The 57,671-nt window shown below is 72.1% G+C and carries 42 protein-coding genes and 1 pseudogene (1 of these 43 running past the window's edge); 18 read left to right on the forward strand and 25 right to left on the reverse strand.

Features of this window, described 5'->3' with window-relative positions:
• Positions 1-64: 64 nt before the first annotated feature.
• From ACFT4A_RS17010 to ACFT4A_RS17040, 7 genes are all read right to left on the reverse strand, one after another.
• A complete protein-coding gene (locus ACFT4A_RS17010; protein WP_382830755.1) occupies positions 65-793 on the reverse strand; it encodes a hypothetical protein in 729 nt (242 codons plus the stop codon).
• 36 nt (positions 794-829) lie between these two features.
• Entirely contained in the window at positions 830-3,019 is a 2,190-nt protein-coding gene (locus tag ACFT4A_RS17015; protein WP_382830756.1) for a glycoside hydrolase N-terminal domain-containing protein, read from the reverse strand.
• Positions 3,016-4,995, reverse strand: a complete 1,980-nt coding sequence (locus ACFT4A_RS17020; RefSeq protein WP_382830759.1) for a beta-galactosidase — start codon at positions 4,993-4,995, stop codon at positions 3,016-3,018. The genes ACFT4A_RS17015 and ACFT4A_RS17020 overlap by 4 nt, the downstream gene beginning before the upstream one ends.
• Positions 4,995-7,205 carry a 1,4-beta-glucanase gene (locus tag ACFT4A_RS17025; RefSeq protein ID WP_382830761.1) on the reverse strand — a complete coding sequence of 737 codons (2,211 nt, stop codon included), beginning with the start codon at positions 7,203-7,205 and terminating at the stop codon, positions 4,995-4,997. Before ACFT4A_RS17025 ends, ACFT4A_RS17020 begins: the two co-directional genes overlap by 1 nt.
• Before the next feature lie 137 nt (positions 7,206-7,342).
• Complete coding sequence (locus ACFT4A_RS17030) at positions 7,343-8,281, reverse strand: carbohydrate ABC transporter permease (protein WP_382831075.1); 939 nt, start codon at positions 8,279-8,281, stop codon at positions 7,343-7,345.
• Positions 8,282-8,289: 8 nt separating this feature from the next.
• Positions 8,290-9,327 carry an ABC transporter permease gene (locus tag ACFT4A_RS17035; protein ID WP_382830764.1) on the reverse strand — a complete coding sequence of 346 codons (1,038 nt, stop codon included), beginning with the start codon at positions 9,325-9,327 and terminating at the stop codon, positions 8,290-8,292.
• A gap of 26 nt (positions 9,328-9,353) precedes the next feature.
• Positions 9,354-11,036, reverse strand: coding sequence for a Tat pathway signal sequence domain protein (locus tag ACFT4A_RS17040; protein WP_382830766.1), 1,683 nt, complete (start codon positions 11,034-11,036; stop codon positions 9,354-9,356).
• A gap of 323 nt (positions 11,037-11,359) precedes the next feature.
• On the opposite strand from ACFT4A_RS17040, the gene ACFT4A_RS17045 reads away from it, so the two are divergent.
• A complete protein-coding gene (locus ACFT4A_RS17045) occupies positions 11,360-14,197 on the forward strand; it encodes a glycoside hydrolase family 3 C-terminal domain-containing protein (RefSeq protein WP_382830768.1) in 2,838 nt (945 codons plus the stop codon).
• Positions 14,198-14,301: 104 nt separating this feature from the next.
• Here ACFT4A_RS17045 and ACFT4A_RS17050 read toward each other — a convergent pair whose 3' ends face one another.
• The 3 genes from ACFT4A_RS17050 to ACFT4A_RS17060 all read right to left on the reverse strand — a co-directional run bounded on the left by ACFT4A_RS17050 (position 14,302) and on the right by ACFT4A_RS17060 (position 19,884).
• Entirely contained in the window at positions 14,302-15,747 is a 1,446-nt protein-coding gene (locus tag ACFT4A_RS17050) for an aldehyde dehydrogenase family protein (RefSeq protein WP_382830770.1), read from the reverse strand.
• Positions 15,748-15,857: 110 nt separating this feature from the next.
• A complete protein-coding gene (locus tag ACFT4A_RS17055) occupies positions 15,858-17,552 on the reverse strand; it encodes a PucR family transcriptional regulator (protein WP_382830773.1) in 1,695 nt (564 codons plus the stop codon).
• A 136-nt stretch (positions 17,553-17,688) separates the two neighbouring features.
• On the reverse strand, positions 17,689-19,884 hold the full coding sequence (locus ACFT4A_RS17060; RefSeq protein ID WP_382830774.1) for an ATP-binding protein: 2,196 nt from the start codon (positions 19,882-19,884) through the stop codon (positions 17,689-17,691).
• A gap of 254 nt (positions 19,885-20,138) precedes the next feature.
• On the opposite strand from ACFT4A_RS17060, the gene gabT reads away from it, so the two are divergent.
• Together gabT and ACFT4A_RS17070 are read left to right on the forward strand one after the other, a co-directional pair.
• A complete protein-coding gene (gene gabT / locus ACFT4A_RS17065) occupies positions 20,139-21,473 on the forward strand; it encodes a 4-aminobutyrate--2-oxoglutarate transaminase (RefSeq protein WP_382830777.1) in 1,335 nt (444 codons plus the stop codon).
• A gap of 193 nt (positions 21,474-21,666) precedes the next feature.
• A pseudogene (locus tag ACFT4A_RS17070) lies at positions 21,667-21,861 on the forward strand (hypothetical protein); the annotation flags it as partial.
• A 14-nt stretch (positions 21,862-21,875) separates the two neighbouring features.
• Here ACFT4A_RS17070 and ACFT4A_RS17075 read toward each other — a convergent pair.
• Both ACFT4A_RS17075 and ACFT4A_RS17080 read right to left on the reverse strand, forming a co-directional pair.
• The gene (locus ACFT4A_RS17075) at positions 21,876-22,478 is read right to left on the reverse strand and encodes a DinB family protein (protein ID WP_382830778.1); all 603 of its coding nucleotides are present in this window, start codon (positions 22,476-22,478) and stop codon (positions 21,876-21,878) included.
• Positions 22,479-22,507: 29 nt separating this feature from the next.
• Positions 22,508-24,814 carry a DapH/DapD/GlmU-related protein gene (locus ACFT4A_RS17080; protein WP_382830779.1) on the reverse strand — a complete coding sequence of 769 codons (2,307 nt, stop codon included), beginning with the start codon at positions 24,812-24,814 and terminating at the stop codon, positions 22,508-22,510.
• 66 nt (positions 24,815-24,880) lie between these two features.
• Between ACFT4A_RS17080 and ACFT4A_RS17085 the strand changes: the two genes are divergently transcribed.
• Positions 24,881-25,564 carry a phosphatase PAP2 family protein gene (locus ACFT4A_RS17085; RefSeq protein ID WP_382830781.1) on the forward strand — a complete coding sequence of 228 codons (684 nt, stop codon included), beginning with the start codon at positions 24,881-24,883 and terminating at the stop codon, positions 25,562-25,564.
• On the opposite strand, the gene ACFT4A_RS17090 is transcribed toward ACFT4A_RS17085, so the two are convergent.
• The 7 genes from ACFT4A_RS17090 to ACFT4A_RS17120 form a co-directional block, all read right to left on the reverse strand.
• On the reverse strand, positions 25,561-26,016 hold the full coding sequence (locus ACFT4A_RS17090) for a hypothetical protein (RefSeq protein WP_382830784.1): 456 nt from the start codon (positions 26,014-26,016) through the stop codon (positions 25,561-25,563). The genes ACFT4A_RS17085 and ACFT4A_RS17090 overlap by 4 nt on opposite strands.
• Positions 26,017-26,164: 148 nt before the next feature.
• Complete coding sequence (locus ACFT4A_RS17095) at positions 26,165-27,583, reverse strand: NAD(P)/FAD-dependent oxidoreductase (protein WP_382830786.1); 1,419 nt, start codon at positions 27,581-27,583, stop codon at positions 26,165-26,167.
• Positions 27,584-27,615: 32 nt separating this feature from the next.
• Positions 27,616-28,416, reverse strand: a complete 801-nt coding sequence (locus ACFT4A_RS17100; RefSeq protein WP_382830789.1) for an ABC transporter permease — start codon at positions 28,414-28,416, stop codon at positions 27,616-27,618.
• The gene (locus ACFT4A_RS17105; protein ID WP_382830790.1) at positions 28,417-29,346 is read right to left on the reverse strand and encodes an ABC transporter permease; all 930 of its coding nucleotides are present in this window, start codon (positions 29,344-29,346) and stop codon (positions 28,417-28,419) included.
• Entirely contained in the window at positions 29,346-30,491 is a 1,146-nt protein-coding gene (locus ACFT4A_RS17110) for an ABC transporter ATP-binding protein (protein ID WP_382830793.1), read from the reverse strand. Before ACFT4A_RS17110 ends, ACFT4A_RS17105 begins: the two co-directional genes overlap by 1 nt.
• Positions 30,492-30,496: 5 nt before the next feature.
• Entirely contained in the window at positions 30,497-31,744 is a 1,248-nt protein-coding gene (locus tag ACFT4A_RS17115) for a spermidine/putrescine ABC transporter substrate-binding protein (RefSeq protein ID WP_382830794.1), read from the reverse strand.
• A 56-nt stretch (positions 31,745-31,800) separates the two neighbouring features.
• Entirely contained in the window at positions 31,801-33,336 is a 1,536-nt protein-coding gene (locus ACFT4A_RS17120; protein WP_382830797.1) for a gamma-aminobutyraldehyde dehydrogenase, read from the reverse strand.
• Between the two features lie 200 nt (positions 33,337-33,536).
• Between ACFT4A_RS17120 and ACFT4A_RS17125 the strand changes: the two genes are divergently transcribed.
• The gene (locus ACFT4A_RS17125) at positions 33,537-34,106 is read left to right on the forward strand and encodes an NADAR family protein (RefSeq protein ID WP_382830800.1); all 570 of its coding nucleotides are present in this window, start codon (positions 33,537-33,539) and stop codon (positions 34,104-34,106) included.
• A gap of 42 nt (positions 34,107-34,148) precedes the next feature.
• Here ACFT4A_RS17125 and ACFT4A_RS17130 read toward each other — a convergent pair whose 3' ends face one another.
• Both ACFT4A_RS17130 and ACFT4A_RS17135 read right to left on the reverse strand, forming a co-directional pair.
• The gene (locus tag ACFT4A_RS17130) at positions 34,149-34,622 is read right to left on the reverse strand and encodes a DUF4190 domain-containing protein (RefSeq protein WP_382830802.1); all 474 of its coding nucleotides are present in this window, start codon (positions 34,620-34,622) and stop codon (positions 34,149-34,151) included.
• A 69-nt stretch (positions 34,623-34,691) separates the two neighbouring features.
• The gene (locus ACFT4A_RS17135) at positions 34,692-35,333 is read right to left on the reverse strand and encodes a DUF4190 domain-containing protein (protein ID WP_382830803.1); all 642 of its coding nucleotides are present in this window, start codon (positions 35,331-35,333) and stop codon (positions 34,692-34,694) included.
• Positions 35,334-35,570: 237 nt separating this feature from the next.
• On the opposite strand from ACFT4A_RS17135, the gene ACFT4A_RS17140 reads away from it, so the two are divergent.
• Positions 35,571-36,632, forward strand: a complete 1,062-nt coding sequence (locus ACFT4A_RS17140) for an adenosine deaminase (protein ID WP_382830806.1) — start codon at positions 35,571-35,573, stop codon at positions 36,630-36,632.
• A complete protein-coding gene (locus ACFT4A_RS17145) occupies positions 36,629-37,354 on the forward strand; it encodes a glycerophosphodiester phosphodiesterase (RefSeq protein ID WP_382830809.1) in 726 nt (241 codons plus the stop codon). The genes ACFT4A_RS17140 and ACFT4A_RS17145 overlap by 4 nt, the downstream gene beginning before the upstream one ends.
• Here ACFT4A_RS17145 and ACFT4A_RS17150 read toward each other — a convergent pair.
• Both ACFT4A_RS17150 and ACFT4A_RS17155 read right to left on the reverse strand, forming a co-directional pair.
• Positions 37,299-38,942: an RNA polymerase sigma factor gene (locus ACFT4A_RS17150; RefSeq protein WP_382830811.1), complete on the reverse strand. Its 1,644-nt coding sequence runs from the start codon at positions 38,940-38,942 to the stop codon at positions 37,299-37,301. The genes ACFT4A_RS17145 and ACFT4A_RS17150 overlap by 56 nt on opposite strands.
• Positions 38,943-39,110: 168 nt before the next feature.
• Entirely contained in the window at positions 39,111-41,915 is a 2,805-nt protein-coding gene (locus tag ACFT4A_RS17155) for an AAA family ATPase (RefSeq protein ID WP_382830813.1), read from the reverse strand.
• Positions 41,916-42,213: 298 nt separating this feature from the next.
• Here ACFT4A_RS17155 and ACFT4A_RS17160 point away from each other — a divergent pair, with 298 nt between their 5' ends.
• From ACFT4A_RS17160 to ACFT4A_RS17170, 3 genes are all read left to right on the forward strand, one after another.
• Entirely contained in the window at positions 42,214-42,882 is a 669-nt protein-coding gene (locus ACFT4A_RS17160) for a LuxR C-terminal-related transcriptional regulator (protein WP_382830816.1), read from the forward strand.
• Between the two features lie 154 nt (positions 42,883-43,036).
• A complete protein-coding gene (locus tag ACFT4A_RS17165; RefSeq protein WP_382830819.1) occupies positions 43,037-43,729 on the forward strand; it encodes a DUF4255 domain-containing protein in 693 nt (230 codons plus the stop codon).
• Positions 43,726-46,191 carry an AAA family ATPase gene (locus ACFT4A_RS17170; protein ID WP_382830822.1) on the forward strand — a complete coding sequence of 822 codons (2,466 nt, stop codon included), beginning with the start codon at positions 43,726-43,728 and terminating at the stop codon, positions 46,189-46,191. The genes ACFT4A_RS17165 and ACFT4A_RS17170 overlap by 4 nt, the downstream gene beginning before the upstream one ends.
• Positions 46,192-46,202: 11 nt before the next feature.
• Here the strand turns inward: ACFT4A_RS17170 and ACFT4A_RS17175 are convergent, their stop codons facing one another.
• On the reverse strand, positions 46,203-47,612 hold the full coding sequence (locus ACFT4A_RS17175) for an RICIN domain-containing protein (RefSeq protein ID WP_382830825.1): 1,410 nt from the start codon (positions 47,610-47,612) through the stop codon (positions 46,203-46,205).
• Between the two features lie 85 nt (positions 47,613-47,697).
• Positions 47,698-49,290: a DUF4157 domain-containing protein gene (locus ACFT4A_RS17180; protein WP_382830827.1), complete on the reverse strand. Its 1,593-nt coding sequence runs from the start codon at positions 49,288-49,290 to the stop codon at positions 47,698-47,700.
• Positions 49,291-49,544: 254 nt separating this feature from the next.
• Between ACFT4A_RS17180 and ACFT4A_RS17185 the strand changes: the two genes are divergently transcribed.
• The 8 genes from ACFT4A_RS17185 to ACFT4A_RS17220 form a co-directional block, all read left to right on the forward strand.
• A complete protein-coding gene (locus tag ACFT4A_RS17185) occupies positions 49,545-51,137 on the forward strand; it encodes a phage tail sheath subtilisin-like domain-containing protein (protein WP_382830830.1) in 1,593 nt (530 codons plus the stop codon).
• A 57-nt stretch (positions 51,138-51,194) separates the two neighbouring features.
• On the forward strand, positions 51,195-51,638 hold the full coding sequence (locus ACFT4A_RS17190; RefSeq protein WP_189728071.1) for a phage tail protein: 444 nt from the start codon (positions 51,195-51,197) through the stop codon (positions 51,636-51,638).
• Positions 51,638-52,147 (forward strand): hypothetical protein, encoded by a 510-nt coding sequence (locus ACFT4A_RS17195; protein WP_382830833.1) that lies wholly within the window; start codon positions 51,638-51,640, stop codon positions 52,145-52,147. The genes ACFT4A_RS17190 and ACFT4A_RS17195 overlap by 1 nt, the downstream gene beginning before the upstream one ends.
• Positions 52,144-52,302, forward strand: coding sequence for a DUF6760 family protein (locus ACFT4A_RS17200; protein WP_382496829.1), 159 nt, complete (start codon positions 52,144-52,146; stop codon positions 52,300-52,302). The genes ACFT4A_RS17195 and ACFT4A_RS17200 overlap by 4 nt, the downstream gene beginning before the upstream one ends.
• 2,865 nt (positions 52,303-55,167) lie before the next feature.
• Complete coding sequence (locus ACFT4A_RS17205; RefSeq protein WP_382830835.1) at positions 55,168-55,560, forward strand: hypothetical protein; 393 nt, start codon at positions 55,168-55,170, stop codon at positions 55,558-55,560.
• A 16-nt stretch (positions 55,561-55,576) separates the two neighbouring features.
• On the forward strand, positions 55,577-55,999 hold the full coding sequence (locus ACFT4A_RS17210; RefSeq protein WP_184598457.1) for a phage tail protein: 423 nt from the start codon (positions 55,577-55,579) through the stop codon (positions 55,997-55,999).
• Positions 56,000-56,015: 16 nt separating this feature from the next.
• Positions 56,016-56,741, forward strand: coding sequence for a LysM peptidoglycan-binding domain-containing protein (locus tag ACFT4A_RS17215; RefSeq protein ID WP_189728059.1), 726 nt, complete (start codon positions 56,016-56,018; stop codon positions 56,739-56,741).
• Positions 56,741-57,671, forward strand: partial view of a VgrG-related protein gene (locus tag ACFT4A_RS17220; protein WP_382830838.1) — the beginning only. The gene runs 977 nt beyond the window's last position; the window shows 931 of its 1,908 coding nt (coding positions 1-931); the start codon lies at positions 56,741-56,743; its stop codon lies beyond the right edge, outside the window. Before ACFT4A_RS17215 ends, ACFT4A_RS17220 begins: the two co-directional genes overlap by 1 nt.

Here is a 57,671-nt window from a genome sequence, read left to right on the forward strand (position 1 = left end):
CGCCACGGCGAGACGCCGGGGCGGGCCGCACCGTGAGGTGTGGCCGGCCCCGGCCCGTTCCGGGTCAGCTGCTGGTGATGCTCATGCTGTTGGCGCGGAAGTCCAGGCCGCCGGACGACGAGGTGATCTCGAAGCCGAACTGGACGTCACCGATGGTCTCGTTGCCCATCCAGCCCTTGGTGTCCTTGATCCACTTCAGGACGGGCAGGATCTGCACGGAACCCGAGGTCGAGTCGGAGGTGCGCAGGAACGAGAAGACGTCCCAGTACGTACCGTCGGACCGCTGGGCCCGGCCCTTGTAGACGTCCCAGGTGTGGCCGCCGACCGAGACGCGCTCCTGGTAGCTGCCGAGCGCGCCGACGGCCCCGTTGTAGTTGACCCAGAGCATGATCTCGTAGTCGTGGTCCGTGTCCCAGACGTCGTACGAGGTGTTGTACGAGCCCGAGGACGGCACGGTGACGTTGTAGCTGCTGTTGAGCGACCCCAGCGAGGTGATGGACTTGTTCACCACCTTCTTGGCGTTCGGGTAGGACTTGATGCCCCCGGTGTTGGGGTGGTTGGCGTTGACGCCCCAGTTGGTGCCGGAGTTGGCCCAGATGCACTGGGCGCCTGCGCCGCCGCCCCAGATGTTGTTGTAGAGCGTGTAGCCGTTCAGGCTCGTGTTGCCCCACTGGTCGCAGGAGTTCCAGACTGCGGCGGAGGCGGGCGCGGAGGCGAGGGCGATGGTCGCGCCGAGTGCCAGGGCCGGGGCGAGCAGGGCCTTGGTGACCCTGCCGAGCGTGCGTGATGCCATGGGGTCCCTTCCAGGGGTGGGGGGATGGGGTAGGGGCTACCGCGCCCTCAGGGTGAGGACGTGGTCTTCTCCGGCGACCAGGTGGAGGGATTCCGTGCCGGAGGAAGTCCGCAGTTCGACGCGGTGGGTGCGGCCCGGCCTGATGACGGCGGCGGCGCCGTCCCGGGTCCAGGTGAGGTCGATCTCGGCCCCGAAGCGGGTGCGCACCCCGCGCAGTGCGCCGCTCGGATACGCGGCCGGAAGCGCGGGCAGCAGGACCAGCCGGTCCGGGGTCGACTGCACGAGCATCTCGATCAGCACGGCGGGCAGGGTGTGCGCGGCGTCCGCGTTGTAGACGTCCCGCTTCGGGTAGTGGGCGCTCATCAGGGAGGCGTGGAAGAAGTCGCCGTCCAGGACCTGGCCGAGGGCGTGGGCGACGCGGTCTGAGTCCCTGAGCCGGGCCGCGATGAGCGCGTGGTGCAGATGGCCGTGCGCGGAGTCGTTCTCGGCGCCGCGCAGTGCGAGGGCGCGGTGGGCGGCCGTGGCCAGCTCGGGGCTGTCGTAGGGGGTGATCTCGTCTAGCGGCCAGACGCCGTAGAGGTGGCTGAGGTGGCGGTGGTCGTAGGAGTCCTCCAGACCCGGCCAGGCCCATTCGGCCAGCGCCCCGTCCGGGTTGATCCGGTGCGGTGGGAGGCGCTCGGCGAGGGCGTGCCAGCGGGCGGCGTCGGGGCCGGGGTGGTAGGCGGCGGCCGTGCGCAGGGCGTGGCGGGCCGCGGAGAGGTCCATGGCGGCGTTGAGGGTGCCCCAGCTCGCGTTGGCGGGGCGGTTCTCGGGCGAGTAGGAAGGGACGACGACGAGCCGGCCGTGCTCGTCGGTGCGGGTGAGGAAGTCCTCGTAGAACTGGGCGACTTCGGCGAGTGCGGCGGCGGTGCGCGGGTCGCGGGTGCCCTGGGTCTCGTCGTGGTCGACGAGCGGCTTGAGCAGCCAGTCGGCGCCGGCGGTCCACAGGTGCAGCGGGTATTCACGGTCGAAGTGGTACGAGTGGCCCGACTCGCCGTCGCTGTGGCCGGGGGCGACGACGCCCCGGGTGCCGAAGATCGCGCGGGCGTTGTCGCGCCAGTCGGGCAGTTGCCGTCGGATCAGGGTCGCGTGGGCCTCGGTGACCTCGGGGAGGGCGGCGGCAGCGGCGGAGGCGGTCTGGAGGTTGAGGTTGGCGTCGTTGGTGAAGGCGCCCGACCAGGCGGTGTTCCAGTCGCCGGTCCACAGTCCGGTCAGACGGGGCGGGAAGAGGCCACTGGCGGACAGCAGGTGGTAGCGGCCTGCGGCGAAGAGGCGCTCCAGGAGGGCGGCGCTGCGCGGCCGTCTCAGCAACTCCGAGCCCGGGAGGGCCCGTTCGGCGGGGTCGGCGGCCAGGTCGAGGGTGACGCGCTCGTAGGCGGTGCGGTGGAGGGCGACGTGGCGGTCGAGGAGTTCGTCGTACTCCAGGGGCAGATCGCGCAGGGCGCGGCCCTCGGCCACCACGTCCAGTTCGCCGGTGTGGCGGTGCACCCGGGTGAGGAGCAGCACGGACCGGGCGCCCTCGGCGCGCACCCCGGGCGGCACGAGGCGCGTCGTGCCGCCCGTGGCGGCGACCAGGGTGACGCCCGTGCAGGCCAGGTCGCTGTCCGGGTAGCGGGCGCGCAGGCTCAGCAGGGCGCCCTCGGGGGTGAGGACGGCTCCGTGGCCGATGCGCAGTCCGGCGGGGGCGCCGGGCAGCCGGTGGTCCAGGTCGACGTCGAGGCTGAGGCCGGGTCCGGTGACCTGCTGGACGATCACGTCGTCGGCGCGGGAGACGAAGACCCGGCTGGCCCAGCCGGAGCAGGAGGCCCGCACCACGCCCGTGGTGAAGTCGACGTCTCGGCGGTAGTCGCGCCGGGCACCGGGCGGACGGCGCAGTCTGATCTGGAAGGCGGGGTGGAAAGGCTGCACCCACTGGTGCGGACGGCCGTCCGTGAAGCTCTCTGCGGCGGTCGTGTCTCCTGCCAGAAGGCGGTCCTGGAGTGCGGGGAGGTCCTCGGCGAGCTGCGGGGGCCGGGGGTTCCTGCCGTTGGGGCGCACCAGGGTGTGGTGCGTGACGACTACCCGCTCGACGTCCGGGTCACCGAACACAAGGGCGCCGTGGTGGCCGTTGCCGCTCAGGAAGCCGTCCTCCCAGCGGCGGGCCGGGTCTGGCTCCCATGTGCCGTGGACGGGGGCGGAGGGGGTCATGGCCGGAGAACCGCCGCCTCGTAGCGGCCGAGGGTGACCCGGTCGGTGACGGCCGTGCCGGTCAGCAGGTCGTGGTGGGTGCCGGGGACCTCGACGGTCACCGGCTCGCGGCCGTGGTTGAGGAGGAACAGCAGCTCTCCCCGACGTACGGCCTCCACCTGCTCGGGGAGGCCGTCGAGCACGGGCCCGACGCCCGCGCCGTCGGCGATCCGGGCCAGCAGGTCGCGCAGCGCCTCCGGCTCCGGGAGCGTGGAGAGGTACCAGGCGCTGTCCTTGCGCAGGACGGCGGGCATGCCGTCCAGTTCGCCGCCCTTGTAGCGGGTCGTGTCGTCGGGGTCGGAGGGCTCGATCTCCTCGGACCACAGCGTGCCCCGGAAGCCCTCGCAGGCGACGGTCTCCCCCGCGTCCAGCGGCCACCACTCGTGCAGCACGCGGATGCCGAACAGCTCCCGCAGCCGGGCGTCCATGCCGCCGGGGCGCACCCGGTCGTCCTCGTCGGCGACGCCGGTGAGGAATCCGCAGACGAGGGTGCCGCCGCCGCGGGCGTAGGCGAGGAGGTTGTCGATCGCCGTGTCGGTGAGCGCGTACAGCTGGGGCACGACGACCATCGAGTACGGCGTCAGATCGTGCTCGGGGTGGGCGAAGTCGGTGGTGAGGTGGGCCTGCCACAGGGCCCGGTGCCAGGCGCGCAGCACGTCCGGGTAGTCGACCCGGGTGGAGAGGCGACCGTCCTGGGCGCCGGCCCACCAGGCGTCCCAGTCGTGCAGGACCGCGATATCGGCGGTGATGTGCTGCCCGGTGACCTCGGGGGCGATCCTCGCCAGGTCCGCCCCGAGCCGCTTGACCTCCTGGTACGTACGGCCTTCCTCCCCGGCGTGGCTGACCATGCCGGAGTGGAACTTCTCGGCGCCCTGCCGGGACTGCCGCCACTGGAAGTAGCAGACGGCGTCGGCGCCCCGGGCCACGGCCTGCAGCGACCACAGCCGGTTGAGGCCCCGGGGCTTCGGGTGGTTCACGCCGCGCCAGTTGACCGGCCCGGCCGCCTGTTCCATGAGCATCCACGGCCCGCGTGCCTGGGAGCGGGTCATGTCCTGGACCAGGGCCCCGTTCTGGGCGCCGAGCGGATCGCGCGGGTCGGGGTAGAGGTCGACGGAGACGACGTCCTCCTCCCCCGCCCAGCGCCAGGCGTCCTGGCCGAACCACAGCGGCATGAAGTTGCTGGTGACCGGCAGGTGCGGGGTGTGGCGCCGGACGATGTCCCGTTCGGCGACGTAACACTCCAGGAGCATGTCGGAGGTGAAGCGCCGGAAGTCCAGGACCTGGCAGGGGTTGCGCATGTAGTGGGGCAGGCGGGGCGGCAGGATGCCGTCCCAGGTGTCGTAGCCCTGGCTCCAGAAGGCGGTACCCCAGGCCTCGTTGAGGACGTCGAGCGTGCGGTACTTCTCGCGCAGCCACCGCCGGAAGGAGGCGGCGGCCTGGTCGCCGTGGTCGAAGGTGCAGTACTCGTTGTTGATGTGCCACATCGTCAGGGCGGGGTGCCCGCCGTAGCGGGTGGCCAGGTCCTCGGTGATGGCGGCGGCGTACCGCCGGTAGGTGGCGCTGGAGTGCGAGAAGTGCTGACGGCCGCCCCACCACTCGGTGCGGCCGTCCTCGGTGACGGGCAGGGTGTCGGGGTGCAGCCGGCCCATCCAGGGCGGCGGCGAGGAGGTGGGGGTGGCGAGGACGACCCCGATGCCGTGCTCGTGCATCAGGTCCATCAGCGTGTCCAGCCAGCCGAACTCCCGTGCCCCGGGCTCCGGTTCCAGCTTCGACCACGAGAACACCCCGAGGGTGACGGAGTTGACGCCGGCGGCCTTCATCAGCCGGACGTCCTCGTGCCAGGTCTCCTCCGGCCACTGCTCGGGGTTGTAGTCGCCGCCGAAGAGGAGCCGGCCCCGGGTGGCACCGGACAGGCCGGGCCTGTTTCGCTCGGGCATCAGGCGGGCTCCCCGTACTGCACGCCGCGTCCGTTGGTGGCGATGTAGACCCGGCCGTGGATGCGCGGGTCGCCGGTGATGGCGGCGCCGATCCAACCCCACTGGTGCTGGTCGTCGTTAATCCGCGTCCAGGTCTTCGCCTCGTCGACGGAGCGGTACACGGCGGTGATGCTCTCGGTGGAGCCGACCATGTAGAGGGCCGGGTAGGAGGCGCCCCCTGCGGCCTTGCCGAAGCCGACGGTGTACGAGGCCCAGCAACTGCTCACCTTGGTGAAGGTGGCGCCGCCGTCGGTGGAGCGGTACAGCCCGTTCCACTTCAGGCTCAGCCACAGGTCGCCGGAGCGGCCCGGGGCGGCGGTCAGCTGGAACTCGGTGTCGCCCGAGTTCAGGCCGGTGGCGCGCGCGGTGAAGGTCTTGCCGCTGTCGGTGCTGGCGTGGAGCGTCCCGGTCGTGGTGTCGAAGGCGTAGAAACACGTCGCGTCGGCAGGGTCCGCGACCGGGACGGCGCCCTTCGGGAAGGAGGCGACCTCGGACCAGGTGGCACCGTTGTCCGCCGAGCGGTAGCCCGCATTTGCCGAGCCGAAGGACCACAGCAGCACGCTGCCGTCGGCGTTGGCGGCGATCGGCCCCGGCGCGGACTTGGCCATGGCCGGCTGGGCCTTGAAGGGCGCCCAGCTCTTGCCGCCGTCGTTCGAGTAGGCGCCGTTGCCGTTGTCCCCCCACCCGGCCCGCACGACGTACGACGGCTTGGCCGCGGCCAGCGCGAGCCCCGTCGCCGTGCCGAACACCGGGTTCGACGCCATGCCGCGTGAGGGGGAGGCGGTGAGCCGCTCGTGGTACATCACCCCGATGTCCCCGGACCCGCTGATCAGGTGCGCCTCTCCGGCCGGAGGGGAGATCAGCTGGCGTATGGACGCCTCCTCCAGACCCCGGATCTGCGGCGCCCAGTGCTTGAGGTCCCGGGTGCCGTAGAGGGTCGCGCCCGTGCCGTAGACGACGTGCCCGGAGTCGAAGGGGTCGACGCCGACGGCCTGGATCCACCAGCCGAACTTGGGCTTGTCGGCGCCCCACTTGAGGTACGGCGTCTCGGAGACGTCGAGAACGGCCTTGTCCTTCAGGGACTTCCAGGTGCGGCCGCCGTCGGTGGTCCGGAACAGGGTGTCGATCAGCGCCCAGCGGTTGTTGGTGGAGACGACGACGGTGCCGGGCCGCCGGGCGTCGACGGCGACACCGCCGTACCCGAAGGAGTCGGTCCCGCCGTCCTCCGTCGCCCCGCCGGGCTTCACCGGCGTGACCTCGGTCCACTTCCCGTCCGTCGTCCGCAGCTTGTGCACGCTACCGTCGGACTGGCCGTTGGGGCCGGGCGCGTTGGCGTACGTCACGTACAGCTCGCGCGTGTGCCGGTCGTACGCCGCCCGGATCGGCACCTTGGCGGCGGTGCCGGCGGGCTGCTTCGGGACGGCCTCCCAGGTCGTACCGTCGGAGGTGCGGTAGAGGTTGGGCTTGCCGGCCGTGCCGTCGGAGTCGCCCCAGCCGACGTAGAGGGTGCGGCCCGCGGCGACCAGCAGCGTGACGCCCTGGCCGGTGGCACTGGGCGTGGCCGGGAAGCTCACGGCCTTCCAGGTGGCGCCCCGGTCGGCCGACTTGAGCAGTCCGTCGTGCCGGGTGCCGAGCCACAGGGTGTCGCTGTCCCTCGGGTCGACGAGCAGCCGCTCCCCGCAACCGCGCCCGTCCTCGTTGGCCCCGAGCTTCACGGTGAGGTCGGTGCGCGTCCAGGTGGCGCCCCGGTCCTCGGACCGCAGCACGGCTCCGTTGCCGGCCCAGGACTGCGCGTACGTACCGAGGGCGAGGTACAGCCGGTTCGGATGCGCCGGGTCGACCGCCATGGCCTCCACGCCGAGCAGGTTCCAGTCGTCCCAGCCGATGTGGTCGGTCAGCGGGACCCACCGGTCGGTGCGGTCGTCCCAGCGGTAGGCGCCGCCGATGTCGGTACGGGCGTAGGCGAGGCCTCGGACGGCGGGGTGGAACAGCACGCCGGTGACGAATCCGGTGCCGCCCATGACGGCGTTGCGCCACCGGTACCCGTTCTTCTCACCGGCTGGGGGCGTGACGGCATCCGCCCGCCCCCGAACGACCGGGAGGGAGACGACTGCGGCGACGGCAGCGGTCCCGGCCAGCACGGATCGTCTGCTGAGGTGGAAAGTGGCCATGACGTACCTCGGTTCTTGCAAAGACAGGGAAGGGAGATGCCCTTTTCTTGGGGGCGCGGGGAACTGCGCGAAGTGCCACAACGCAGCCGCAGACACAAACAACCGACAGCCCTACGGCGAGACAAGAAACAAGGGCACTACCCCTTGATCGCCCCCGTGAGCATGCCCTTCTTGAAATGCTTCTGGACGAACGGCGAGATCACAGCGACGGGCAGCAACGCCATCACCATCACGGCCATCTGAATCGCCAGCCCGGAAATCTGCCCGGTCTTGATCGCCTGACTCACCCCCACCGGCGCCTCCTGCTTCTGCACCAGCTGAATCATGACGTTCTGCAACGGCATCATGTCCTGGTTGCTCAAGTAGATCGACGCGTTGAACCAGGCACTCCAATAACCGACCGCATAGAACAAGGTGATCACCGCGATGACGGCCCGGGACAGCGGCATCACGATCTGCCAGAGAATCCGCCAGTCCCCCGCCCCGTCGATCCGCGCGCTGTCGACGAGTTCCGGCGAGATCCCCATGAAGAACCCGCGCAGCACCAGGATGTTGAAGACACTGACCGCACTCGGCAGGATCAGCGCGAGATACGTGTCCGTCAGCCCGAGCGACTGCACCAGCAGATAGGTCGGAATGAGCCCGGCCCCGAAGAACATCGTCGCAAGCAGGGTCATCAGCAGCCAGCGATGCCCGAGCGACCCGCTGCGGGACAAGCCGTAGGCGGCCAGCACCGACACCGTCATCGAGAACACCGTGCCGACCAGCGTCACGCACACGCTGACGATCGCGGCCCGGGTCACCTGCCCGCCGCTCAGCAGCTCCTGGTAGGCGATGAAGGTGATGTCCTTCGGGATCATCACCAGTCCGCCGGCCTCGGTGATGGTCTGCTTCGAGGAGAGGCTGGTGACGATGACGATCCACAGCGGGAACAGGACGGCGAGGCAGGCACCGGCCAGGACGATGCCCTTGCCCGCGATCCCGGCCCTGCCCGGCTCGTCGTCCCAGACGGGCCTCGGTGGGGCCTCCCACCAGCGTGGTGCGCGCGCCGCCTCCTCGACGGACGCCTTGTCCATGACGGTGGTCACTTCTTGTACACCCCCTGCTCGCCCATGAAGTGGGCCACCTTGTTCGCGGCGAGGACGAGTGCCACGCTCACCAGGCCCTTGACGAGGCCCGCGGCCGCCGCGTAGCTGAAGTCCTGGTTGCGGACGCCGTTCCACCACACATAGGTGTCGAGGACTTCCGACGCGCCCGGTCCCACCGCGTCGCGTTGCAGCAGGATCTGTTCGAAGCCGACGGTGAGCGCGTCACCGACCCGCAGCACCAGCAGCAGGGCGATCACGGGCCGCAGCGCGGGCAGCGTGACGTGCCACATGCGGCGCCAGCGCCCGGCCCCGTCCATGGCCGCCGCCTCGTAGAGGTCGGGGCTCACGGAGGCGAGCGCGGCGAGGAAGACGATGATGCCCCAGCCGGCGTCCTTCCAGACGCCCTCCGCCGTCACCAGGAACTTGAAGATCCCGGGGTCGGTCATGAGGTCGAAGCCCTCGTAGCCGTGCTCGCGCAGGGTCTGCGCGATGATGCCCGCCCCGCCGAAGATCTGCTGGAAGACGGTGATGACCAGTACCCAGGAGAAGAAGTGCGGCAGGTAGAGGATCGCCTGCGACACCGCCCGCACCCGGGGCCTGATCACGCTGTTGATGAGCAGCGCGAGCACGATCGGGATCGGGAAGAACAGCACCAGTTGGAGGCTGAACAGTACGAGCGTGTTCTGCACGGCGTCCCAGAACGCCGAGTCCGCGAAGATCCGCTCGAACTGCTCCAGGCCCACCCAGGGGCTCTCCAGCATCGCGACGAAGCCGTTGTCGCTGACGTACGGGTCGTACTCCTGGAAGGCGACGGCGTTGCCCAGGATCGGTATGTAGTTGAAGACCAGGACCAGCGCGATGGCCGGCAGGGTCATCAGGATCAGGGTGCGGTCGCGGCGCAGCCGCAGCCTGAGGCTCACCTTGCCGGAGAGTTTCCGCCCCGGCCGCTCCCCGGTGGGGACGTCCGTCCCCCGGGAGGCTTCCTCACTCGTCTTCGCCTCGGCCCTGCTGCGAGGCACCGTGCTGTGGGACACGGCCTACTCCTTGCCTCAGCGCCTGGTCACTGCGCGGAACCGTTGGTGTCGTGCAGCTTCTGGTACCAGTCCCGCAGCTTGTCGCCGCCCTGCTTCTTCCATTCGGCGACGGCCTGCTGCACATCGCTGATCTTCTTGCGGCCGCGGACGACGTCGTCCTCCAGCTGCTCGAAGTCGTTGGAGAGGTTGGTGTAGCGGGCGGGCTCGGTGATCTGCATACCCCAGAAGGTGGACTTCTTGGTGAAGGCGCCCATCCGCTGCTGCCACTCCACCTGTTCCTTCGCGATGTCCGGGAAGTCCGGGTGCGCGATGGTCGGGGCGGGGCTGGCGAGCATCTCGTAGGCGTTCGCGACCTCCTGGTTGCCCTTGTCGTTCTTGGTGGGCACCCCGTCCTTGACGGTGTAGTGCGTGCCCTCCACCCCGTACTTGGTGAGCATGTACTCCTTGGTGCCGTACGGGGCGGCGGTGACGTTGGCGGCGGCCAGGATGTCCTCGACGACGGCCTTGGACGCCTTCTTGTTGACGAAGGCGAAGATGCCGGCGGGCGAGCCGGCCCACAGGGTGGGGTCGCCGCCGTCGGCGCCGAAGATGTCCATGCCGGAGATGCGGAAATCGGAGTTCTGGCCCGACTGCTCGGCCATCTTGCCCCACCAGTCGGTGATGTTGTTGTTGTAGATCAGCACCTGGCCGGCGGTGAAGCGGTCACCCGCGGTGCCCTGCACCGCCTTCGCGTCGGGGTGGACGAAGCCCCCCGCGTACAGCTTGCGCGTCCACTCCAGCGCCTCGAGGTACTCCTCGGTCTCGACGCGGTAGACCAGCTTGCCGTCGGTCAGGTTCCAGCCGAGGGGCTTCTCACTGCCGGAGAGCACACCGAAGAAGTTGAAGGCGGACCACTTCATGTCGTCGCAGGCCCACACCTTGGCCTTGGGCCGGGTGATCTCCTTGGCGAGCGCGAGGAACTCGTCCGGGGAGGTGGGGAGGTCCCAGCCCTCCTTGTCGAAGACGTCCTTGCGGTAGAAGGGCACGATGCCCACGACGGAGGGCGCCGGCTGGGGCAGGCCGCGCAGCTTGCCGCCGAAGATGGAGTACTGCCAGGCGCCGCTGGGGATGGCGGCGAGGTTCGGGTACTTCTTGACCGCGTCCCCGGACAGATACGTACCGAGGTCGGCGAACTTGCTGATGATGGCGCTGGGTATCTTGCCGCCCATGTTCCAGCTGGGGATGACCACGACGTCCGGCACATCGCTGGAGGCGAGGACCGCGCCGAGCTTCTCGTCGTAGGTCATGCCGTCCTGGTTCTGCCAGGTGATGTCGACGCCGATCAGGTCGTTCATCGCCTTGTAGTAGGCGTTGTCGCCCTTCGGCGGGGTGCCCCAGAACGGCGACATGATCTTGATGGCGCTGCCCTTGCCGAGCTTCTTCGGCACCGAGGTCTTGAGGTCGGACAGGGCGAGCTTGCTCGTGAAGCCCATCGCCGAGCCGTGCTTGGACGGGATGTCCGGCGTCACCACGTTGCTGGCGACGTACGCCGGCAGCAGCTTCTTCGCCGTCTTCCCCGACGTGGTGCCGTCCCGCGAGCCACTGTCCGAACCGCCGCAGGCGGCGAGCAACGGCATCCCGCCCGCCACGGCCGCGGTGGCGACCGCCGTGGAGGCGAGGAAGGATCTCCGGCTCGGTCCGGAGGAGGCGGAGGCGGCGTTCGGCGTCATTGCGTCAACCCTTCATGGCACACCAGGACACCCGGCGGAGGGCCGTCGGCTGCGGTGTCTCGAGTGGAACTGGCTGAGCCGAAGCGAGCTGTCGACCCACCCGGGACTTCTGTAGTCGAAGCGCTTCGATGTTGTGTGAGGTTAAGTGAACACACCAGGGTGCACAAGGGTCGTTCCCAAACTTCCTCCCCGGTACGAAAGGAGACTTTCCGCATGCACTGCTTGAAGGGACAGAGCTGATCCCTTGACACCCGACCCGTCGTCGACTCAGCATCGAAGCGCTTCGAAAGTGCACCGCCGATCCATCGCAAGGGGATCCCCACGTGACCGCACACACGCCGCCCACGCCGCCGTTCCGCGATCCGCGCCTGCCGTTCGCGAAGCGGATCGACGACCTCCTGTCGCGGCTCACGCGCGAGGAGAAGACCGCCTTCCTGCATCAGTTCGCACCCGCCGTCGAGCGGCTCGGCATCGCCGCCTTCCGCACCGGCCAGGAGGCCCTGCACGGGGTGGCGTGGATGGGCCCGGCGACGGTGTTCCCGCAGGCGGTCGGTCTCGGCGCCACCTGGAATCCGGAGCTGGTGCGGCGGGTCGGCGACGCGGTGTCCAAGGAGGTCCGCGCGATGCGCGCCAAGGACGACCGGGTCGGGCTCAACGTCTGGGCCCCGACGGTCAATCTGCTGCGCCACCCGCTGTGGGGCCGCAACGAGGAGGGCTACTCGGAGGACCCGAAGCTCACCTCGGCGATCGCCACCGCCTATACGCACGGACTGCGCGGCGACCACCCCACCTACTGGCGCACCGCGCCCGTGCTGAAGCACTGGCTCGCCCACAACAACGAGACGGACCGGTCGACGACGTCGAGCTCGGTGCGTCCGCGGGTGCTGCACGAGTACGACCTGCGGGCCTTCCGCGAGACCGTGGAGGCGGGTGCGGTGGCCGGGGTGATGCCGGCGTACAACCTGGTCAACGGCCGTCCGAACCATGTCTCGCCCTACCTCGGCAAGCATCTGCGGGCCTGGACCGACGAGGAGCTGCTGGTCTGCTCGGACGCGGGCGCGCCGAGCAATCTGGTCGACTCCGAGCACTACTTCGACACCCATGAGGAGGCCACCGCCGCCTCCCTCGTGGCGGGCGTCGACAGCTTCACCGACCACGGAACGGACTCCGCGCGGATGACCGGGCGGCTGCGCGGCGCCCTGGAGCGCGGTCTGCTGACCGAGGCCGACCTCGACCGGGCCGTCCGCCGTCAGCTCTCGGTCCGCTTCCGGCTCGGCGAGTTCGATCCGGAGTACGACCCGCACGACGCCACCAGCGAGTTCGACTCTCCGGGGCACCGCGCCCTCGCCCGGGAGGCGGCCGAGCAGGCGGTCGTGCTGCTGAAGAACGACGGGGTGCTGCCGCTCGCCCCGGACGCCCGTATCGCCGTGGTCGGGCTGCTCGCCGACGAGTGCAAGCTCGACTGGTACAGCGGCACGCTGATCCATCGCTCGACCCCGCTGGAGGGGCTGTACGAGCGGTTCGGCGCGGAGCGGGTGGAGTTCGCGGAGGGGGTGGACCGGGTCCGGCTGAAGGCCTCTTCGGGCGCGTTCCTGCACGTGCCGCCGGCGGCGGACGCCGCCGACGAGGTGCGCGGCGCCGAGGGCGCGCTCGACCCGGCGCTGCTCGCGGGCCGCACCGACCTGCCCCCGCTCACCACCGACGCGACCGGCACCGAACTGGCGCTGGTCGACTGGGGCGAGGGCGTGCTGACGCTGCGCGCGCCCGACGGCCGCTACCTCTCGGTCGCCGAGGACGGCCGGGTCCGCGCCTCCGCCGACCAGCCGGGCGGCTGGATCGTCCAGGAGACGTTCCGCCTGGAACCGCACGAGAGCGGGCACCTCCTGAAGCACGTGGGGACGGGTCGCCACGTGTGTGTCTCCGCCGACGGCGTGAAGGTTGCCGAGGAAGATCCCGAGGTGTTCGAGCTGATCGTCGCCGAGCGCGGCGAGGACGCGGTGACGCGCGCCGCCGCCGAGGCCGACGTGGTCGTGGTGGTCGCGGGCAACGACCCGCACATCAACGGCCGTGAGACCGAGGACCGTACGACCCTGCGGCTGCCGGAGCACCAGGAGCGGCTGCTGCGGGCCGCCCGCGCGGCGAACCCGGCGACCGTGCTGGCCCTGGTCTCCGCCTACCCCTACGCCGTCGACCCGGCCACCCTCCCGGCCGTGCTGTGGACCGCGCACGGCGGCCAGGCGGCCGGCACCGCCCTGGCCCGTGTGCTGGCGGGCGACGTCTCCCCCGCCGGCCGTCTGCCGCAGACCTGGTACGCGGACGACGCCGATCTGCCCGGCCTCCTCGACTACGACGTGATCGGCGCACGCCAGACGTACCTGTACTTCGAGGGCACACCCCTGTTCCCCTTCGGACACGGCCTGTCGTACACGTCGTTCGCGTACGACGGTCTGACGAGCCGGGCCGAGGACGGCACGCTGCACGTCTCGTTCACCGTCACCAACACCGGCGACATCACCGCCGACGAGGTCGCCCAGCTCTACACGCGGGCCGTCGACCCGTCCGTGCCGCGTCCGCGCCGCGAGCTGCTGGACCACCGCCGCGTCACGCTGGCCCCCGGCGCGACGGCGGAGCTGAGTTTCGAGGTCCCGGTGTCCGCCTTCGCGTTCTGGGACGTCGCGCAGGACCGGTGGCGCGTGGAGCCGGGCGCGTACGAGCTGCTGGCCGGAGCCTCCAGCGAGGACGTCCGGCTGCGGACGACCGTCACGCCGGAGGGCGAGCCCACCCTGCCGCGCCCGGTCGTCGCGGGCGGCCTCGCCGCGGCCGGTTTCGACGAGCAGAGCGGCATCGAGATCGTCGACCGGACGAAGGTGTCGGGCGACGCGGTGACGCCGGTGGGCGGGTCCACGGGTGAACTGCTCTACCGCGCCTGCGACTTCGGGCGCGGCATCACCGAGGTGACGGTGGAGGCGGCCGGCGAGGGCACGGTCGAGCTGTCCCTCGACGGCGGCCCGGCGCTCGCGGTGCTGTCAACCGCTGGACCCACATCGGGCCCGTACGACTACGTCTCCCTCAGCGCACCCGTCACCGCCGCGGGCGTGCACGAGGTCCGCCTCAGGCTGCGCGGCCCGCTGCGGCTCGCGCACGTCGGCTTCTCCGGCTGAGGGTCCGGAGCAGGCCGACGCAAAGAAGGGGCCCGGCACCGGAAGGCATCGGTGCCGGGCCTCTTCGGAGAGCCTATATGAAAATGGTTCCCATGAGCTAGAGCTTAGAGGTCGATCCCGGTCAGGACCAGCACACGCTCGTACGTGTAGTCCTCCATGGCGAACCGCACGCCCTCGCGGCCCACGCCGGACTGCTTGACGCCGCCGTACGGCATCTGGTCGGCGCGGTAGGACGGCACGTCGCCGATGACGACTCCGCCGACCTCCAGGGCCCGGTGGGCGCGGAAGGCGGTCTGGAGGTCGTGGGTGAAGACGCCCGCCTGGAGGCCGTACTTGGAGTCGTTGACGGCGGCGAAGGCCTCGGCCTCGCCGTTCACCTTCTGCACGGTGAGGACCGGTCCGAAGACCTCCTCGCAGGAGATCGTGACATCGGCCGGCACGTCGGCCAGGACGGTCGGCGCGTACGAGGCGCCGTCCCGCTTGCCGCCGGTGAGCAGCGCGGCACCGGCGTCCACGGCCTCCTGGACCCACGTCTCGACGCGCTGGGCGGCGTCCTCGCTGACCAGCGGGCCGACGTCGGTGGCGTCGTCACCCGGGTCGCCGGTGACCTGGGCCTCGACGGCGGCGACGACGCGCGGCAGCAGCCGGTCGTAGACCGAGGCGTCGGCGATGACGCGCTGGACGGAGATGCAGGACTGGCCGCCCTGGTAGTTGGAGAAGGTGGCGATGCGCTGCGCCGCCTTGTCCAGGTCCTCGTCGCTCGCCCAGTCGGCGAGGACGACGGCCGCGCCGTTGCCGCCCAGCTCCAGGGTGCAGTGCTTGCGCGGCACCGACTCCATGATCGCGTAGCCGACCTTCTCGGAGCCGGTGAAGGAGATGACGGGCAGGCGCTCGTCCTGCACGAGGGCCGGCATCTTGTCGTTGGCGACGGGCAGGACGCTCCAGGAGCCCGCCGGCAGCTCGGTCTCGGCCAGCAGGTCGCCGAGGATCAGGCCGGACAGCGGGGTGGCCGGGGCCGGCTTGAGGATGATCGGCGCGCCGGCGGCGATGGCCGGGGCGATCTTGTGGGCGCAGAGGTTGAGCGGGAAGTTGAAGGGCGCGATGCCGAGCACGACGCCCTTCGGGAAGCGGCGGGTGAGGGCGAGTCGGCCCTGGCCGCCCAGGTCGGTGTCGAGGCGCTGGGCCTCGCCGCCGTTGAAGCGCCGGGCCTCCTCGGCGGCGAACCGGAAGACGGACACGGCCCGTCCGACCTCGCCGCGCGCCCACTTCAGGGGCTTGCCGTTCTCGGCGGAGATCAGCCGCGCGATCTCCTCGGTACGCTCGACGAGGCGCTTGCTGACGTGGTCGAGGGCGGCGGCCCGTACGTGGGCGGGGGTGGCGGCGAACTCGTCGCGCACGGCGTACGCGGCGGCCACGGCCTCCTCGACCTGCGCGTCCGTCGGCACGCTCACCTTGCCGACGAGCCGCCCGTCCCACGGGGAGCTGACGTCGAAGGTGTCCTCGCCGGTGGCCTGGCGGCCGGCGAGCCAGAAGGCGTGGGTGGAAGTCATCTCAGTTCCGGCCCTTCGGCGTCGGGGGTGGTTCCTGTGCGGGTTCCCACGGTAGGGGCGGGGTGGCCGAACGGCGTTTGTACGAGGTGTAGCAGTACCGGCCGCGAACACTACGGTTTGGCGGACGGGGCCGGTTCGGTGGTCGTCGCCTTGAGGGCCAGCCAGAGCTCCATCCGCGCGTCCGCGTCGTCCAGGGAGCGGCCGAGGATCTCCTCGACGCGGCGCATGCGGTAGCGCAGGGTGTGCCGGTGGACGCCGAGGTCGGCCGCCGCCGCGTCCCACTGGCCGTGCCGGGACAGCCAGGCGCGCAGGGAGGCGACGAGGTCGCCGCGGCCCGTGGCGTCGTGCTCGTAGAGCGGCCGCAGCATCCCGTCGGCGAAGGCCCGTACCGCGTCGTCCGCCAGCAGCGGCAGCACCGATCCGGCCGCCATCTGCTCGTGCTCCACCAGGACTCGTCCGCGCCGCCGGGCGACCGACAGGGCCTGCTCGGCCTGCTTGTACGCGCCGGAGGCCCCGATGGGACCGGCCGGTGCCGACAGGCCGACGACCAGCTCGGCCTCCTCGCCGCCCGGCACCTTCTCGCGTACGCCCGCCCGGGCCGTCTCCAGGGCGGCCGCGTACTCCCCGCAGGCCGCGGCGGCGGCACCCCGGTCCGCGGCCAGCACCACCAGCCGCTCCCCCTCGGGCACCACCAGGACGGCTTCGCCGGCCCGGGCCGCCGCGGACTCCATGACGTCGGCGAGCGCCGCGAGGGGGTCGCCGCCGGTGTCGGCGGCGGCGAGCGCGGCGGCGGAGGGCCGGTCGACGGCCGGTACGCCCGCCCGGGCCTCGGCACGGGTCAGCGCGGCCGAGGCCGACACGGGCACCCGCTCGGCGACCAGCATCCGGAACGGCGCGTCCAGCAGCCCGCCGTACAGGCTCCCGGCGACCGTGCGCGCGTGGTCCGGCTCCCCGGCCAGCAGCATGCGCAGCACCGCAGCGCCGACCCGCTGCTCGGCGGCCTGGAGGGACCGGGAGCGTTCCGTGGTCAGGGTCAGCAGCGCTATGGCCGAGTGGACGGCGTAGCGCTCGGCGGTGCCGAGGGCGGCGGCGGTGCCGACCGCGAGGGCCGCGCGCGGGCGCCGGCCCGTGCCGATGGTGTGCAGTTCGACCCGGTCCTCGTTCTCCGGCCCGCCGACCACCGAGGAGGCGGGCGCCGGCCGCTCCCGCAGCCGCTCGACGTCGCCGGTGAGCCGCGCGGCCCGCCGTCCGGCCCACTCCGGTGCCGTGGCGACCACGGCGCCCGAGGCGTCGTACAGCGCCGCCCAGCCGTCGACCTGCGCGGCCAGCGCGGCCAGCAGCCCCTCCGGCCCGCCGGTCTGCGCCTGCCGGGTCAGCTCACGCTGGGCGGCGAACCCGGCCGTGACGGCCCGGTACTGGTCGGCGGCGATCGCGGCGGACACGGCCTTGCTGATGGCGAGGAAGGGGGTCCGGCGCGGCACCTCCAGCAGCGGCAGGCCCTCTTCCCCGGCCGCGTCGACGAGCGCCTTGGGCGTCTCCTCGTAGTTGACGCCTATGGCGAACCCGAGCCCGACCACTCCGGCCTCGGCCAGCCGCCGCACATACCGGCGCATGGCCTCCGGGTCCTCGGCGTCCAGCTTGAGCGCGGTCATCAGCAGCAGTTCCCCGCCCTCCATGTAGGGCACGGGGTCGGCCAGCTCACTGACGTGTGCCCAGCGCACCGGCACGTCGAGGCGGTCTTCGCCCGCCCGCACGGTCAGTTTCAGCGCGGAGTGGTGGACGAGCGAGGCGAGCGTCGGGGGCATGAGGCCTTCAGGTCTGCGTCAGGGCTGAGCGGTGCTGTGTGATCTTTGTGCTCATTTGGCCGCCACGTATGAACGACCTGTGACGATTCTGCCTCACCGTACGGTCCTCGCGTACCGCGCCGGTGCCCGGCAGGCGTCAGCCCCGCAGATCGACCAGCAGCGGCGGCGCGTGCTCGCCCTTCACATCGGTCAGCGACAGCACCGCGTGCCCCGCCGGTACGCCGTGCGCCAACTCGGAGGCGGACCAGCGCTCCCGCTCGACCTGCCGCACGGTCACCGCCCGTGCGGTCGGCGCCTTGCCGGTGATGACCCGGCGCAGCATGTGCACGGCCTTGCCCGCCGGGGTCTCGGCGATGATCTGCCGGTCGGTGACGTCCCGGGCCTCGATCCACTCCTTGCCCCACACCTCGGCGAAGTCCTGCCCGTCCCAGGGCGTGAGCCCCGACAGCGCCATCCGGCACCCGGTGGCACCGAGCAGCGGTCCGCGCAGCGGCCTGGCCACGTCGTCCAGCGTCCGCAGGGTGAGCACGACACCGGCGTTGCCGGACCGCAGCCGCTGGATGCCGCGCACGGCCTCCGGCGTCACCACACCGGTCGCGTCGTCCAGCACCAGGCAGGCGAACAGCGACCGGTCCTCGCGCACCGCGACACTCGCCGAGAACTGCGCGAGCACCAGCCGCGCCAGCATCCGGGAGGCGTCGGCGTGCCCGCGCTCGGGCAGATCGATCCGCACCCGCACGGGGTGGTCGAGGGCCTTGAGGGTGAAGGGCCGGGTCGCCCCGGAGGTGTCGAAGAACGAGGCGAAGGCGGGACGGTCCAGCAGCGCGACCCGGTCCGTGAGCACCCCGCCGACATCTCCGGGCTGCCCCATCTGCCGCTCCCGGGCGTCGAGCTCCCGCAGCAGCGACTCCTGCCCGGAGTCCTGCAACCCCTGCCGCAGCGCGGCGAACGGCCCGGGCGCCCCGTCCAGGAGCTGCCGCAGCTCCGGTACGGAGGGAAAACGCCCGTGCACGGCCCGGAACGGTCCGAGCAGTTGGGCGAGGACGGTCGTGGAGCGCCGGGTGTCACTGCCCGGGTGCGGGTCGGCGAGGTCCCCGACGAGTGCCTCGGCCAGCACGGCCGCGGCCTCGTCCGGGTCGGCGGTCCCGCCGTACAGGTCGAGGTCGTACTCGGAGTCCTGGTTCCCGATCCGCACGACGACGTCGTACGCGTCGGCCGGCCCGAGCCCCGCGCCCGCCGCTCCGACCACGACCACGGCGGCCCGCCCGGCCAGCGCGTGCAGACACAGCGACTCGGCGAGCGGCCGGACGACGGCACCGGTCTTGCCGGACCCGGCGGGACCGACGGCCACGAGCGAGGTACCGAGCAGATCGGGCCCCAGGCCGAGCCCCGCGCCCCGGTAGGCGTACGGGTTACGGGTGTCGTCGACGGTGGTCCCCAGCCGCACCTGGCCGGTGACGAGGTCGTGCCGGGCGAGGCGCGCCGGCAGGTCGCGCTCTCCGGAGGGGTGGAGGCAGGCGGCGGCGCCGTCGCGCAGGACGGTGGAGCTGAAGGTGGCGAGGCTGTGCCGTCCGATGCGCACGCCCTGCCAGGCCCGGAGGATCCGGGCGTGGTCGACGTCCCGCATGAGCCCGGAGCGGGCCTCGGCGGCGAGCCGATCGGCGGCGTCGACGGCTCCGGCGGCGCGGAGCTCGTTCCACTGGGCCGGGTCGTCCTGAGGGTCCCGAGGGGCCGTCTGGGGTTCCGGCCGACGGAAGCGGGGGACGACGAAGCGGCGCCAGACCTCGCCCCAGCGGCCGAGCCGGGCCACCCCGACCATGATCCCCAGAGCGACGAGCAGCTCGTAGCCCTGGTACACGATGAACGTGCCGGTCTCGCCGAGATCGCTGTCGCCGCCGCGCCAGGCATCGGGAATGATCAGGTCGAACGGCACCCACCACCAGTTGCCGAGGTACCCGTTCTGCAGCAGCGACCAGATCAGCCATCCCACCAGGAAGGCGATCAGCGCCCCGCTCAGCAACTGCCGGGTGGGGATCTCCTCGGGCTCCTCCGCGGGCCGCGGCCGGTGTCCGAACCGCCACACGCCCGGTGCCGCGTCGGGCCGGGGCGTGCGCAGCCAGGTCATGAAGGACGAGCCGTCGGGCCCCGGCGGGGTCCCGGGAGCCCGCGTGGGCCGGGGCGGCACGGCCGGTCCGTCCGGGGGCCCGCTCCGGCCGCCCGGTGGCTCGCCGGGGCCGTTCGGTGGCACCGAGGGCACCTCCGGCGCCCCCGCCGGACGCGGTACGGGGCTCGCATGCGTACCCCGGGCCTCCTGCGTCCCGTCGCTGTCCATCGCCCTTTCCCCCTGACCAGCCGCTCCGTCCACCATCAGCGAGCCAATCTAACGCCCTCCCCTGGGGAGTTCACCGCTTACACGGCCGGGTCGTGGGCAGCAGCCCGTCAGAGCGCCATGTCCACCCCGGACAAGCCGCCCCTCCGACAACGCCCACATGGAGCATGCCCACCCCCCTTTCCCCGCCCTAGCCTGCGAGAAAAGAAGCCAAGCGTCCGCAGAACACACCGTCCGCACCACCCCAGGAGCCCCGCATGACCTCACTTCCGCAGGAGCGCCGCGTCGTCACCGCCATCCCCGGACCGAAGTCGCAGGAACTGCAGGCCCGCCGCACCGCCGCGGTCGCGCAGGGCGTGGGCTCCGTACTGCCCGTGTTCACGGCGCGTGCGGGCGGCGGGATCATCGAGGACGTCGACGGCAACCGGCTCATCGACTTCGGCTCGGGCATCGCCGTGACGTCCGTCGGCGCCTCCGCCGAGGCCGTCGTCCGCCGGGCCTCCGCCCAGCTCGCCGACTTCACCCACACCTGTTTCATGGTCACGCCGTACGAGGGGTACGTCGAGGTCGCCGAGGCGCTCGCCGAGCTGACCCCCGGTGACCACGCCAAGAAGAGCGCCCTGTTCAATTCCGGCGCCGAGGCCGTCGAGAACGCCGTCAAGATCGCTCGCGCCCACACCAAGCGTCAGGCCGTCGTCGTCTTCGACCACGGCTACCACGGGCGTACCAACCTGACCATGGCGCTGACCTCGAAGAACATGCCGTACAAGCACGGCTTCGGGCCGTTCGCACCCGAGGTCTACCGGGTGCCGGTGGCGTACGGCTACCGCTGGCCGACCGGCGCGGAGAACGCGGGCCCCGAGGCCGCCGCGCAGGCCATCGACCAGATCAGCAAGCAGGTCGGCGCGGAGAACGTGGCCGCCGTCATCATCGAGCCGGTGCTCGGCGAGGGCGGCTTCATCGAGCCGGCCAAGGGCTTCCTGCCGGCGATCAGCAAGTTCGCCTCGGACAACGGCATCGTCTTCGTCGCCGACGAGATCCAGTCCGGCTTCTGCCGCACCGGGCAGTGGTTCGCGTGTGAGGACGAGGGCATCGTCCCGGACCTGATCACCACGGCCAAGGGCATCGCCGGCGGCCTCCCGCTGGCCGCCGTGACCGGTCGCGCCGAGATCATGGACGCCGCGCACGCGGGCGGCCTGGGCGGCACCTACGGCGGCAACCCCGTCGCGTGCGCCGGCGCGCTCGGCTCCATCGAGACGATGAAGGAGCTCGACCTCAACGCCAAGGCGAAGGACATCGAGGCGGTCATGAAGGCCCGCCTCACCGCGATGGCGGAGAAGTTCGACATCGTCGGCGACATCCGCGGACGCGGCGCCATGATCGCCATCGAGCTGGTCAAGGACCGCGCCACGAAGGAGCCGAACCCGGAGGCGACCGCCGCGCTCGCCCAGGCCTGCCACGCGGAGGGCCTGCTGGTCCTGACCTGTGGCACGTACGGCAACGTGCTCCGCTTCCTGCCCCCGCTGGTGATCGGCGAGGACCTGCTGAACGAGGGCCTCGACATCATCGAGCAGGCGTTCGCCCGTATCTGACACGGTAGTTACGCATCCGAGCCGCCGTCGGGGCGAAGGAGCCGTTCCGGTTCCGCTCCGGCGGCGGCGAGCGGCAGAGCGTGTGAAGAAGGTGTGCGAGGTGGATGACAGGCGGCCCTTCGGCCTGTCCTCCGCCCTGCCCCTGTCGTAGGTTCTAACCAGATGAGAGATACACCCCCGCCCGCAGGGGACTGTGGGTGACATCAGGCCGGGGCCTCCCCAGCTTCGACCTGGTCGTGCCCTCGCGCACACAACCGGAGCCTGTGGCTCTGGATCTCCTCACCGATCGGACAGTCGCCCGCCCCAAACCCCCCGGGGCGCGCGACGTTCCGGTCCGGACGGCCGCCCCGGAACCACCCCCCCTGTTCCGGGGCGGCCGACCTCCCTCTTCTTCCAGCCGGATCAGCTGTCATCGGCCTCCCGCGCGACGCGCTCGAGCCGGCGTCGGTGGTCCTCCCACCAGTCCTGATTGCCTTCCGGCATGTTGTCGCCGCTCTTCGTCAGCCCGACACTGCCGTCGATGAGTTCGCGCACGATGTCGGCGTGGCCGGCGTGCCGCTGTGTGTCGGCGATCACCCGGACCAGGATGTGGTGCAGCGTCACCTCCCGGCGCTCCTCGGGCCACCACGGGACGTGACCGGTCGCGTCCAGTGCCAGCGTCTCGATCGTGTGGTCCGCGTGCTCGCAGGCCGCGCGATAGAGCCCGGCGATCTGCTCGCGCGACTCGTCCGCGGTGGCCCACATGTCCGCGTTGGGTTCGGCGTCCCGCGTGTACCACCAGGGCGGGGGCGGTTCCTCGACGAAGTACGGCCGCCCGAACGTGTCGCCGAAATACCCCAGCTCCACCCCGGCGACGTGCTTGACCAGGCCCAGCAGGTTGGTCCCGGTCGGTGTGAGCGGGCGGCGGATGTCGTACTCGGAGAGCCCTTCGAGCTTCCAGAGCAGGGCGTCGCGGGCCTCCTGGAGGTAACGGAGGAGGTCGGCTTTCGGGTCGGGTTCGGTCATGCCGGGAGTCTGGCACCCGGCACTGACAATCAGCCGGGCAGCGCGGGCTCCGGGCGGTGGATGCCACGGGGGCGGTAGCCCAGGGCGTCGGCGACACCGACGACATCCGCGAGCAGCCAGACGATCGCGAGCCACATCTCCGTGCCCTGGAGGCCGGGGTCGCGGCCCGGGCCGGTGCCGTCGGGGCTCGGGCCGAAGGCGAAGCCCTGGCCGGGATGCCAACGGCGCAGGGCGGCGGTGAGCTGGGCCGCCGCCCAGGAGCGGGCCTCTTCGGAGCGGTGGGTGGTCTGCCCGGCGCAGAGCCACAGGGGGTGGATGACGTCCAGGATGTTGCAGGCGTTCTCGCGCCCGGGTGCGAAGTGGCGGGGGTCGCGTGCGTGGTCGAGGACCGTGTCGATCACGCGCTCCGCGTACGGCACGGGCAGACCGAACTGGGCGAACGAGCCGCGGGTGAGCCGGTAGTAGCCGTTGACCGGCTGGAGGAGTCCGTCCCGCGGCGTGGGCGAACCCCACATGCCGGTACGGCGGTCCACCCGGGTGTGCAGTCGGCCGAACAGCGCCTCCAGCGCCCCGGGCGCGGCCGCCTCGGCGCCGAGGCGCAGGTTCCAGTGCGCGGCGGTGGCCCAGGAGTCGACCCACGCACCGGCGTGCCAGGCGCGGTCGTGCCAGGGCAGTTCGGCCAGGTGGGTGACCAGCCGGTCGGCGGTGCTGCGGCGGACCGCGTGGACGGGGTGGGCGAAGGAGCTGCCGAGCAGGTCGAGCGCGTACCCCACGCACAGCACGTGATAGGCCGGGGCCCCGTCGTCCGGCACTCCGGCCGGGCCGGGAAGCGGCGGCGGCGCGCCGTACTCGGGTATCAGGCCGGTGGCCGGGTCCTGGAGGCCGCGCAGTCGTGCCACCTGCTCGGCGGCGGGCAGCTGGGGCGGCGCGGCCCCGAGGAGGAGGTCGGCGATCTCGACGGCGTCGCACTGCGCCCGCACGGTGGGCTCGGCGCCGGGCCGGTCGGCGAACCGGCGGGTGTCCGGCCGCCAGCAGCGGTCCAGCACCTCGACCGCCTGCGCACGGGCGGCCCCGGCGAAGTCCGAGAGCGCCTCGACGAGGGCGGGGGTGCCGGAGGGGCGCGGCGCCCCTCCGTGAGGGGCTCGGAGAGCGTGGCCGACCACGTCGTCGGCGGACCACCGATCCTCACCGCGCGGTGCCGCACCGACCGTAGCCGCACGGCCGGGCACGGCCTTGCCCTCTGCCGCGCCACCCGGCATCGCACTCTCGCCTGCCGCGCTGCCCAGCACGGCGTTTTCCCCTACCGCCCTGCCCGGCACCGCACCATCCCCCACCGCGCCGCCCGGCACCGCGCCTTCCCCTACCGCCCTACCCGGTACCGCACTCTCCCCTGCCGCCCTGCCTGGCACCGCACTCTCCCCTGCCGCCCTGCCTGGCACCGCACTCTCCCCTGTCGCCCTGCCTGGCACCGCACTCTCCCCTGTCGCCCTGCCTGGCACCGCGTCTTCCCCTGCCGCGCCGCCCGGCACCGCGTTTCCCCCCACCGCCCTGCCCGGAACCGCACCATCCCCTACCGCGCAGCCCGGAACCGCACCATCCCCTACCGCGCAGCCCGGAACCGCACTCTCTCCCACCGCCCCACCCGGCACCGCACCATCCCCTACCGCCCCGCCGGACAAAGCAGTTCCCCCTGCGGCACCGCCAGGCGCCCCGCTCCCCTCCGCCCCCCTGCCAGCCCCCGCTTCGCGCGGATCGCGGCGGTCCCTGATGCGGCGGGCCGGGTTGCCGGCCGCCATCGTCCAGGCGGGCAGGTCCTTGGTGACGACCGCGCCCGCGCCGATGACGCAGTGGTCGCCGATGGTGACGCCGTCCAGGACGACCACGTGCGAGCCGATCCACACGTCGTCGCCGATCGTGATCCCGCGGCTGGTGACCGGCTGCCGGTGGACGGGCAGGTCGGGCGCGGTCCCGTGGTTGAAGCCGAGCAGCGAGCTGTGGGCGCCGACGCGTACACCGTCCCCGAGGGTGACGGTGCCGCGCACCACGGTGAAGGGGTTGACCGTGCAGTCGGCGCCGGTGCGTATGTCGCCGGTGACATACGCGTGGGCCGCGATGTACGAGCGGTCGCCCAGGACCAGGTGGTCCGGGTACACGGCGGCGGTCTCCGCGACGAAGCAGCCCTCTCCCAGCCGTACCGCCCCCGGCCCCGGCCCCGCCTCCGCGAGGAGCCGCTTCCTGCGCTGCTCCTGTGCCGCGCGCTGCGCCTGCGACGCCTGCTCGGCGTAGAGCCACGGGCAGTGGTCGAAGAGGCCGTCGTCGCTCTCCGGCTGGTTCACGTGATCCTCCACGGGGGTCGCGCCGGGTGGGCAAGGAACATCCGTGCCCGTGCCAAGCTGTGTCCCATGCCGATCTCCGGGAACCAGGTTCGCGACGAGCCCACCGCGACATACTCGCGCGTCCTGGCCCTCCTGCTCAGCCTCCCGGCTCTGCTCTTCGTCCTGATCACCTGGCAGGTCGTCACCGACGGCCCGCTCATCCGCCTCGACGAGCGCGCCAGCCGCGAACTGGTCCACCCGGACCGCTACTCCGAACTCCTCGCCGACCTCGGCAACGTCCAGGTCGCGGTCCCGGTCCTGGTCGTCGCCCTCGGCTTCGTCGCCCTGCGGACCCGCCGTACGGAACGCTGGTGGCTGCCGGTCGCCGCCGCGGCCCTCCTCATGGCCCTGGTCCCGGCGCTGATCATCCCGCTGAAGGACCTCACGGACCGCCCGGGCACCCCGGCCGTGCCGCCGGGCACCGGCTACTACCCCTCCGGCCACACCGCCACGGCCGCCATCGCCTACGGCTGCTCGACCCTGCTCCTGCTCCCCCGGCTCCGCGCCCCCCTCGCCCGCGGCGCCCTGGTCGCCGGCTGCGTCGCCCTCGTACTCGGCGCGAGCTACGGCCTGGTCCGCCGCGGCTACCACTGGCCCCTGGACGTGGCGGCCAGCTGGTGCCTGTGTGCCGTGCTGCTCTCCTCGCTGTGGCTGCTTCTCCGGCGAGGGCCAGCCGGGGCAGCCGCGGTGAGTCCCGGCAGCGGGCCCTAGCCGTTCCGTTCCGTGGCCAGTCGTGCCGCCGCCTCGTGCATCGCCAGTTCCAGCAGCGTCGGGTCCGTCAGCATGCCCGAGCCGTCCGGCGGGATCAGCCAGCGGACGCCGCCGGGTGAGGAACGGCCCGGGTACGGCACGACGATCCAGGTGCCGGCGCCCGCCGTCCTGATGCCCGTGCCGAGCCAGCGGGCCGCGGTGCCCGGTGGCACGAAGAACCCGATGCGCTCGTCGCCGAAGTCGACGAGCACGGGCCCCGGCCGGTCGAGCACACGGCTTAGCACGTCGAGCGTGGCGTAGCCGAGGCCGCCGGGCAGGATGAGCACGTCCCAGGCGCCGCCGGCCGGCAGCAGCGCGACCCCCAGCGGGTTGCGCTCCCACTCCCAGCGGCAGGCCTCGGGGTCGGGTGCGGCGGATGCGAGCCACTCGACCGCCGTCTTCGCACCGGTCATGAGAAAGACCCCCTGTTCTCTCGTGAAGCTCGTGAATCTCGCGAACGCGGCGCGTCCCGAGGGCGTCACGAAGGAGAAGGGGGTCTCCCAGGGGTCATTACGCGGGTTTCGGCTCCTCGTTGGAGTGAACCGGCTCACACCCGCTCGATCAGCTGTCGAAGCCCAGCCCCAGCCGGTCCATCGTGCGCAGCCACAGGTTGCGGCGGCCGCCCTGGGCATCCGCGCGGGCCAGGGACCACTTGGTGAGGGCGATGCCCGTCCAGGCGAAGGGCTCCGGTGGGAAGGGGAGGGGCTTCTTGCGGACCATTTCCAGTTCGGTGCGTTCCGTGCGCTCGCCGGACAGCAGGTCCAGCATCACCTCGGCGCCGAAGCGGGTGGAGCCTACGCCCAGGCCCGTGTAGCCGGCCGCGTAGGCGACCTTCTTCTGGTGGGCGGTGCCGAAGAACGCCGAGAAGCGGGAGCAGGTGTCGATCGCGCCGCCCCAGGCGTGGCTGAAGCGGACGCCCTCCAGTTGCGGGAAGCAGGTGAAGAAGTGCCCGGCGAGCTTGGCGTAGGTCTCGGGGCGGTCGTCGTACTCGGCGCGGACGCGGCCGCCGTAGGGGTAGATCGCGTCGTAGCCGCCCCACAGGATCCGGTTGTCGGCGGAGAGGCGGAAGTAGTGGAACTGGTTGGCGCTGTCGCCGAGTCCCTGGCGGTTCTTCCAGCCGATCGACGCCAGTTGGGCGGCGGTGAGCGGCTCGGTCATCAGGGCGTAGTCGTAGACGGGGACGGTGTACGAGCGGACGCGTCTGACCAGGTTCGGGAAGATGTTCGTGCCGAGGGCGACCTGACGGGCGCGGATCCGGCCGTAGGGGGTGCGTACGGCCATGCCGGGGCCGTACGGCTTCAGGGTGAGGGCGGGGGTGTGCTCGTAGACCCGGACGCCGAGCTCCACGCACGCCCGCTTCAGGCCCCAGGCGAGCTTCGCCGGGTGCAGCATCGCCACACCCCTGCGGTCCCACAGGCCCGCCTGGAAGGTGGGTGAGTCCACCTGCTCCCGCAGGGCGTCCGCGTCCAGGAACTCGACGCCCTCGGCGAGACCCCGGCGGGCCGTCTCCTCGTGCCAGTCGCGCAGTTCCGCCGCCTGGTACGGCTCGGTGGCGACGTCGATCTCGCCGGTGCGTTCGAAGTCGCAGTCGATGGAGTGCCGGGCGACGGCCGCCTCGATGGCGTCGAGGTTGCGGGTGCCGAGCTCCTGGAGCGTGTGGATCTCGTCGGGCCAGCGGGCGAGGCCGTTGGGCAGGCCGTGGGTGAGGGAGGCGGCGCAGAATCCGCCGTTGCGGCCGGAGGCGGCCCAGCCCGCCTCGCGGCCCTCCACCAGCACCACGTCCCGTCCCGGGTCGCGTTCCTTGGCGATCAGCGCCGTCCACAGTCCGCTGTAGCCGCCGCCGACGACCAGCAGGTCGCAGGTCTCGGAGGTGGTGAGGGCGGGTTCCGGGCGGGGCCGGCCGGGGTCGTCGAGCCAGTAGGGGACCGGCTGGACGTCGGAGAGCGAATGGGTCCACTGATTCATGGCGCTCGGGGCCATGATTTCAACTCCCTACGGTGATGCCTTTATCTTTACGGCTTTTGCCTGTTACGGCGATTTCCGACGGCCATGGAAGCCAGAACGAACAGTACGGCGACGACGAACATGGCCGTGCCGATGACATTGATCTGAACGGGCGTTCCACGCTGCGCCGAGCCCCAGACGAACATGGGGAAGGTGACGGTCGAGCCGGCGTTGAAATTGGTGATGATGAAGTCGTCGAAGGAGAGGGCGAAGGCCAGCAGCGCGCCCGCCGCGATTCCGGGGGCGGCGATCGGCAGGGTGACCCGTACGAAGGTCTGCACCGGGCCCGCGTACAGGTCCCGTGCCGCCTCCTCCAGTTTTGGATCCATCGACATGACCCGTGCTTTCACGGCCGTGACCACGAAACTCAGGCAGAACATGATGTGTGCGATGAGGATCGTCCAGAAGCCCAGCTGGGCGCCCATGTTGAGGAACAGGGTGAGCAGCGAGGCGGCCATGACGACCTCGGGCATGGCCATCGGCAGGAAGATCAGCGAGTTCACGGCGCCCCGGGCGCGGAACCGGTAGCGGACCAGCGCGAAGGAGATCAGGGTGCCGAGGAGGGTGGCGCCGAGCGTCGCCCAGACGGCGATCTGGAGGCTGAGCGACAGCGAGCCGCACAGGTCGGAGACCCCGCACGGGTCCTTCCAGGCGTCCAGCGAGAACTGCTGCCATTCGTAGTTGAAGCGTCCCTTCGGTTTGTTGAAGGAGAACACCGTCACGATGACGTTCGGCAGCAGGAGATAGCCGAGTGTCAGCAGTCCCGCGATGACGACGAGATTTTTCTTGAGCCAGTTGACGAAGGGCATTTAAACCAGATCCTCCGTCCCCGACCTGCGGATGTAGAGAGTGACCATGAGCAGAATGGCCGCCATGAGAATGAAGGAGAGCGCGGCCGCCGTCGGATAGTCCAGCACTCTGAGGAACTGCGTCTGGATGACGTTTCCGACCATGCGGGTGTCCGTGGAACCGAGGAGGTCGGCGTTGACGTAGTCGCCGGTCGCCGGGATGAAGGTGAGCAGCGTGCCGGAGACGACACCCGGCATCGACAGCGGGAAGGTGACCTTGCGGAAGGTCGTCCAGGGCTTCGCGTACAGATCGCCCGCGGCCTCGTGCAGCCGCCCGTCGATGCGCTCCAGCGAGGTGTAGAGCGGCAGGATCATGAACGGCAGGAAGTTGTACGTCAGACCGCAGACCACCGCGAGCGGCGTGGCCAGGACGCGGTCGCCGGCGGTCCAGCCGAGCCAGTTGGTGACGTCCAGGACGTGCAGCGTGTCGAGCGCGCCGACCAGCGGGCCGCCGTCCGCGAGGATCGTCTTCCAGGCCAGGGTGCGGATCAGGAAGCTGGTGAAGAACGGCGCGATCACCAGGATCATGATCAGGTTCCGCCAGCGGCCCGCCCGGAAGGCGATCAGATACGCGAGCGGGTAGCCGAGCAGCAGGCACAGGACCGTGGCGGTGCCGGCGTAGAGCACCGACCTGATGAACTGCGGCCAGTACGCGGACAGCGCGTCCCAGTACGTGGCGAAGTGCCAGGTGACCTTGTAGCCCTCCTCCAGGGAGCCCGTCTGTACGGACGTGGAGGCCTGGTAGATCATCGGCAGCGCGAAGAAGACCACCAGCCAGAGGATGCCGGGCAGCAGCAGCCAGTACGGCGTCCAGCGGCCCCTGCGCTTCGGGGGCTTCGGCTCGGGAGCTTCGGGGGCGAGGGGCGGTGGTGCCTCGGTGAGTGTGGACATCAGGCCGCCTCTTCCACTCCGGCATCGGCGTCCTGATCGGCGTCCAGACCGAAGGTGTGGGCCGGGTTCCAGTGCAGGACGACCTCGGCGCCGGAGACCAGGCGGGGGTCGCGGTCGATGTTCTGGGCGTAGACCTCGAAGTCGGAACAGACCGGGCTGTCGACGACGTACTGCGTGGAGACGCCGATGAAGCTGGAGTCGGCGATCCGGCCCGTGATGCGGTTGCGGCCCTCCGGTATCTCACCGGCGTCGTCCGCGTGGGTGAGGGATATCTTCTCGGGGCGGACCCCGACCAGTACCTTTCCGCCGGTCGTCGTGGGCGCGCCGCAGCGGGACTCGGGCAGGACGAGCTTGCCGCCGCCCGCCTTCAGCACGATCTCGTCGCCGCTCCTGGAGTCGACCTCGGCCTCGATGAAGTTCGAGGTGCCGAGGAAGTTGGCGACGAAGGTGGTGCGCGGGTTCTCGTAGAGGTCGGTGGGCGCGCCGAGCTGCTCCACGCGGCCGGCGTTCATCACGGCGACCGTGTCGGCCATGGTCATGGCCTCCTCCTGGTCGTGCGTGACGTGCACGAAGGTGATGCCGACCTCGGTCTGGATGCGCTTGAGCTCCAGCTGCATCTGGCGGCGCAGCTTGAGGTCGAGGGCGCCGAGCGGCTCGTCGAGCAGGAGCACCTTGGGGTGGTTGATCAGCGCGCGGGCCACGGCGACGCGCTGCTGCTGGCCGCCGGAGAGCTGGTGCGGCTTCTTGCGAGCCTGCTCGCCGAGCTGCACGAGGTCGAGCATCTCCCCGACCTGCTTCTTCACCGACTTGATGCCGCGCCGGCGCAGCCCGAAGGCGACGTTCTCGAAGATGTCGAGGTGCGGGAAGAGGGCGTACGACTGGAAGACGGTGTTGACCGGCCGCTTGTAGGGCGGGAGCGCGGTCACGTCCTGGTCGCCCAGCGACACCGTTCCGGAGGAAGGTTCCTCCAGGCCGGCGATCATGCGCAGGGTGGTGGTCTTGCCGCAGCCGGAGGCGCCGAGCAGGGCGAAGAAGGAGCCCTGCGGCACGGTCAGGTCGAGCGGGTGGACGGCGGTGAAGGCGCCGTAGGTCTTGGCTATGCCCTTGAGGCGGACCTCGCCCGTGGCCTCTGTCTTGTTCGTCATGGTGGTCACGCCCCCGTCAGCTTCGCGAACTTCGCTTCGAACTCGGTCTCTTCCTTCGAGCTCAGCGAGCGGAAGGCGTGGGACTTCGCGGCCATGGCCTTGTCGGGGATGATCAGCGGGTTGTTCGCCGCGTCCTTGTCGATCTTCTCCAGCTCGGCCTTCACCCCGTCGACGGGGCACACGTAGTTGATGTACGCGGCGAGTTCGGCGGCCGGCTTCGGCTCGTAGTAGAAGTCGATGAGCCGCTCGGCGTTCGTCTTGTGCCGGGCCTTGTTGGGGATCAGCAGGTTGTCGGTCGACGTCATGTAGCCGCTGTCCGGGACGAGGAAGTCGATGTCGGGGCTGTCCGCCTTGAGCTGGACGACGTCACCGGCCCAGGCGACGCAGGCCGCGAAGTCGCCGCTGGTCAGGTCCGAGGTGTAGTCGTTGCCGGTGAAGCGGCGGATCTGGCCCTTGTCGACGGCCTTCTGGAGCCGGGCTATGGCCGCGTCGTAGTCGTCGGCGGTGAAGTTCGCCGGGTCCTTGCCCATGTCGAGCAGCGTCATGCCGACGCTGTCGCGCATCTCCGAGAGGAAGCCCACGCGCCCCTTGAGCTTGGGGTTGTCCAGGAGGTCGGAGAGCGACTTCACCTCGACGCCGTCGAGGGCCTTCTTGTTGTACGCGATGACGGTGGAGATGCCCTGCCAGACGTACGAGTAGGCGCGGCCCGGGTCCCAGTCGGGGCTGCGGAACTGGGCGGAGAGGTTGGCGTAGGCGTGCGGCAGGTTGGCCGGGTCGAGCTTCTGCACCCAGCCCAGGCGGATGAGCCGTCCGGCGAGCCAGTCGGTGAGGACGATCAGGTCGCGGCCGGTGTCCTGGCCCGCGGCGAGCTGCGGCTTGATCTTGCCGAAGAACTCGTTGTTGTCGTTGATGTCCTCGGTGTACTTGACCTTGATCCCGGTCCGCTCGGTGAACTGCTCCAGCGTCGGGTGGTGCTTGCCGCTGTCGTCGACGTCCATGTACTCGGTCCAGTTGGAGAAGGCGACCGTCTTCTCCTTCGCCGAGTGGTCCTCCGCCGAGACGCCGCCCTGCGACGTGCCCGCCGCCGGGATGCCGCAGGCGCTCAGCGTCCCGAGTCCGCCGGCCGCGAGCGCCCCGCCGGCGGAGGCGCGGAGCAGGGACCGCCGGGTGAGGGCGGCCCTGCCGTTCCTGAAGCTGCGCCGCATGGCGGCCACTTGGGCCGGGGACAGGCGGTCGGGCTCGTACTGCTCCATGCGCGTGGTGCCCTTTCGGAGGGTGGCGGCCGCGGGTCGGGCGGCCTGACGTCCTGCTATCGGTCCCCGAAGACGGTGCGGTGCCAGTCCTTCGCGGCCACCGCGGTGTTGTCGAACATGACGTGCTTGATCTGGGTGTACTCCTCGAACGAGTACGCGGACATGTCCTTGCCGTAGCCGGAGGCCTTGTGACCGCCGTGCGGCATCTCGCTGATGATCGGGATGTGGTCGTTGACCCAGACGCAGCCCGCCTTGATCTCGCGCGTGGCCCGGTTGGCCCGGTACACGTCCCGGCTCCAGGCGGAGGCCGCCAGCCCGTACGGCGTGTCGTTGGCGAGCGCGATGCCCTCGTCGTCGGTGTCGAAGGGCAGCACCACCAGGACCGGCCCGAAGATCTCCGACTGGACGACCTCGCTGTCCTGGGCGGCGTCGGCGATGAGGGTGGGCCGGTAGTAGGCGCCCTTGGCCAGCTCGCCCTCCGGTGCCTCGCCGCCGGTCACCACGCGCGCGTTGGCACGCGCCCGGTCGACGAAACCGGCGACCCGGTCCCGCTGGACGTGCGAGATCAGCGGCCCGAGGTCGGTGCCGGGGGCGAAGGGGTCGCCGAGCCGGACGCTCTCCATGAGCGCGGCGGTCCGCTCCACGAAGGCCTCGTACAGCGGCCGCTGCACGTACGCGCGTGTGGCGGCCGTGCAGTCCTGCCCGGTGTTGATGAGCGCGCCCGCGACCGCGCCGTGGGCGGCGGCCTCCGGGTCGGCGTCGTCGAAGACCACGAAGGGCGCCTTGCCGCCGAGTTCCAGGTGGAGGCGCTTGACGGTGGCGGTGGCGATCTCCGCGACGCGCTTGCCGACGGCGGTGGAGCCGGTGAAGGAGGTCATGGCCACGTCGGGGTGGCCGACGAGGTGCTCGCCGACCTCCTTGCCGGTGCCGGTGACGATGTTGATCACACCGTCCGGGATCCCGGCGTCCGTCGCCGCCCGGGCGAAGAGCAGCGAGGTCAGCGGGGTGAGCTCGGCGGGCTTCAGGACGATGGTGTTGCCCGCCGCGATCGCCGGAAGGATCTTCCAGGCGGCCATCTGGAGGGGATAGTTCCAGGGCGCGATCGACCCGACCACGCCGATGGGCTCACGCCGGACGTACGACGTGTGGTCGCCGGAGTACTCACCGGCGGACTGCCCCTGGAGATGCCGTGCGGCACCGGCGAAGAAGGCGGTGTTGTCGATGGAGCCCGGGACGTCGAACTCGCGGGACAGCTTCAGCGGCTTGCCGCACTGCAGCGACTCGGCGCGGGCGAAGTCCTCGGCCCGGTCGGCCAGGACCGCGGCGAACCGGTGCAGGGCGTCGGAACGCTCGCCGGGCGTGGCCCCCGCCCAGCCGGGGAAGGCCTCGCGGGCCGCGGCGACGGCCCGGTCGACGTCGGCCGTGCCGGCCAGTTCGTAGCGGAGGACCTCCTCGCCCGACGCCGGGTCGACGACCGCGTGGGTACGGCCGGAGGTGCCCCTGGTCAGACGGCCCGCGATGAACTGCGCGCCCTCCGCGAAGCGCTCCGCGGCCGGAAATCGGTCCGGGGTGGCGTTGCCCGGGTTGTGCATGTGGCTCTCCTCCGTGTCCCCTGGTGGGGGCCGGCGTGGCTCAGGCTCGATTTGAGTGCCGATCCTGGCAGAGCAATGACACACCAACAAGTGATTCCGTTGTTGATTTTTGGTTACGCGACGGAATCTGTCGACCAGGTGTCGAGTCCGCCGCGAAAAGGCGGGACGGTGTGTCAGTGGTGCGTGCCAGACTCGCGTGCATGGAGAAGATCACGGGGGCGGTCGATTCCCGGGAGGCCCTGATCAGGGCGTCCCGGGACGGGGCGAAGATCAGGTATCTGCACTTCTGGGGGCACCGGCCACGGCCGGACGGCCGGATCGGACCGACGTGTCTCAGCCAGTGGTGGCCCGCGCCGTTCACGGTGGCCGGCGTGGAGTACGCGACGGCCGAGCACTGGATGATGGCGGGCAAGGCCCGGCTGTTCGAGGACGCGGCGGCGGAGCGTGCCGTGCTGGCAGCGGCCCATCCCGCCGAGGCGAAGAAGGCCGGGCGGCTGGTGCGCGGCTTCGACGAGGCGATATGGGAGCGGGAGCGGTTCCGGATCGTCGTGGACGGCAGCGTCCACAAGTTCGCCGCGCATCCCGAGCTACGGGGGTTCCTGCTGAACACGGGCGAGAGAGTGCTGGTCGAGGCCAGTCCCGTGGACCGGGTGTGGGGCATCGGGCTGGCCGCGGACGACGAGGCTGCGTCGGATCCGGAGCGGTGGCGGGGGCCCAACCTGCTGGGGTTCGCGCTCATGGCGGCGCGGGAGCGGCTGCGCGGGGCATGACTGAGGGGCCGGTCCAAGACCGGCCCCCTGTGAGCGGCGAATTCAGCTCGCCGCGCCGAGTCCGCCCATGATGCTGGCGAAGAGCAGGAACCCCAGCAGCGGCAGGATCACGGTCGCGATGATGCCGCAGACCAGGCCGGCGGTCGCCGCGCCCTTGTTGGTGGCCTCGCCACGGGTGGCCTTGCCACGGCCGATGGCGCCGAAGATGATCCCCAGGATGCCCAGGATCACGCCGAAGAACCACAGGAAGAAGGTCAGGCTGCACACCACGCCGATGATGCCCAGCACCAGTCCGGTGGTTCCCATGCCGTTGCTCGGCTGCGCGGGCATCCCGTAGCCGGACGCCTGCGGGTAGCCGACGGGCGGCGCGGCCGGGTAGCCGGGGCTGCTCTGGGGGTAGCCGTAGCCCGGGCCGGACTGCTGCGGATAGCCGTAGCCGGGGGCCGGCTGCTGCGGGGGCTGCGGCGGCTGGGACGGCGGACCGAACCCACCGGGGGTGGGATTGGTGTTGGACATGGACGAACTCCCCTCCGTTGTCAGACCAAGGCATCGTAATGGCCAAGTCCGCCGAGGAGGACGGGTGTTTCAGCGGTGGGACGGGGCGGTGGCCACGGGGCCGCGGGCGCCGTAGTACGGGTCGTCGTCGGACGAGGTGTCGCTGTTGATCGCGGCCGTGATGCCGACGGCGATCAGGACGATCACGGTGATGCCGAGGATGATCCCGATGATGCCCATGATCAGACCCGCCTGGGCCTGGCCGTGGTTGGTGGCGACTCCCGCCTCGGCGCGCTTGCGGCCCTTGAGACCGAAGACCACGGCGAGGATGCCGGTGACGAGGGAGACCACGCCGTACAGGCAGAACAGCGTGCAGGAGACGATGCCGAGCACCATCGCCGCGATGCCCATGCCGTTCTGGGGGGCCATCGGCATGCCGGACCAGCCGTAGCCGCCGCTCTGCGGGTAACCGGAGCCCGCCTGGGGGTAACCGGGGTAGCCGTAGCCGCCGGGCGCCGCCGGCGGGGGCGGGACCGTGGGGCCGGAGCCGGTGCTGTCGTACTGCGGCGTGCCGGTGGGCGGGGTGAAGCCGACGCTGGGCATCGAGGTGACCGTGGCCTGGTCATGCACGGACGGCGGCGGTGGCGTCTGGTTCTTGTCGAGTGAGGTCTTGTGCTCCGGAGGCGCCCACGGGTCGTGGCTGCTGCCGTCGGGTTGCGTCGCGTCCGTCATCTTGTATCCCCCCGGGATCGTTCGTGCCGTCATGCTACGGGGCGGGTCGGTGCGTGCGGTCGTGCGGGTACGTGGGGGTTGAGCGCGCCCACGCGGCGGAGCCGCATATCGATACAGCCCCGCGCCCCTAAACGAGGCGATGCAGCCACCGCATACGATGAATCCGAGTCATCGATCAGCCGATCACCCGCGCCCGCCCGCCTCGTGCCGGCCAGGGCGCCGTTCCGGGGAGGAACCTTGACCCAGCATCTCGTCGACCCCCGCGCCTCGCGCGATCTCGCGGCGTTCATCGCGGAACTGCCCAAGGCCGAACTGCATGTGCACCACGTGGGTTCCGCCTCTCCCCGGATCGTGTCCGAGCTGGCCGCCCGGCATCCCGACTCCAAGGTGCCGACCGATCCCGCCGCCCTGGTCGACTACTTCACCTTCACCGACTTCGCCCATTTCATCGAGGTGTACCTGTCGGTCGTCGATCTGATCCGCACCCCGGAGGACGTCCGGCTCCTCACCTACGAGGTGGCCCGTGACCTGGCCCGGCAGCAGGTGCGGTACGCCGAGCTGACGATCACGCCGTTCTCCTCCACCCGCCGCGGCATCGACGAGCGTGCCTTCATGGACGCGATCGAGGACGCCCGCAAGGCCGCCGAGTCCGAGTTCGGGACGATGCTGCGCTGGTGCTTCGACATCCCCGGCGAGGCCGGTCTGCAGGCCGCCGAGGAGACGGCCCGGCTCGCCACCGACGACCGGCTGCGCCCGGAGGGCCTGGTCTCCTTCGGCCTGGGCGGGCCCGAAGTCGGCGTGCCGCGTCCGCAGTTCAAGCCCTACTTCGACCGGGCGATCGCGGCCGGGCTGCACTCCGTGCCGCACGCCGGCGAGACCACCGGACCGGAGACGGTGTGGGACGCCCTCACGCATCTGCGGGCCGAGCGCATCGGCCACGGCACCAGCTCCGCGCAGGACCCCAAGCTCCTCGCGCACCTCGCCGAGCACCGGATCGCGCTGGAGGTGTGCCCGACCTCCAACATCGCCACGCGCGCGGTCCGCACCCTCGACGAGCACCCGATCAAGGAGTTCGTCGAGGCCGGGGTCGTGGTGACGATCAACTCCGACGACCCGCCGATGTTCGGCACCGACCTCGACAACGAGTACGCGGTGGCCGCCCGGCTGCTCGGCCTCGACGAGCGGGGCCTGGCCGAGCTGGCGAAGAACGCCGTCGACGTGTCCTTCCTGGACGCGCCGGGCAAGGCCCGGATCAAGGGCGAGATCGACACGTACACCGCGGGGTGGCTCGACCGGTGACCCCTGTTCCCCTCGCCGTCGGCCACCGCGGCGACCCCTACCGCCACCGCGAGAACACCGTCGCCTCGCTGCGCTCCGCGCTGCACCAGGGCGCGGACGCGGTGGAGATCGACGTACGCCTGACCCGGGACGGCGTGCCGGTGCTGCTGCACGACGACACGCTGAAGCGGCTCTGGGAGCAGGAGCGGCCGGTGCGCGCGCTGTCCTGGGAGGAGGTGCGCGGGCTGACCGGCGGCGGGGTGCCGTCCCTGACGGAGGCGCTGGCCGCGACCGACGGGCACCGGGTGATGATCGACCTGCCCGGCTCGCCCGGCGTGCGGGCGGTGCGCCGGGTCATGGGCGCCGTAGGGGAGGCCGGGGCGGCGGACCGCGTGTACTACTGCGCGGGCGCCGAGACCATGCTCGCCGTGCGCGCGGCGGACCCGGACGCGGAGATCGCCCTGACCTGGACGACCCTGGCCCCGCCCCGGCCGGTCCTGCTGGAGGCGATCCGCCCGCGCTGGCTCAACTACCGTTTCTCGCTGGTGGACCGGCCCCTCGCCGAGCAGGTGCGCCGCGACGGGTATCTGCTGTCCGTGTGGACCCCCGACACCCGCCGCTCCATGCGACGGCTTCTGCAGGCCGGGGTGGACTCGATCACGACCAACCGCGTCGACGTGCTGTGCGCTACACGCGCGAGCGCTGCGGCACCGTCGCCGGATCGGCCGGGGTCGACCGGGTGACGTACTGCGGCACCGGCGCGCTGTCCGTGCCGGTGTCGCGGACAATGCCGTAGCGCAGGGCGCCCCGGTCGGGACCCGCGTTGATGTCCTCCTCCACGGCCTGGCGGTTCGACGGGAAGACGGTCAGGCCGTAGTCGCAGCCCCGTTCGTTCTGGGTGAGGGTGACGGTGCCGTCGACCCAGAAGTACTCGTTCTGCCACATCTGCTGGGTGCCCGACGGCAGTTCGGCGTAGCCGATGGCGGGCCCGCCCATGCCGGTGGCGTAGCCGTTCGGGGCGCCGGGCAGCGGGTCGTCCATCCGGCGCCAGCCGCCGGACGCCACGTGGAAGAGCTTGCCCTTCAGGCCGGTCCAGGAGGGCATCACCAGTGCGCCGGGCCGGGACTTGGGCGAGATCTGCCAGCGGACCAGGACATAGCCCCGGCCGCTCAGGGTCACACTGTCGCCCCGGTGCTGCATGACGGCCTTCGGGCCGCCGGTGCTGGTGATGCCGGGCTCGGGGCGGCGCGGCAGGGCGGCGGGCCGGGCGTTCGGGTCGGGGGCGCGGTCGACGGCGTCGACGACCGTGCCGTAGAGGTCGGCCTTCTTCGTCGGCGTGGGCTTCGGGGCGGGCGGTGCGGACGCCGGTGGGGGTGGTCCGGGCGTGGTGGCCGTCGCCGTGGGGGTGACCGCGGCCCGGGGCGGTGGGGCGTCCGGCGGCTGGGTGACGACGTAGGCGCCGCCCGCGACGATGGTCGCGCCGGCGGTCATCGCGACGGCCGGCTTGGTGAGGGCGCCGAGCAGCTTGGCCGACCAGCCGACGGAGCCGGCGGTGCCCGCGGCCACGGCCGTCTTGCCGCCGAAGGCGAGCGACAGGGTGAACCCGACGGGCAGCGGGACGAGCGCGATGCCGACCAGGAGGCGTTCCGCCGGTACGACGGACTCGGGGGTGCCGCCGCAGTAGCCGCAGCCGCGGATGTGCCGGGCCAGCCGCTTGCGCCACACCGAGTCGGGCCGGCCGTTCCAGCGGCCGGTCAGCTCGCGCAGGTCGGCGCAGGCGCCGTCCAGGGCGCGGACGATGCCGCGCGAGGTCTCCAGGCGCTCCTTCATCCGCTGGACGCGCACGGCGGCGTGCTGCCGGGTGATGCCGACGGCGGCGGCCAGTTCGCGCCGGGTCAGTTCGCCCGCGACCTCCAGCCACCACAGCGACAGCAGGTGGCGGTCCTCGTCGTCGAGCCATCGCGCCGCCTCGGCGACCTCGCGCCGCTGGCCCTCCAACTGGAGCCGCAGCACGGTGAGTTCGGCGAAGTCGGAGGACGCCGTCTCCTCCAGCCGGTCCGGGGTCCTGCGGCGCGCGCGCTCCCGTATCTGCCGCATGGCGATCGCCACCAGCCAGGACCGGAAGCTGTCCGGGTCGCGCAGGGAGCCGAGGTTGTCGACCGCGCGCAGCATCGTCTCCTGGACGACGTCGTCGACGTCGGCGTGGCCGTTCAGGGCCCGGCCCACGATGTTGTAGACCAGCGGCAGCCAGCCCGCGACCAGCTCGTCCAGCGCCTGCCGGTCGCCGTCCTGCGCCGCCGTGACGGTGGCGCGCCAGTGCTGACTGTCCACGGTGGCCTCTCGACGCCTGGGATCACGGATGTCCGGATCACTGATGTTCCGCACGCACCCTCTCAGCCGGTCCGGGGGTCCCCGCCATGTCGGGGATCACAGGGTGGAGATGGCGTGAAGGGCGGGGCGATAACACTTTTTGGCGACGGGGCCTTCTTCCCCGAGGGGTCAGTCCCCGCTCAGCGCCTGTCCCAGCTCACCCCTGCGCCGTATGCCCAGCTTCTTGTACGTGCTGGTCAGATGGGTCTCCACGGTGCGCCGGGCGAGGTGGAGGAGGCCGGCGATCTCGGCGTTCGTACGGCCGCCGGCCGCCAGCCGGGCGATGCGCAGCTCGCTCCCGGTGAGGGCGCCGGAGCCGGTGCGGGCGGTGGCGGCGCGGCGGGCCCCGCCCTCGCGCAGGGCCTCCTCCGCCAGGGTCCGCAGCCGCACCGCGCCCAGGCGTTCGGCGCGTTCCGCGGCGCTCCGCAGACAGTCCCGGGCGCGGGCGCGTTCACCGGCGGCGGTCAGCTGCCGGCCCTGCGCGAGGAGCGCGGCCACCAGCTCCCCTTCCGTGGCGGCCGGCGCGTCCGCGAGGAGGGCCACGGCCTCCTCGGCCAGGCGCAGGCCCCGGCGGCCGCCGGTGACCGTGCCGAGCACCCTGAGGGCGCGGCCGACCGTGCGGGGCGTGCCCCACACCCGGGCCAGGCGCAACTCCTCCTCGGCCAGGGCGAGCGCCTCCTGGGGGCTGCCGAGGGCCAGCCGGCATTCGGCGGCGGCGGAGCGCCACGGGGTGACGACCGGGCTGACCACCTCGCGTGCGGTCTGGCGGCGGCCGCACTCCAGGAAGTCGTGCAGGGCCCCGGCCGTGTCGCCCGCGTCGGCGCGCTGCACGCCCCGCGCGTACAGGAAGCGGTTCAGCTCCCAGTTGTCGGGCGCCTCGCGCAGGTCGAAGCCGTCCGCGAGGCGCCGGGCCTCGGTGGCGCGGCCGGTCTCCACGAGCGCGATCAGAGTGGTGGCGTGCACGTTGGAGGGGCCGTGGGCGTGGGTGGGGGGTTCGGCGGGCAGCAGCGTGTACTCGCCGCGCGCGGCGGCGATGTCGGCCCGGGTGTTGAGCAGCGCCGCGTGCATGGGGTGCAGCAGGTCGGGGCGCTGTCCGGCCAGGCCGCGGTCCACGAGGCGGTCGGCCTCGTCGAGTTCGTCGGCCCACTGGGCGACCGCGGCGGACGTGCCGAGCAGGAAGGGCTCGGTCAGCGGGTGGGCAGGCTCGGCGAGCAGGGCGCGCACCTGCCGCATCGCGTCGCCCGCCGAGGCCAGTGCGGCGCTGGCCGCGTACCGGACGAGCAGCGCCCGGGTCGCCGGGCCCACGAGTTCCGGTGAGCGCTCGGCGGTCTCGGACAGCCGGCGGTACACGTCGCTGCGGACCGTCTGGTCCTGGTCGGACAGCAGGGCGGACGCCGTCTGCAGGGCACCGCCGAGGTCGGGGTGTCCGGTGAGCTGGCCGTCCACCGTGCGCAGTACCTCGACGGCGGCGCGGGCCCGGCCGCGTCCGGCCAGCGCGGTGCCGAGGGCCACGGCGGCACGCACCCGGTCCTGCGGTGCGCCGTGCAGCCCGAGTGCCTCGGTGAGCCGGGGGATGCCGGCCGAGGAGTCCCGGCCCGCGCACTCCAGGGAGCCCAGCTCGGTCAGCACCCGCTGCCGGTGGTCGTCGGGCAGCGGCTCCTCCAGGGCTCTGCGCAGGAACGTGACGGCGTCGTCGGAGCGGCCGTCGCGCAGGGCGAGGGAGGCGGCGTCCCGCAGCACGGCCGGGGCCCAGGAGGCACCCACGGGGCCGGACCGCAGCAGGTGCCGTGCCACCGCCGCGGTGGGGGCGCCGCGATGCAGCATCGTCTCGGCGGCGGTCCGGTGCACCGCGCGCCGCCGGGCCGCGGGGACGCCGGTGAGTACGGCGTCCCTCAGCAGCGGATGGGCGTAGCGGGGCAGGCCGTCCGGGCCGGGGCGCAGCAGGCCGAGGCCGGTCATCGCGGTGAGCCAGCCCGCCACCCGGGCCGGGTCGGCACCGGCGAGCGCCCCGAGCAGACCGGCCGGCGCCTCGGCGCCGCCCGCTCGCCCTTCGGCCCGTTCCCCTCCCTCCTCGAGCACGGCGAGAGCCCGGGCCACCTCGGCCGTGCCGTGCCCGGCGCTGTCCAGCCACCAGCGCACGGCGGCCACATAGGAGCCCTGGTACAGGGCGGCGGAGGTCTCGGGGAGGGCGGGGTACGGGAGCGGGACGTCGGTCGCGTACCCGGCGGAGGCGCCGAGGTCGTCGAGGAGGGCCCTCAGCAGCAGGGGGCTGCCCGCGCCGGCCCGGACACAGCTCTCGACCCATGCCGTGGGGGCGTGCGGGTGCTCCGCGCGCACCAGGCCGGTCGCCGAGTCCGGGGTGAGCGGGGACAGGGTGTGGGTGTCGACGAGGGCGGGAGAGAGGGTGTGGGTGAAGCCCGGGGACGGCGGATCGATGTCGTACTGGCCGCGTTCGGTGACGGCCAGCAGGATCGGCAGAGGTAATCGGTCCACGTGCCGGGCGGCCTCCACCAGCCAGCGGTACGAGGGGCCGTCGGCGAGGTGAACGTCGTCCACGGCGAGCAGCAGCGGGGACTCACCGGCGTACGAGCGCAGCGCGTGCCGGAACACGGCGCCCTGCTCGCGTTCGTCGCCGGCCGGGTCGAGCCGCCCCGAGCCCGGTACGGGTCCGAGGAGTTGGAGCACGGCGGCGAAGGGCCCCGCCGCATATCCCGGCGAGCAGCGGGCACGCATCACCCGCACGCCTTGTGCGGCGGCGGCCTCGGCGGCTGCCTCCAGGACGCTGGTCCGGCCGGTGCCGGTCGCTCCGCGCACCAGCACGAGGCCGCCCGTTCCGGACCGGGCGCGTGCGAGGCCGGCCGCCAGCAGGGCGGCGGCCTCCCGGTGTTCGGCCGGCCGCGCACGCCGCAGCTGCTCGTGCTGAGGATCGGGCATTCCTGCCTCCCTGGTCGGACGTGGCGTCTTCCCCCGGTCGAGGACGGCCTGCGCCCGGGGCTGGTGCCGTGACAAGTGCCACGGCGGCGAGTTCCGGCCCCGGTGGAACCGGACGGGCCGTCACCGCACGGCCGCTGTGCGGCCGTCGGCGGTCTCGTGGTCGGCGCGGGGCCGATCTCGTGGTGCGTGTCGTGGTGATCCACGATTGCGCCCGCACCGTCCGCCCCAGAAGGGTGAGGAGTGCACATGCGCCACCGAGCCCACCGTGGTGGCGCGTACGTGGACATAGGGGAAACGGTTGCTCAGCTCATCGCGGACCACACGCCCCGGCACGGCCGACTCCGCGTCCCGGATACCCGTGGCGGTGCACGCCACGGACCCGATATCGCGCGAGGGAGCGCTCAGCCAGCTGCGCCGGTTCCCGGAGATCGACCTGCGGGAGGAGACCGAGTCGGGCCCCGGCACGGTGGCCCTGCTCATCGACGACGTCCTCGACGACACGGCCCTGACCCGGCTGCGCCGGCTGGTGCGCAGCGAGGGCGCGCGGGCGGTGCTCGTGGTGTCCGCGCTGCGGGAGACGGAGCTGCTCGACGTGATCGAGTGCGGGGTCGGTGCCATCGTGTGGCGCCGCGAGGCCACCGCGACCCGGCTGGTGCAGGCCGTGCTCGCGGCCGCCCGGGGCGACGGCGACCTGCCCGCCGATCTGCTCGGCCGGCTGATCAACCAGGTGGGCACCCTGCATCGCGGGGCCGCCGGCCGCACCGGGGCTCCGGCCTCGGGGATGACACCCCGTGAGGTGGACGTACTGCGGCTGGTGTCCGAGGGACTCGACACCGGTGAGATCGCCAGCAAGCTGTCCTACTCCGAACGCACCGTCAAGAACGTGATGCACGGGCTGACCACCCGACTGCACCTGCGTAACCGGGCCCACGCCGTGGCCCATGCCCTGCGGGAAGGCTACATCTGACCGAACGGGCATCCGAACTCGCCCCCGCGGGCAGCGCTTTCTGCCCCGCCGCCGTCCCCGGGGTCCCTGCGGGCCGGGGCGGGGCGGAGGGCAGGATCGGACACGGCGGCACACGCACGGCACAGCACGGCAGGGCGGGAACGGGAGCACATCGGTGATCCACGAAGTGGACGAGGTTCTCAAGAACCTGCTCAGCGGCGGGGCACTGGCCGGTTCCGGCATCGATGTCGCGCTCGACGCGCCGACCCGTGACTGGGCCGCCCGCCGCAACGCGCCCACGATCAACGCCTATCTGTACGACATCCGGGAGGACGTCGCCCGACGTCAGCGGGGCCATGTCCCGATCCACGACGAACGGGACATCGTCGTCAAGCACCGGCAGCCGCCCCGCTGGTTCCGGCTGTCGTACCTGGTCACGGCGTGGACGAAGCAGCCCCAGGACGAACACCGGCTGCTGTCCGCGGTGCTGGCCACGCTGATCCCGCGCGAGCTGATCGGCCCCTCCGAACTTCCCGGTTCGCTCGGTGCGCTGGGCATGACGATCCCGATGTCCGTGGCCGGCACCCAGACCGAGTCGCGTTCCCTCGCGGAGATCTGGTCCGCGCTCGGCGGCGAACTCAAGCCGTCCCTCGACCTCGTGATCACCGCTCCCTTCCCGGCCTACCCCGAGTACGACGCCGGTCCGCCCGTCACCGAGGGCGTCGCGGTCCGGGTCCGCACCGTGGACGACACACAGCCTCGGACGGAGGAACGCGCGCACAGCGCACTGCAGGTGGCGGCGGCACAGGAGGCCCGGGAGGCCCGCAGGACGGCCCGCCGGGGCCGAGGGCCGGACCGCAGGACATGACCACGCAGACGTCCGACACCGACACCCCCGCCACCGCGCTCCTCGCCCGCCTCGCCGAACTGCGGGACCGGGTCGCCCTGCTGGTGGAGCACCGGTCCGCCGGCGACCCGACGGCCGGCGACCCGCTGCGCGGCCTGTACCTGTCGGAGGAGGCCGTACGGCATCTGCTGCGCCCGGCCGAGCCGCTGCCGCTCGCCTGCCCGGGCACCGACGGCCCGCCCGGTGACCGTCTGGCCGGCCTCTCCGCCCGGTTCGGCCTGACCGAGCTCGACACCGCGCTGCTCCTCATCGCCCTCGCCCCCGACCTGGACCGCGGCTTCGAGCCGCTGTACGGCTACCTCAACGACGACGTCAGCCGCCGACGGGCCACCGTCGCGCTCGCCCTGGACCTTTGCGGGATCCCCGTCCACCTGCCCGAGGGCCGGGCCCGCCTGCATCCCGCGGCCCCCCTGTCCGCGCTCGGTCTCCTCACCCTGGAGGACCCCGAACGCCCCTTCCTCAGCCGCGCCCTCCGCATACCGGACCGCCTCGTGGCCCACCTCCTCGGCGACGACACCCCGGACGCGTCACTCACCGGGCACCTCCACGCGCTGCCCGCGCCGGAGCCCGGAACGGACCTCCGGGGACCGGTCCAGGAGGCACGTACTCCCCGCACGGACCTCCGGGTTCCCGACCGGGACGCGCCGGCCCCCGGCACGGACCACCGGGATCCTGCCCCCGAAACCCGACCGCCCGGCGCAGCCCACACCGGCCAAGACGCACCGACCACCGGCACCGGCCACCGGGGACCTGACCACGACGGACGAGCCCCCGGCACAGGCCTCCAGGGACCTGACCACGACGGACGAGCCCCCGGCGCGGGCCACCCCGAATCCGGCCAGGACACACGGAACCCCGCCACTGACCACGGGGGACCTGACCACGACGGACGAGCCCCCGGCACGGACCACTCCGAGCCCGGCCCGGACACACCGCCCCCCGGCGCAGGCCATCCCGAACCCGGCCCGGACGCTCCTCCCCCCGGCACCGACCACCGAGCCCCCGACCACGACGCACCAGCCCCCCGCGCAAACCCCCGGGACCCCGCCCCGGACGACGAGGCCGAACGAATCACCCAGCGGCTGGCTGCCCGGCTGGTCTCCGGTCCCCCGCCCACCGTGTATCTGCGCGAGCGCCGTGAGGGCGACGGGCTGCCCTGTGTGACCGCCGCCCTGCGCGCCGCGGGCGTCGCGGCCGTGCGGTTCACGGGGCCCGAGGACCGTGTCCCGGATCTGCTCCGCGAGGCCCGGCTGAGTGACCGTGCGGTCGTCGTCACGGGGCTGCCGGAGCAACCGGCGGCGCTGTTCCGGGAGTTGGCCGCGGCGGTCGACGTCCCCGTGCTGGTGACCGGGTCCCGCCCGTACGACCCTGAGTGGTGCGACCAGGACCCCCTCGTCCTGGAGGCACCCGCACGGCGCGCGGGCGCGGTGGACGCCTGGTCGGACGCCCTCGGCGGCGAACCCGGCTTCGACCTGGCCGCCACCGTCGCCCCGTACCACCTCGCCGGCGAGCACATCACCCGTGCCGCCCGCGCGGCCCGGAGCCTCGCCGACTTCGACGGGACCCCGCTCTCCCCCGCCCATCTGCGCCTCGCCGCCCGGCAGCAGTCCGCCTCCGGCCTGGAGCAGCATGCCCGCCGGATCCGGCCCGACGTGGACTGGCGGGACCTCGTCCTGCCCGACGCGCCCCTGACCCAGCTGCGGGAACTCGCCCTGCGCGCCCGCCACCGCGACCGGGTCCTCGGCGACTGGCGGCTCAGCGCGGGCGGCGGCCGGGGCCGGGGCGTCCTCGGCCTGTTCGCGGGCGAGTCCGGCACCGGCAAGACACTCTCGGCGGAGGTCGTCGCGGCCGACCTCGGACTCGATCTCTACGTCGTCCAGCTGTCGTCCGTCGTGGACAAGTACGTCGGCGAGACCGAGAAGAACCTGGAACGCATCTTCACGGAGGCCGACCGCACCGACGCGGTGCTCCTCTTCGACGAGGCCGACGCCGTCTTCGGCAAGCGGTCCGAGGTGAAGGACGCGCACGACCGGTACGCCAACCTGGAGAGCGCCTACCTGCTCCAGCGGCTGGAGTCCTTCGACGGCATCGCGCTCCTCACCACCAACCTGCGCGCCAACATCGACGAGGCGTTCACCCGGCGCCTGGACCTGATCGTCGACTTCCCGTTCCCGGACGCCGGGCAGCGGATCGCGCTGTGGCGGCACAGCCTGTCGCACGTGCCCGGCGCGGACGGCATCGCGCTCGACGCGGTGGCGAGCGGCTTCGAACTGGCGGGCGGCTCCATCCGCAGCGCGGTGGTGACCGCCGCGTACCTGGCCGCCGGTCGCGGAGGGCACGTCACGGCGGACGACCTCCTGGAGGGCGCCCGCCGTGAGTACCGCAAGGCCGGCCGCCTGGTGCCGGGGGAAGGCACCTGGTAGCGGCCTCGCGCTCAGTCCTCCGACGGCTTGACGATTTCCCATTCCTGGTCGTCGGTGTTGGAGCAGTCGAAGAGGGTCAGGTTGGTGCCGTCGACGCCGGTGCTGTAACCGGCCACGTCCAGGCACTTGTTGTTGCTGGCGAAGTTGCGGATCCAGTAGGCGCCGCTCGGCTGCTTGTCGATCCACCACAGCTGGTTGTCGCGGGTCGTGCCGTCACAGGTGTACTTGGTGATCGGGGACCGCACGGCAGCCGCCCCGTAGTAGGGCAGGTCCACGCAGAGCTGCTCCTTGACGTTGCGGATCAGGAAGAGCGCGTGGCCGCCCGGCCCCTTGTCCGGTTCCGTCACCTCGATGTCCCACCGCTGGGTGCCCTGCGGGGACTCGTTGCACGTGTACTGATGCGGGCGGCCGTCGTCCTCACCGGTGCCCGGAAGGCCGACGCACATCTTGGTGGTGGTGTTGCGCAGCAGGATGTTCTCCACCGGCACCACGGGCTTGGGGGGCTTCTTGGTCTGCTTGGGCGCGCCTCCGCCTCCTCCGCCGCCCTGGCCGTCGCCGCCCTCCGGCTTCTGCGGGGTGGGTGACGGCGACGGGGGCGGCGCCGAGGTCAGGGACGGGGTGGGTGTCGGGGAGGGCGCGAGGGTGCTGCCGGCGCCGACGGGCGACGCCTCGGCCTTGGTGGTGACCGAGGGCTTGTAGGCGAGCCACAGCATGAGGAACGTGAACGCGAGGGCGAACAGGATCCCGAACAGGGTCGCCAGCCAGCCCGGCAGGAAGCCGCGCTGAACGAACGTCCCCTCCACGGGCATCGCCGTGGCGCCGGACCGCTGCACGGCGAGGGTGTAGGGCCGCTGCTCCTTCGACCCGAACCAGATGATGTTCTTGGGCTTGAGCGTGGTCTTGACGAACGCCGCCCGGCCCGGCTCGATCTGCACATTGGCCGGGTGGATGTCGTACGACAGTTCGTCGCCGTTGTCGCTGCCGCTCAGGGACGCGGTCAGCTTGGTGTTGCCCACGTTGTCGACGGCGAGCCGGGGCCGCCCCCGGAACCGCCCCTTGACCGTGGGCGGCACCAGCTCCGCCCGCACCTCGGTGAACGGCGTGATGGTCAGATTCCCCTCGGGGACGGTCGTCGCCTCGGGGTGCTCGGTCGGCGTGATCCGCACCGCGTACGGGTTCGGGCCCGCCGTGGCGTCGGGCGTACGCGGTGGCGCGAACGTCAGCTCCACCGTGCCGGTCGTGCCGGGGTAGAGGCGCAGGGACGCCGGCTCCACGGTCGTCCAGGGGGCGACGGGGCCGACCGGTTCGAAGCGGTACTCGTCGACGACATCACCGGTGTTGCGCAGGCGCAGGCGCACGCGCGTGCTGCTGCCCGGGTCGACGGTCGCGGAGGCGGGTTCCAGAGATGTCCACAGGCTCACGTCGCGACGCTAGCCGGGGTGCCCACGGCACGTCAGGAAGCCAAAGGGCACGATGAGGGGGCCGAACGGGCCACGGTGGGGGCCGTCAGGTCCGGGGCGTCGGCGCTCCGGTCGCCGTCAGGACGAACTGGGCGTAGGAGTCGGCGTTCATGAGGGCGCGCCGGCCCAGGGCGTACCAGTTGGACTGCTTGCCCAGGTAGGTCTGCTCGTCCTTGCCGTTGAACTCCTTCGGATCGCGCACCTTGCGCCGGTCGAGCATCGCGGGCTCCATCGCGGCGGCGACCTCGGGATCCGCCGAGGCCGTGAACTCGTCCTCCTGCACCTCCTCGAAGTACGGGCTGTACTGGTAGTCGAGCGTTCCGGCGAACCGGTGCGTGGCCTCGTGGACGATGTACCAGGCGATCTGGCCCGGCTCCAGCAGGTGGATCGGCCCCGAGCGCTCCATCAGGGGCGGCAGTTCCTCGCTCGTCTTGTCGTGGCCGAGGCCCATCAGACCCGCCATGTTCTCCGACAGGTTCCCGTCGACCCAGGCGGTGGCGTTGCCGGGCACGCCCGGCACCCCGCTGCCGACCAGGGCGATCTTCGCGCCCTGCGCGTTCAGTCCGTCGTGGATGCGCTGGATGATCTCGGCGATCCGGGGCAGGAACGGCGCGAGCTGCCCGGGAGGGGCGGTCCGGAACACGGGAAAGCCCGACTGCAGACCCGCCAGCAGCGGGCCCGCGGGCGCGCCGTGCGCGTCCTTGAGCATCTTCAGCGCCGTGGCGATGCGGTGTTTGGCCTCGGCCACCGCGCGGCTGGTCTGTGTCCTGCGCCGGGCGAGGTCCTTCTCGGAGATCCGGCCCTTGGTGGAGAACGCGACGTTCTCGCTGCTGTGGAGCTGCTGGCTCTCGTCGTCGTAGGTGTCACCCGGGTGGGGCTTGCGCCCGGGGTCGACGCCCAGTTCGGCGGAGGTCTTGAGAGCGCCGTCCTCGCTCCGCCACCGGTAGTGCGGTCGTTCGCGTTCGTCCTGGACGCTGGCGCCCTGGTCGAACGTCCACACGGTCCGCTGGACCGCCGCCCCCGCGGCCGGTGCGCCCGCGACCGGCCTTGCCGTGCCCTCCGCCGGGACCGGCTGGACGGCCGGCACCGGCCCGCTCATCACCCGCCGGGCGTTGTCCACCGCGTGCCGCTCGCCCGAGTCGCGGACGTCGGACATCCTGACGCCGGCGCCGTTGTCCGTGCCGGGGACGGGGCCGGCCATCTGGTCCTGGAAGTGGGTGAGTTCGTGCGCCCAGTCCTCCTTGGTCAGCGGCGCGCCCTCGACGATATGGGCCCCGGAGGTGTACGCCTTCGCGCCCAGCTCCGCCGCCGACTCCTGGGCCAGCGGCCCCTTGTGGACGCGTACGCCGCTGAAGTCGGCGCCGCCGAAGCGGGCCTCCATCTCGGTCTGCAGCCCGGAGTCCATGCGCTGGCCCGGGGTGTTCAGCACGTCGTGCACCAGGGCGCGGCGCTGCACGGAGGGCGTGTGCCCGCAGTGCGCGTCGTGCTCGTGCCGCTCCTCCGCCACGGTCCGGGCCACGGCCGCGTTGCCGGCCATGCGCTGGAGCGCCAGCATCGGGTGCGCCGGCACGCCGGGCGCGTTGGCGCCGCGGTCGTCCCGATCGGCGGCCCGCCTGCCCCCTGTTCCGTGTGCGTGCACGGCGTTCTCCTCGACACTCGACTCGTCATCGGACGGCTGACCCGTCAGTTTCACCCGCCACGGGCGTGACACGGGAGGGCCACGAGGGCAGGGGTGAGGGCAGGGCGCGCGCGGCGAGGCCCGGGGCACCGTCGGAAGTGCCCTTGCGGGCAACCGGATTGCCCCCGGTTCGGCACCGGAGGCCGTTTCCCCGCCGGTCCGGCGCGCGCGAGGGTGAGAGCTGTTCGTGTCTCGTACCCCGAGGAGAGCAGAGCATGCCGTCCTACCTGTCGCCCGGCGTCTACGTCGAGGAGGTGGCCAGCGGCTCGCGCCCGATCGAGGGGGTGGGGACCTCGGTGGCGGCCTTCGTCGGACTCGCGCCGACCGGACCGCTGAACGAGCCGACACTGGTCACCAACTGGACGCAGTACGTGGCGGCCTTCGGTGAGTTCACCGACGGGTACTACCTCGCGCACTCCGTCTACGGCTTCTTCAACAACGGCGGTTCCGCCGCGTACGTCGTCCGCGTGGGAGGCTCCTCCGAGGGCGCTCCCGCCGAGGCCGGCCAGGGCCCCGCCGCCGTCACCGGCCGTTCCGGCAACGCCCCGGCCGCACTGCCCGCGGGCGAGCCGAAGCAGCTCGGCACCTTCGCCGTCACCGCCGTGGCGCAGGGCGACCTGAGCGTCGAGGTCGCGGACCCCGAGGGCGAGGGCCCCGCCGAGCGGTTCAAGCTCATCGTCAAGGACGGCGACAAGCCGGTCGAGACGTTCGACGTGACCGCGAAGAAGGGCGGCCGCAACTACGTCGTCACGCAGGTCAAGGAGCGCTCCAAGCTCATCACCGTCACCGAGGCCGCGCCGGCCGCGCAGCTGGCCCGCCCGGACAACCAGACGGTGGCCCTCGCGGCCCCGGCGCCCGCGCCCCCCGCCGCTTCCGACAGCCACCCGGACGCCGCGCACCCGGGCCCGGCCCAGTACCTCGGCGACTCCGCGGACCGCACCGGCTTCGGCGGTCTGGAGGCCGTGGACGAGGTCTCCATGGTGGCCGTCCCCGACCTGATGGCCGCCTACCAGCGCGGCGCGATCGACCTGGAGGCCGTCAAAGCGGTCCAGCTCGGGCTGATCGCGCACTGCGAGCTGATGGGCGACCGGGTCGCCGTGATCGACCCGCCGCCGGGCATGAACGCCCGCCAGATCCGCGTCTGGCGCCAGGAGACCGCCGGCTACGACTCCAAGTACGCGGCCCTGTACTACCCCTGGATCAAGACCTTCGACCCGGCCACCGGCCACTCCCGGCTGGTGCCGCCGAGCGGCCATGTCGCCGGTATCTGGGCCCGCAACGACTCCGAGCGCGGCGTCCACAAGGCCCCCGCCAACGAGGTCGTCCGCGGCGCCGTCGACCTCGAACTCCAGATCACCCGCGGTGAGCAGGACCTGCTCAACCCGATCGGCGTCAACTGCATCCGCGCCTTCCCCGGCCGCGGCATCCGCGTCTGGGGAGCCCGCACCCTCTCCTCCGACCCGGCCTGGCGCTACCTCAACATCCGCCGGTACTTCAACTACCTGGAGGAGTCGATCCTGATCGGCACCCAGTGGGTGGTGTTCGAGCCGAACGACCACAACCTGTGGGCCCGGATCCGGCGCAACATCTCGGCGTTCCTGGTCAACGAGTGGCGCGACGGCGCCCTGTTCGGCCAGCGCCCCGAGGAGGCGTACTACGTCAAGTGCGACGACGAGACGAACCCGCCGGAGTCGGTCGACGTCGGCCGGGTGGTCTGCGAGATCGGCATCGCCCCGGTGAAGCCCGCCGAATTCGTGATCTTCAGGCTGGCCCAGTTCTCCAGCGGCGGCGGGGAGCTGGAGGAGTAAGCCCCGGCCGCACACCCGCCATCCACCAAGACCCCTCAGAAGGACTGCGAACAGCACATGAGCCTTTCGCCGGGTGACTCCCTCACCTCACATAATTTCGGGCTGCAGATCGACGGCGTCATGGTCGAGTACCTCGCCGAGGTCAGCGGCCTGTCCATGGAGCAGGACGTCATCACGTACCAGCAGAACACCCAGAACGGCCAGAACAAGGTCGTGAACCTGCCGGGTGTGAAGAAGAACGGGACCTGCACGGTCGTCCGCGGTATGACCCAGTCGGCCGCGTTCACCGAGTGGATCAACCAGTCGATCACCGGCCAGATGAGCACGGCCCGCAAGAACGCGTCCATCATCATGATGGATTACCAGAGCAACCCGGTGAAGCGCTACAACATGCGCAACGCGTGGTGCAGCAAGATCGACACGAGCACCGTGAAGGCGGGCGAGGCGTCGGCGCTCACCGAGACCGTCACCATCGTGTTCGAAGAACTGGACATCGAGTAATGCGGCGTACGGCTGCCAGGGCCGGCGGCGCGGTCATGCACGCGGGCGCCGACACGGCGGGGACGGTGGCGCCGGGGCCGACGCAGGCCCCGCCCGCCGCCCCGGTCCCGGAGCAGGCCGCGCCACAGCAACAGTACGAACTGCGCACCGAGTTCCCCTTCCAGCTGCCGCGCGGGTACGTCGACGAGGCGGGCACCGTCCACCGCGACGGCGTGATGCGCCTGTCGACGGCCCGGGACGAACTCGTGCCGCTGCGGGACGTGCGGGTGCAGGAGAACCCGGCGTTCCTGTCGGTGGTGCTGCTGGGCCGGGTCATCACCCGGCTCGGCACGCTGCCGAACGTGCACGACGGGACCGTGGAGAACATGTTCGCCTCGGACCTCGCCTTCCTCCAGGACTTCTACCGCCAGATCAACGCGGAGGGCCACACCCGCGCGGCCGTGGAGTGCCCGCACTGCGCGGAGCCCTTCGAGGTGGAACTCGGCGGGAGCCGCCTGGGGGAATCGTGACGTACGCGACCGACCGGCTGCACGAGGAGATCGCGTACGTCGCCTACCACTTCCACTGGAGCATGGACGAGATCCTGGACCTGGAACACCGCGACCGCCGCCGCTACACGGCCGAGATCGCGTCCCTGGTCACGCGGGCCGGGGCGGAGGACTGAGGCATGGGGTTCCTGGACCGGTTGCGGGGACGACGGGACGACGGGCCTGACGGCGGCGACGGCGTCGCTGCCGCCGAGGCACCCGGCGGGGCGGCACCTGCCGACGCCGCTTCCGCGCGTACGGCTGCGGACGCCGCTGCCGGCCCTGTGGTGAGCGCCGCGTGGTCGAGGCTGCCGTCGATCCAGCGGACCCTGGCCTCCGGGCAAGCGGCCGGGGTCGCGGACGCCGGGTTCGGCGGACGCCTGCCGACATGGCAGAACCCGTCGTTCGCGGGCACGACGTCGCCCGCGGTCCTGAACGGACAGTCCCGCACCCTCCTCGGCGACCTCTCCCACCCGACCTCGGGCCGACCGGTCTTCGGCCTCGAACGCCCCACAGGAGCTCTGCCGTTGACCGGCCCGGAGCCGGTGGTGCAGCGGGCACCGGCGGTGCCGTTGCGGGAGATTCCGGCGCGGGGGGTGGGGCTTACGGGGTCTACGGGTTCTACGGGGTCTCGTGCTGGGGCTGGTGCTAGTGGCGGGGCCGGGACTGAGGCCGGGGCTGGTGCCGGGACCGGGGCCGGGGCTGGTGCCGGGACCGTGTCCGGAGCTGGTGCCGGGACCGGTAGCGGTGCCGGTACCGCCAGGGCTGGGGGTGTTGCCGGAGTTTCGGAGGGCTCGGGGGTGCCTTCGAGATCGGTGGGGTCCGGTGCTTCGGGGGTTTCCCGGGGCTCTGGGATTTTCAGGGCTTCGAGGGTGGCCAGGGGCTCGAAGTGGCGCGGAGGCTCGGGGGCTCCCCGGGCTACGAAGGGTGCCCGGGGCGCAACGATTCCCCCGGCCTCGGAGACTCACGGATCCTCAACGGGCGCCGGAGCCTCAAAGGCCCCTGGGGCCTCAGGTGTTCCCGGGGCTTCAGGGACACCCGGGGCTTCGAAGGGCGCCACGGGCTCAACAACTCCCCGGGCCTCAAAGGCTCCCGGAGCCTCATTGGGCGGAGCCTCATTGGGCACCCAAGCCTCAGCGGCACCCGGCACCTCGGGGGCACCCGGGGCTTCGAAGGGCGCCACCGGCTCAACAATTCCCCGAGCCTCGGAAACTCCCGGGGCCGCAATGGGCGCCGAAGCCACAGGAGCACCCGGGGCCTCAGGAGCGCCCGGGGCTTCTAAGGGCACCGGGGGCGCGACAGGTCCCCGAGCCTCGGAAACTCCCGGAGCTTCAATGGGCGCCCAAGCCTCAGGAGCGCCCGGGGCTTCCAAGGGCGCTACGGGCTCAACAACTCCCCGGGCCTCAAAGGCTCCCGGAGCCTCAACGGGCACCGAAGCCACAGCGGCACCCCGGACCTCAGGGACACCCGGGGCTTCTAAGGGCGCCACCGGCTCAACAACTCCCCGGACCTCGAAGGCTCCCGGAGCCTCAATGGGCACCGAAGCCTCAGCGGCGCCCGGGACCTCAGGAGCGCCCGGGACGTCAGGGGCTCCCGGGGCCTCGAAGGGTGCCACGGGCTCCAAGGTCCCCCAGGCTTCGGAGACTCCCCGGGCATCGATGGGTGCCGGGGACCCGACGAAGGTTCCCGGGGGCTCGGAGCGGGTCGGAGGCGGCGCGGAAGCCGACATAACCCCGAGGTCTGCCGCGAGCGCGGCGACCGGCGGGGTCGCGAGGGCTGCCGGGGCGCACGCGCGCGTGGTGCAACGGCTGGGTAGGAGCGGCTCCGCACCGTCGGGTGGCGGATCGGTGCCGGCGGGATCGGCACGTGCTGCGACCGCCCGTTCGGCCGCTCCCGTCACTGCGGCTGCTCCGGCGGTTCCCGTGGTGTCCCCGATACCGCCGCCCGCCCGGGAGCAGGTCGCCGCACCGCTCCCCGTACCTGGCCTCCACGTGACGCCCGTTCCGGCAAGCCGGCCGCCCCGGCCCAGCTCCCTGACGAGGACACAGGCAGGAACGGCACCGGTACAGCGACGGACGCTCCCGGCGACGCGGCGGACGGCGAGGCCCGAGGCCGGCACCCCGGCGGACGCCACATCCAGGACATCAACGGGCAGCAGTGGGACGGCAGTCACCACACCCGCGCCCACGACTCCGGCCTCTGTGCAGCGTGCGGTCACCGGCCCCGCCCATACAGCCCACAGCAACACCCCGGCCGTCACGAGCCGTACGACGAACAGCCCGGCCGCGGAGACAGCACCCACGCAGCCGAAGGGAGCCGTGCCCCGGCCGGGTGCGGTGACGCCGCCGTCAGGACCGGCCGGGGCACAAGGGCCCACCGGCGCTCCGTCGCTCCCGGGCAAGTCCGCGCACAGCACGGCAGACACCGCACCCCCACCGACTCCGACCGTCCAACGACGACCGGCCGCCCCGGGCACCGGACCGACGCCAGGCACCTCCACCCCACCGCCCCACACACTTGCCCGCACCCACACCAGCACCAGCGCGACCCCGACGGTCCAACGCCAACAGGCCACCCCAGCACCGGCCAACGACAGCCGGACCAACTCCCCCGCCCCCACAGCACCACCACGGTCCCCTGCCGGCACTCCTGCCCCGGCACCCACGAGCCCCGAACCACAGCCGCCCCACGGCACCCCGCCCTCAGTACCCGCTGCCAAAGCGCGCACCGTTCAGCGAGCCGTCCTCCCTCCCACCACCCCGTCGCCCCACCGCCCCACCGCCCCCAGCCCCGCACAACCGCCCGCCACCCGCCGCACCCCCCACCTCGGCCTCGGCGCACCGATCACCCCACAGCCCACCGCCTCACCTCAGCAGCCGGCACCGCCCCTCCCCGCCACACCCACCACGCCCCACCGCCCCTCACTGGGCGCCCCCGTAAACACAGCACCACCAACGACACCCCCGGCCGCCCAGACGCACACCCCCACCTCCCCCCTCCCCGTGGTCCAACGCTTCTGGAAGAAGCCGAAGACCACCACCAAGAACGCCCCCAAGAACACCACCGGCGCCCTCGCCGCCGCCGCGGCCGCCACCATCGCCAACACCCTCACCACCCAGACCGCACCACCCCCGTACACACCCCCCTCACCACCCCAAAGCCCCCCACCCTCATACGCGGAATCCGCATCCACATCCGCGTCCGCATCCGCGACACAACCACCCCCACCCACCTACACAGAGATCCCGAACGGCGGCTTCGACCCCCGAGAGCTCACCGACTTCCAGCTCGACGAACTCGTCCACCGCCTCATCGGCCGCATCACCCGGCTGATCCGCACAGAACTCCGCATGGACCGCGAGCGGATCGGCAGACTCCGCGACCCCCGCCACTGATACAGAAAGGCCCTCGATGTCCCGCCAGGACCCGGGCTCCACCATCTGGTTCACCCTCAGCATCGACGGTGAGAGCCTCGGCTACTTCAACGGATGCGAAGGGCTGTCCTCCCAGGTGGAGGTCGAGCAGCGCCAGGAGGGCGGCAACAACGGGTTCGTCTGGCAGCTGCCCACCCGTGTCACCTTCTCCACCATCCGGCTGACCCGCCCGCTCACCCCGGACACCACGAAGGTCGCCAAGTGGATCTCGTCCGTGCAGACGGGGATCAAGCGGCCCACCGCCCAGATCGCGGCGCTGCGCGCGGACGGTTCGGAGGTGGCCCGCTGGGGGCTGATCGAGGTACTGCCGGTGAGCTGGAGCGGGCCCAGCCTGGACCCCGCCAACCCGGCGGTGGCGACCGAGGTCCTGGAGATCGCCCACCACGGGTTCACGGACTGAGGGGCGGTACAGAGACATGGCACGAGCCAGCAGCAGGGGCGCCGGAAAGAGCCTCGTCAGGGCGACGCTCGCGATCCACGAGCCCCCCGTCGGCAAGAGCACCACACCCGGCGGGATCATCAAGACCTTCGGCTTCGACTTCAATCCCGCGCAGCTGTCCCTGACCCGCCGCGCCCAGTGGAAGTCGACGCCCGCGCAGATCGAACGCGACGGCGCCCTGCCGGAGTTCATGGGCGCCGAGGCGCGGGAGATGGGCGTGGAGATCTTCCTCGACTCCTCCGCCAGGCCGACCGGCAACACGGTGCTGAAGAAGGTGGAGTCGCTGCTCGCCTGCTGCGAGGTGACCAACGCGAGCATCGCCGCGAAGCAGCCGTCGCCGCCCTGGGTGGTGTTCCAGTGGGGGTCGTTCTCGACGGCCCGGTTCACGGCGTACGTGAGCTCGGTGGAGGCGACGTACTCCCTCTTCGGCACGACCGGCGTGCCCATCCGCGCGACCTGCCGGCTCCAGCTGCACGAGATCCCCAGCAAGACCAAGAGGCAGAACCCGACGTCGGGCGCGCTCACCGCGCAGCGCGTGCACCGGGTCGTGGCGGGCGACTCGCTGCAGTCGCTGGCCTGGCGGGAGTACGGCAACGCCGCCGCCTGGCGCTCGATCGCCGAGGCCAACGGCATCGACGACCCGTCCCGGCTGCCCGCCGGTGCGGAACTGGTGCTGCCCGCCGCCGAGGAGGTACGTCCGTAATGGTGCAGTCCGCGTTCTCCAACGTCGTCGAGGTGAAGCTCGGGGGCGCCAAGCTGCCGCCCGAGTTCGCCCGGGCGCTGGTCGACAGCTACGTCGACCAGGGCGCCGGGGTGCCGGCCGCGTTCCGGCTGACGTTCCGGGACCCGTACCGGATCCTCCTGCGCGATCTGAAGGTCAACTTCGGCACGCCGGTGGTCATCGCGCCGGTGTCCGACGGCCAGGGCGCCGCCGACCCGCTGCTGACCGGCGAGGTCACCGGTCTGGAGGCCGACTACGACGGCACGGGCACCTTCACCGTGATCCGCGGCTACGACCTCGGGCACCGTCTGCTGCGCCGCCGCCGGGTGGCCGCCTACCGCAATCAGAGCGCGTCGGACATCGCGCGCAAGCTCGCCGCGCAGGGCGGGGTGCCCTTGGGGCGGGTGCAGTCGACGAAGACGGTGTACGAGTTCATCAGCCAGTCGAACGTCACCGACTGGGACTTCCTCGCCCGGCTCGCCGACGAGAACGAGATGGTGATGTCCGTCGACGCCGACGGCAAGTTCCAGTTCGTGAAGCCGAAGCCGTCGTCCGGGGCGCCCTCGCCGCAGACCGACGGCGACCGGAGCCCGTTCGTGCTCCAGGCCGGGCACGACATCCTGCGGCTGCGGGCCGCCGTCACCGCCGCCGACCAGGTCGGCAAGGTCGAGTCGCGGGGCTGGGACGTCACGACGAAGAAGAAGCTGACGGCGACCGCGCCGGCCACCGACAACCCGGGCATCGGCATCGGCACGACACCCGGCGTGGCGGCCGGCAAGTTCAAGCCGGCCAAGCTGGTCGAGACGAGCACGCCCTACGACCGGCAGAACGAGGTGAAGTTCGCCGCCGACGCCCTCGCCGACGACCTCACCTCCTCGTTCGCCGAGTTGGAGGTCGTGGCGCGCGGAAATC

Source organism: Streptomyces sp. NPDC057099, assembly GCF_042671245.1.
Lineage (GTDB): Bacteria > Actinomycetota > Actinomycetes > Streptomycetales > Streptomycetaceae > Streptomyces > Streptomyces purpurascens.

Coding starts and splice junctions, on each gene's coding strand:
- ACFT4A_RS17010 (WP_382830755.1), bottom strand. CDS start 793: ATGGCATCACGCACGCTCGGCAGGGTCACCAAGGCCCTGCTCGCCCCG.
- ACFT4A_RS17015 (WP_382830756.1), bottom strand. CDS start 3,019: ATGACCCCCTCCGCCCCCGTCCACGGCACATGGGAGCCAGACCCGGCC.
- ACFT4A_RS17020 (WP_382830759.1), bottom strand. CDS start 4,995: ATGCCCGAGCGAAACAGGCCCGGCCTGTCCGGTGCCACCCGGGGCCGG.
- ACFT4A_RS17025 (WP_382830761.1), bottom strand. CDS start 7,205: ATGGCCACTTTCCACCTCAGCAGACGATCCGTGCTGGCCGGGACCGCT.
- ACFT4A_RS17030 (WP_382831075.1), bottom strand. CDS start 8,281: ATGGACAAGGCGTCCGTCGAGGAGGCGGCGCGCGCACCACGCTGGTGG.
- ACFT4A_RS17040 (WP_382830766.1), bottom strand. CDS start 11,036: ATGACGCCGAACGCCGCCTCCGCCTCCTCCGGACCGAGCCGGAGATCC.
- ACFT4A_RS17050 (WP_382830770.1), bottom strand. CDS start 15,747: ATGACTTCCACCCACGCCTTCTGGCTCGCCGGCCGCCAGGCCACCGGC.
- ACFT4A_RS17055 (WP_382830773.1), bottom strand. CDS start 17,552: ATGCCCCCGACGCTCGCCTCGCTCGTCCACCACTCCGCGCTGAAACTG.
- ACFT4A_RS17060 (WP_382830774.1), bottom strand. CDS start 19,884: ATGGACAGCGACGGGACGCAGGAGGCCCGGGGTACGCATGCGAGCCCC.
- gabT (WP_382830777.1), top strand. CDS start 20,139: ATGACCTCACTTCCGCAGGAGCGCCGCGTCGTCACCGCCATCCCCGGA.
- ACFT4A_RS17075 (WP_382830778.1), bottom strand. CDS start 22,478: ATGACCGAACCCGACCCGAAAGCCGACCTCCTCCGTTACCTCCAGGAG.
- ACFT4A_RS17085 (WP_382830781.1), top strand. CDS start 24,881: ATGCCGATCTCCGGGAACCAGGTTCGCGACGAGCCCACCGCGACATAC.
- ACFT4A_RS17090 (WP_382830784.1), bottom strand. CDS start 26,016: ATGACCGGTGCGAAGACGGCGGTCGAGTGGCTCGCATCCGCCGCACCC.
- ACFT4A_RS17095 (WP_382830786.1), bottom strand. CDS start 27,583: ATGGCCCCGAGCGCCATGAATCAGTGGACCCATTCGCTCTCCGACGTC.
- ACFT4A_RS17100 (WP_382830789.1), bottom strand. CDS start 28,416: ATGCCCTTCGTCAACTGGCTCAAGAAAAATCTCGTCGTCATCGCGGGA.
- ACFT4A_RS17105 (WP_382830790.1), bottom strand. CDS start 29,346: ATGTCCACACTCACCGAGGCACCACCGCCCCTCGCCCCCGAAGCTCCC.
- ACFT4A_RS17110 (WP_382830793.1), bottom strand. CDS start 30,491: ATGACGAACAAGACAGAGGCCACGGGCGAGGTCCGCCTCAAGGGCATA.
- ACFT4A_RS17115 (WP_382830794.1), bottom strand. CDS start 31,744: ATGGAGCAGTACGAGCCCGACCGCCTGTCCCCGGCCCAAGTGGCCGCC.
- ACFT4A_RS17120 (WP_382830797.1), bottom strand. CDS start 33,336: ATGCACAACCCGGGCAACGCCACCCCGGACCGATTTCCGGCCGCGGAG.
- ACFT4A_RS17125 (WP_382830800.1), top strand. CDS start 33,537: ATGGAGAAGATCACGGGGGCGGTCGATTCCCGGGAGGCCCTGATCAGG.
- ACFT4A_RS17130 (WP_382830802.1), bottom strand. CDS start 34,622: ATGTCCAACACCAATCCCACCCCCGGTGGGTTCGGTCCGCCGTCCCAG.
- ACFT4A_RS17135 (WP_382830803.1), bottom strand. CDS start 35,333: ATGACGGACGCGACGCAACCCGACGGCAGCAGCCACGACCCGTGGGCG.
- ACFT4A_RS17155 (WP_382830813.1), bottom strand. CDS start 41,915: ATGCCCGATCCTCAGCACGAGCAGCTGCGGCGTGCGCGGCCGGCCGAA.
- ACFT4A_RS17170 (WP_382830822.1), top strand. CDS start 43,726: ATGACCACGCAGACGTCCGACACCGACACCCCCGCCACCGCGCTCCTC.
- ACFT4A_RS17185 (WP_382830830.1), top strand. CDS start 49,545: ATGCCGTCCTACCTGTCGCCCGGCGTCTACGTCGAGGAGGTGGCCAGC.
- ACFT4A_RS17190 (WP_189728071.1), top strand. CDS start 51,195: ATGAGCCTTTCGCCGGGTGACTCCCTCACCTCACATAATTTCGGGCTG.
- ACFT4A_RS17195 (WP_382830833.1), top strand. CDS start 51,638: ATGCGGCGTACGGCTGCCAGGGCCGGCGGCGCGGTCATGCACGCGGGC.
- ACFT4A_RS17210 (WP_184598457.1), top strand. CDS start 55,577: ATGTCCCGCCAGGACCCGGGCTCCACCATCTGGTTCACCCTCAGCATC.
- ACFT4A_RS17215 (WP_189728059.1), top strand. CDS start 56,016: ATGGCACGAGCCAGCAGCAGGGGCGCCGGAAAGAGCCTCGTCAGGGCG.